Here is a 43,897-nt window from a genome sequence, read left to right on the forward strand (position 1 = left end):
GAGTTCAGACGTGTGCTATTACGATCTGGACCCCGGCCGTGCCCGCCCGCGCGTTCTGCTCCCGTGCCCGTCCGGACACCGGTACCGCGCTCGGCGGCACCGGTGGCTCAGCGGCGCCGGTCCTTGCCCGTCGCGGGCGGGTCCTCGGGCAGCTCCGCCTCGATCCGCTCCTTGCGGACCGTGCCGGTCACGGTCTCCTGCTCGACGAGCTCCTCGGTGGTCAGCCGCACCCGTTCCACCGGCACGGCCTCGGTCCGGACCACCGGCCGTTCCTCGTGCAGCACGACCTCGTGCTCGGCCTCGCCGATGGGCTCACCGGCGAGTGCGGCGTCCCGGTTGGCCTCGGTGATCGGCTCGCGTTCGACGCGGACCTCCTCGTGGCGCACCGGTACGGTCCGCTGCTGCTCCTCCTCCACGACGTACTTGCGCAGGCGGGCGCGGCCGGCCTCGTGGCGTTCGGTCCCGACCGTCATCCGTTCCTCGGAGCGGGTCATCGCGTCGTCCTGGTCGGCCGCGGTACCCGCCCGGGTGCCCGTACCCGCGGTGGCGGCGGCAGCGCCTGCCGCGCCGGTGGCCGCGGTCCGGTCCCCGGAGTGGGCCCAGCCGCCGTCGCCGGGCTGGTTGGCCTCGTGCCAGGCGTTGTCCCAGGCGATGCCGTAGTGGTCGTACAGACGGTGCTCCTCCTGGGCGGAGAGGTGGTTGCCGCCGTCGACGTCGACGTTGGGCGCGTCCTTGACGGTGGCCTTCGGGTAGGGCACTTCGAGGTGGTCGTCGACGATCCGGGCATCGCGGATCGGGACGAACGACTCGCTCGTCCCGAACCATCCGGTCTTGACGCTCACCCACTCCGGCTTGCCCGTCATGTCGTCGAGGAACAGGTGGTCGGCCTTGCCGATGCGGTGGCCGTCGGCATCGTGGACCGGGTGGTCGAGGACGGTACGGATCTGCTGTTCGGTGATCATCAGTTACGCCTCCTCCATGGGTCTGAGGAGCGCCTTGCCATCGGGGCCGAGCCGAAACGGCCTCCCGCATGACGTTCGCTCAGCGTCACCGGCGTCGTGAACCCGCTTGCGCCACGGCCCGGATGGGGTTGTGGCCGGGGTGGCGACGGAGTGTTGCCGATGCCGGCGAGCGGGGCCCGGGAACGGGGGGTACCCGTGGTGGCGGCGACACGGTGGGTGGCGGGTGGTCGACGGCGGGAGGGCTTGCGGTTCACCCGTTCGGCCCACCGCCGGGGTCGGTGCCGGTCACCCTCCGGAGCCGGTGGGGAGGACCTGGTCGGGTGGATTCGGGACCGGCCGCCCGAAGGTCTCCGGCCTGCGGCTTCGGCCCGTGACTCCGGCCCGTGATATCGGCCCGTGACTCCGGCCCGTGACTCCGGGCGACCCGTGGGGCACCATCACCGGTGCGTCCGGAGCCACCGCTGCGGACAGCCCGCCCCCGCCGCCGGGTGGCCCGGCCTCCGCGTTTCCCGGACTTCGCCCTCGAACCTCCCGTACAGTGCGGTCCAGAGGGTGGGCCCATCGGTCGACACGAGCCGATCCCGGACATCTTCGCCCCTTCGACGGGGGCGGAACTCCGGACCTTGCTTCGAGACCGGCCCCGGTTCCGGCCGGGACGCCGACGGGGGAGACGACGTGGGGGAACTGGACGGCAAGGCCGCCCTGGTGACGGGCGGCTCGCGCGGGATCGGGCGCGCCGTCGCCCGACGGCTCGCCGCCGAGGGGGCGTTGGTCGCGGTCCACTACGGTGCGAACCGAGCGGCCGCCGCCGAGACGGTGGCGCTCATCGCCGAGGCCGGCGGTGTGGCGTTCGCGGTGCGGGCCGGGTTCGGCGAAAGCGGCGCGGTGGACCGGCTGTTCGAGGCAGTGACCGCCGGGCTGGCCGAGCACGGCGCCGACGGTCTGGACATCCTGGTCAACAACGCGGGTGTCCACTCGGCCAGTTCGATCGGGCAGCTCACCGAGGAGGAGCTGGAACGGCTGCTCGCGGTCAACGTGCGCACGCCGATCTTCGTGATCCAGCGGGCGCTGCCCCTGCTGCGGGACGGCGGCCGGATCGTCAACGTGGGCTCGGCGGCCACCCGGATCGCGAGCCCCCTCCAGATCGGCTACACCGTGACCAAGGCGGCGCTGGCCGCTCTCGGCCCGTCGCTCGCCAACGAGTTCGGCCGGCGCGGGATCACCGTGAACACGGTCGAACCCGGGGTGGTACTGACCGACATGACCGCCGGGTGGACGGGCGCTCCCGAGGCGGTGGCCGGGCTGGAGTCGATCACCGCGCTCGGACGGATCGGCGAACCGGAGGACGTCGCCGATGTGGTGGGCTTCCTGGCGGGGCCGCGGGGCCGCTGGGTGACCGGCCAGACCCTCGACGTCTCCGGCGGCACCTACCTCGGCCCGATCCCTGCGGGGTGATCCGCAACCCCCGACGACCAGCGACGGGTTGACACCGTACCGGCCGGGCGGAACATCCACTGGGCACTCGACCCACTTCACCTACTGAGCGGGGCCCGGCCGGTTCGTCCGCTGCTCGTCGGGTGCGCGCGTGCGGAACGCTCGACCGGGAGATCCCGGTCGAGCGTTCCGCGGTAGCTGACTTGCCGTCAGTTGGCGGCGAGGAGCTGGAGCGTATCGATCACGCGGTTGGAGAAGCCCCACTCGTTGTCGTACCAGGCGACCACCTTGACGTGCCGGCCGTCGACGCGGGTCAGGGCCGAGTCGAAGATGGACGAGGCCGGATTGCCCGTGATGTCGGACGACACGAGCGGGTCGTCCGAGTACTCGAGGATGCCGGCGAGCGGCCCCTGCGCCGCGGCGCGGTACGCGGCGAGGACCTCGTCGCGCGTCACGTCGCGGGTGACGGTGGTGTTGAGTTCGACGATCGAGCCCACCGGCACCGGCACGCGGATCGAGTCGCCCGACAGCTTGCCGTCGAGGTTCGGCAGCACGAGGCCGATCGCCTTGGCGGCGCCGGTCGTGGTCGGCACGATGTTGACGGCGGCGGCACGGGCCCGGCGGGCGTCGCGGTGCGGGCCGTCCTGCAGGTTCTGCTCCTGCGTGTAGGCGTGCACCGTCGTCATGAAGCCGTGCTCGATGCCGGCGAGGTCGTCGAGCACCGCGGCCAGTGGCGCGAGGGCGTTGGTCGTGCAGGAGGCGTTCGAGACGATCGTGTGCGCGGCCGGGTCGTAGGCGTCGGTGTTGACCCCGTACGCCAGCGTCACATCGGCACCGTCCGACGGTGCGCTGACCAGGACCTTCTTCGCGCCGGCGGCGAGGTGGGCGCGGGCGGCCCCGGCCGAGGTGAAGCGACCGGTCGCCTCCAGCACGATGTCCACGCCGAGTTCGGCCCACGGCAGCTGCGCGGGTTCACGCTCGGCGAGCACCGTGATGCGACGGCCGTCGACGACGAGGGCGTTTCCGTCGACGGTCACCGGGCGGCCGAGCCGGCCGGCCGTCGTGTCGTAGGCGAGCAGCCGCGCGAGGATGGCGGGCTCCGTGAGGTCGTTGACCGCGATGATTTCCAGGTCGCTGTCACGTTCCAGCAGCGCACGCAGCACATTGCGTCCGATGCGGCCGAATCCGTTGATGGCGATGCGCGTCATGAGTGGTGTCCCTTCGGTTCACCACCAAATCTCGCGTACGGCGCCCGCTCACGACAGCGGCGTGATTGCCACGGTTCAAAAGGATCACGCCAGCTCACCCGTCCTCGAAGATGATCCGAGCGGGCCCCGGCCGTCGTCCAGGAAGGCGACGAGGCAAGGTCGTGCTCGGCCTCCCCGCCCCCACCGTCGCCGGCTTCGCCCGGGACGGGATCGTCGAAGCGCTCGGCCCCGACCGCTGCCGACTCGTCCTCGGATCCTGGTCCTGGACCGGCCTGGCCGCCGCCCTGGGCAGCTTCGACGCCGACATCGAGGTCGTCGGCCCGCCCGAACGCGGGAGCGCGTTCGCGCACCTCCCCACGCGTTGCGCCAAGGCCGTCGGAGCCTCCGGCCCGCCCCCGGCCGGGACGCCGTAGACCCGGAACACCCCGCGCGGAACGGCCCGGGCTGCTCCTAGGACTGCTGGGCCGTGAAGGTGCGCCGGTACTCGCTCGGCGTCGTGCCGAGGATGCGACGGAAGTGCAGCCGCAGATTGGCACCGGTGCCCAGACCGACGTCGGCGGCGATCTGCTCGATGTGCCGCTCGGAGCGTTCCAGCAGCTCACGGGCCCGGTCCAGGCGGGCCCGCATGACCCACTCCATCGGCGTGTACCCCGTGTCGTCGACGAAGCGCCGCGAGAAGGTGCGCGGCGACACCGCGGCGTGCCGGGCGAGCAGTTCGAGGGTGAGGGGCTCGCCGAGCCGGTGCAGCGCCCACTCGCGGGTGGCGGCGAACCGCTCGCCGAGTGGCTCGGGCACACTGCGCGGCACGTACTGCGCCTGGCCGCCGCTGCGGTAGGGGGCGGCGACCAGCCGACGGGCGGCGTGGTTCGACGCGGCCACCCCGAGGTCGCCGCGCAGGATGTGCAGGCACAGGTCGATGCCCGAGGCCGCGCCGGCGGACGTCAGGACGCTGCCCTCGTCGACGAACAGGACGTTCTCGTCGACCTGGACGAGCGGGTGCTTCGCCGCGAGCGCCCGCGCGTAGTGCCAGTGCGTCGTGGCGCGCTTGCCGTCGAGCAGGCCCGTGGCGGCGAGCGCGAAGGCGCCCGTCGAGATGGCGGCGAGCCGCGCGCCCCGGTGGTGGGCGGCGATCAGCGCGTCCACGACGGCCCGCGGCGGGTCGTCGCGGCCCGGGAACCGGTACCCGGGGACGAAGACGATGTCGGCCCACGCCAGCGCGTCGAGGCCGTGGGCGACGAGGTACGACAGGCCGTCGCCGCCGGTCACCGGACCGGGCGCGGCCCCGCACACCCGCACCTCGTACGGCATGCTCGCGCGGGTCGTGAAGACCTGGGCGGGAATGCCGACATCGAGCGGTTTCGCGCCCTCCAGGACGAGGACGGCGACGCGAAGCAGGCGGGAGTCGGGCACAGGAAGAGGTTACGTGGAGCCGTGACCCCGGTCGGCCCCGGACGCGGGCCGGCCGGCGGCGCACCGGCCGGACGGCCTTCGACGGTGCGCCCGGCGGGTGCGTCAGTTGCCCTGGCCGGCGCTTCCGATCGGGCCGACCTTCACCGGGGAGCCGCCGCCGTCCGTGACGGGCAGGGTGCCGGTGCCCGGCCAGGTGAGGGGGACCGGCTTCGTCTCGTCCGGCGGGGTCACGACCAGCCCGGTGACGCGAACGCCCGAGCCGCGCCCGTCCCGCCACGCACCGTCGCCCCCGGCGCGCGCGGGCGGACCGGCCTCGGCTAGCCTGCCCCCTCGTGGACGATCGACCCGAGCCCTCGACCCTGCGCGTCTTCGTGGCGCTGGCCCCACCCGACGATGCCAAGGACGAACTGGCCCGGGCCCTGCGACCCGCCTACGCCGGGTACCCGCGGCTGCGGTGGAACCGGATCGAGGACTGGCACATCACTCTGGCCTTCCTCGGCGAACTGCCCGCCACGGCGGTGCCGCTGCTGCGGTCGGCGCTTGCCGGCCAGGCCGCGTCGCGCCCGGCTCTGCGCCTGGGCCTGCGGGGCGGCGGCCACTTCGACCAGCGCCTGCTGTGGAGCGGGATCGACGGCGACCTGGACGGACTGCACCTGCTCGCCACCGACGTCCGGAGCGTCATCAGGTCCTGCGGGATCGCGTTCACGGAACGCCCCCTGCGCCCCCATCTGACGCTGGCACGGTCCCGCCGCGACGACCCCACCAGCGTGCCGCAGGCCGCGGCCGGACTCGCCGGGTTCGTGGGCCGGCCCTGGCGGACCGAACGCCTCCACCTCGTCGGCAGCAACATCGGCCGCGGCCCCGGGCCGATCCGCTACCGCGACATCGAGGCATGGCGATTCGCCGCCGCCCGCGCCGGCGGCGAGGACGCTCCCAGCGAGTCGTGACCGACGGCCTCGCGGCCTTGCGGCCTTGCGGCCGCGGTGGGGGCGGCCGGGGGATCAGCCGCCTCCGAGCGGTGCCGGCCGCCGGCCGAGGCGCCGTGCCCGGCGGTGCGTTCGGGGAGGTGACGGGGGGCTGTCGGTGATGACGGCGATCCATCAGTGATCGGTGAGTCGGCCGCTGTGTGATGGGTCAGGTCGGCGCCGCCGTCCGCACACCTCCCCCAGTCGAAGGAGCCACTCGTCATGACCCCCGCACCCCTGAGCCCGCCGTGGGACGTCCACCGGTTGCCGTCCGCCGACGGCAAGTCCTTCCTGGTCACCGGAGGCAACGCCGGAATCGGCTACTTCGTCGCGGAGCAGCTCGCCGCGACCGGGGCCGTCGTGGTGCTCGGCTGCCGGGACCGGGGGAGGGCGGGCGCCGCCATGGCGGCGATCGGGTCGCGTGTTCCCGGCGCCCGGCTGCGCCACCTTCCGCTGGACCTCGCCGACCTGGCGTCCGTGCGCGGTGTCGCGGACGGCCTCGGGCTCGACCGCCTCGACGCGGTGGTCCACAACGCGGGCGTCGCGCTCGACGACCCGCCGCGGCGGACGACGGAGGACGGTCACGAGCTGATGTTCGGGGTCAACCACCTCGGCCACGTCGCGCTGACCCGGGCACTGGCGCCCCTGCTGTCCGCGGCGCCGGCCGCCCGGATCGTCACGGTGGGGAGCTTCGCGGCGCGCTCCGAGCGGCTGGACCCGGACGACCTCCAGTCGCTTCGGGACTACCGCCCCGGGCGCACCTACGGCCGGTCGAAGCTGGCGCAGATGTCCTTCGCCTTCGAGCTGGACCGGCGCCTGCGCGCCCGCGGCAGCACCCTGCTCAGCGTGGTGGCCCACCCCGGCGGCGCCCTGGACTCCCTGACCCCGCCCCGCCCGGGGGTGCACGCGGCGTCCCGGGGCACCCGGCTGCGCGCGCTGCCCGCCGGGCTGCTGCTCCAGGGCAAGGACGCCGGGGCGTGGCCGATCGTCCGGGCGGTCCTGGACCCGCGGGTGCGGGGAGGGCAGCTGTGGGGGCCCAGGGCCTTCGGCCTGCGCGGCGCGCCGCGGCTGGAGCCCGCGCGGGCCCACATGACCGATCCGGCCGTCGCCGGGCGCCTGTGGGACGCCAGCTGCGACGGGGCCGGCGTCGAGGCCCACCTGGGCCTCCTCTAGACGCGGCTCCCGGTGCTCCTTGCCACCGTCGTGGTCGGCGCCGCCCCGGGAGCCGGGACGGTCAGCGGCGGGCGGGTCAGCGCCGGGCGGTGGCGGTCAGCTCCGCGGTGGCGAGGATGTGTCCGCTCATCGCCATCGAGAAGGAGGCCACGGCGGGGGTGCTGGTCGCGGCCAGGCCCAGGCCGGGCACGTCCAGCGCCACCACCCGGAGCACGTAGTGGTGCGCGCGGTCGCCGGCCGGCGGGCAGGGGCCCAGGTAGCCGGTGGCGCCGGTGTCGTTGGGCCCCGCGACCGCGCCGGCCGGTGTGGCGCCGGTGAGGATCGTGACGGTGGCCGGGATGTCCCAGGTCATCGCGTGCCAGAAGCCGCTGCCGGCCCTCTGGTGGGAGGACAGGACAGTGCGCGAGCGGTCCCACGGCAGCAAGCGGATGCGACACCCGGTGGGCGGGGAGCTGGCCCTCTGCTACGACCAGCTCGCCGCCACGGACGGCTCCGACCAGCGGCTGATGGTGCTCACCCCGGCGGACGGGGCGACCGAGCGGGCGCTGCGCCTGTTGATCGCCGGCTACTCGCAGGGCGCCGTGGGCACGTCGGCCCAGGTGCTCGAGGCGGCCCGGACGGCCCGAGTCGCCGGACCGTCCGGGCGGGTCCCGCCCGGGTGCTGGTTCGGCCTGTGACGCTCGTGCCGGTGATCCCCGGTCAGCGGCGGCCGGTGGCCAGGGTGACGAGGAACTGGCCGCCGCCCGGCTCGATGTGGGCGGTCACCGGCAGGTCCGGCACCAGCCGGGAGAACCGGTCCACCAGCCAGTCCGCGGCTTCCTGGGCGTCCTGCCTGGTCGGGCAGCGGCCCACCATCTCGCGGCCGCCCTTGCGCTCCAGCCTCGCGGCCACGGCGATCAGCGGCGCGGGCTCGACCACGTACAGGCGGTCCGGCCAGGCGATGACCACCTTGACCGCGCCCTTGCGGGAGTTGCACCCGCGGTGCGCGAGCCGCTCGGCGACCTTGGCCTTCCGGTCGGCGGTCCGGCTGTCAACGCTGGGCCCGCGCGGGTCGTTCACCGACTTGTCGGGGTCGACCGGTTCGTCGCACACCCAGCACCGCCAGCTGTCGTGCTCGGCCACATCATCGAGGAGACTCACCCGAGTAAACTAGCCTGCCCCGCCGCCGCCCCGCGCAGCAGGGCCTCGGCGATCGGGTGGAGCGGCGCCCGCCCCTCGCGCGGGCGAGGTCGCGCCGGCCGGTCCCCGGTCCTACCGGCGTCCGCCACCCGGGTGCGACGGACGCCCGCGCTCTCCGGGCCGGTCGGAGCCGGTCGGGCCTCGGCCGGAGTCAGCCGGGGCTGAGGAGACAGAACTCGTTGCCTTCCGGGTCGACCAGGATCGTCCAGTGGATCTCGGACTGGTCGACACCGGGGTCGGTGGCGCCCAGGGCGCGCAGCCGGTCCGCCTCCGCCGCGTGGTCGTCACCGCGGTAGGGGCGGAGGTCGAGGTGGACGCGGTTCCACCCGCTCTTGGTGTCGGGGGTGCGGATGAACTCCAGGTAGGGGCCGACGCCTGCGGCGGAGCGCATGGTCGCGTAGTCGTCGGTGACCTCGTGCAGCGTCCAGTCCATCGCCTCGCCCCAGAACCGGGCCATCGCCCGTGGGTCGGCGCAGTCGACCACCACCGCGGCGATCGGCCCGGTGTCCCGGTAGACCGGGCGGGGCTCCAGGACGCAGAACTCGTTGCCCTCCGGGTCGGCCATGACGGTCCAGGGGACGTCGCCCTGACCGACGTCGGCGAGCGTCGCGCCGAGGTCCCGCAGCCGTGCGACGAGCTCCGTCTGATGGGCCGTCGAGGTGGTGGCCAGGTCGAGGTGCACCCGATTCTTGACCGTTTTGGGTTCCGGCCGGGCAATGAGATCGATGCAGACGGCCGTGGGATCGGGGTAGCTGAAGCCGACGGGTTCGAGGTTGGTCACGCCGGGCCCCTCGCTGTCGAGGCCCCAACCGAGCGCCTCCGCCCAGAACCGGCCGAGCGCGGAGTCGTCCCGGGCCTTCATGTTGATCTGCACAAGTCGGGTTGCCATGCCGAAGATCATAGAAGCTGTCGCGGGCCCGCACCCGAGCGCGCGCGGAAGAGCCCGTCTCCCCGGCAACCTCACCGGCCCGCGGCGTGGAGCCCGGCGGTGGCGACGACCGGCCGGACCTTGGTGAGCATCAGGTGCAGGAACTGGTCGGGGTGGCGGAAGGACGCGAAGTGGCCGGCGTCCCTGATCAGGGCGAACTCCTTGACCGGCGCCTGCACGTCGTCGAGGAAGCACCGGGCCCGGTCGGTCGGGTTGAGCACGTCCTGGTCGCCCTGGAAGACGAAGAACGGCAGCTCGAAGCAGGTGCCGTCGGCCCGGTCGTCGAAGCCGGCGGTGTCGGGGAGGATCTGCTCGGAGAGCTTCATCCCCTTGCCGAGGGTGCCGAGTTCGCTCAGCGAGTGCAGCGGGGAGAACCAGAGCGACTTCATGACCACGGACTTCATGGTGCTGAAGGTCAGCGGGTCGGTGGTGGCGGCGATCTTCGCGTAGGTGCCGTACTGCTCGGCGGTCCACGTCCGGCGGTCGCGGTCGATCGCTCCGACGGCGGCGAGCTCCTTGCGCTTGCCCGCGGCGCGCAGCCGGGCCAGCAGGGCGAGGCGGTCGGCGTCGTCACCGTCGGCGTCGTGGATCTTCTGGTCCGTGCCGACGTAGGCGCAATAGCGGTCGGGGTACTGGCGGGCCAGGCGCAGTCCGAAGGCGCTGCCGAAGGAGTTGGCGACCAGGACGACCCGGTCGACGCCGAGCCGGGCGCGCACGAAGTCGGTGACCTCGACGGCGTCCTGGTACATCCGGGCGAAGCCGAGCTCGCCCTGGTGGTCGGCGCCGGAGCGGCCGAGGGTCTTGCCGGTGCCGCGCATGTCCCAGCGGACGATCGTGAAGTGCTTCTCCCAGGCCCGGGTACGGGGCCCGTAGATCGCGTTGGAGGCGCCGGGCCCGCCGTGGATCTCCAGGATCACCGGGTTGGCCAGGTCCTCGCCCCGGATGGAGATCCACTGCTCGATCCCGCCGATGCGGACGAACTCCTGCTCGTCGACGCCGTCGGGGGCGGTGATCCGCATCAGCCGGGCGTTCGCGGCCTGCCTGATCCGGCGGTGGCCGAGGAGGAGGGCGACGGGTGTGGCGGCGACGGCGGTGGCGACGGCGGTGGCGATGAGAACGGTGTCGAGCATGGCTGGCTCCCCTGAACTGTGTATCGAATAAGCAATTGAGTTTATGTTATACACAGTTCTGAGGCGCCGTCAACGAGAAGCGGTGGCCGCCGACGAGAGGGAGCGGCCGGTCGACCGGTCGCACGCAGTGAGGAGCCCGCATGGCCGCCGGCAGGGAGAAGAAGCGCGACCCGAAGGTGAGCCTGGCGCTGCTGTGGGGCGAGCAGGACCAGCCCCGGCGCGGGCCGAAGCCGTCACTGACCGCCGGGCGGATCGTGGCCGGTGCCATCGAGGTCGCCGACGCCGAAGGCCTGGACGCGGTCTCCATGCAGCGTGTCGCCGCCGAACTCGGCGTCACCACCATGGCGTTGTACCGGTACTTCCCCGGCAAGGCCGAACTGGTCGACCTGATGGTGGACTCCGCCCTCGGCGTACCGTCCGAGGCCGTCGCCGGGTCCGCCGGCTGGCGCCCCGGGCTCACCGAGTGGGCCCGCCAGTGCTGGGCGCTCTACCGCCGCCATCCCTGGGTCCTGACCGCCACCGCCATGCGCCGCCAGCTCATGGGCCCCAACCAACTGGCCTGGCTCGACGCCGCCCTGGCCGTGCTGGCCCCGACCGGACTGTCCGCCGCCCAGCAGCACGACACCGTCCTCCTGGTCATCGGCCACATCCGCAACCTCGCCCAGCAACTCGTCGACCGTGACGAGGAGGGGGAGCAGGAGTGGAACCGCCTCGCCGCCGACACCCTCGACCGCCACGCCCACCGCTACCCCGCCCTCGCCGCCGCCATCGCGGCCGGAGCCTTCGCCCCCCGGGCCGAGGACCCGCTGGACTTCGGCCTGAACCGCATCCTCGACGGAACCGCCCTCCTCGTCGACCGGGCCTGACCGCCGCGCCGGCCCACCCGACGGTGGTGGGGTGGGCGACGTCGGGCGTGGGTGCCGCTGTCCGCTGTCCGCTGTCCGCTGTCCGCTGTCCGTTGTCCGTTGTCCGTTGTCCGTTGTCCGTGGGAGGGCCGACGAGAGTGGGAACGAAGGGGGCCGGGCGGTACCCGGACGACACGGCGTGCGGCCCGGGCCCCGACCCGGCAGGGGCCGGACTGTCGTACCCGCCGTCTAGCCTCGCGGGGAGAGCCGACCGCTGCACGGAGGGACTACGGATGAGTGGCCTGAGCTGGATGTACGGCACGGACCTGCCGCTGCTGAGCGTCACCTTCGCCCGTGGCCTCACTGCGCGCGGGCTCCTGGAGCGGATGGGCGCGGACCCCGACACGCTCGCCGAGCGCACCCAGGAGGAGTTCAGGGACGAGTTCGACGACCTCCTCTACGAGGACGACGCCTATGTGGTGACCGCCGGCCGGTACGGGGCGTGGGCGTGGGTCTGGGAGCACGGCAGTTGGCTGTGCGTCGAGGACGACGGACTGCTCGGTGAGCTCTCGACGGGGACGGCGGCGCTGTCCCTGCACGCCAACGAGAAGCCCCTGGTGGACTTCCGCTACGCCGAGGACGGGCAGGTGGTGACCGGTCTGCACACCCTCCTGGGCATCGAGCCCCGGCACCGCACCGGCCGGGACCCCCACCGCTTCGACGCCGAACTGCGGGCGCTGGGCGCCTGCCCGGACACCGGGGAGACCGGACCGCTGGGCATGCGCGGCCTCTTCTACCGTCTCGCCGAGGGGCTCGGCGCGGGTGTCGACCCCGCCGATCTCTCCGGTGGGGCTGTGCTCAGCGCCCGGCTCCGGCCGCGTCCCGACCGGGTCGGGTGATCCGCCGGGTCCGGCCGCCCGGCACAGGCTTCTCCGCCGCTCCCGGCGCGCGGGCGATCCGCCGCCGAGGTACGGGTTCCCGAGAGTGATCATTTAGCGTGTGCTCCCATGGAGAAGGCTCAGGAGTTCGAGGCGCACCGGCCTCGCTTGTTCTCGTTGGCGTACCGGATGCTCGGATCGGCGGCGGAGGCCGAGGACGCCGTGCAGGACGCCTACCTGAGGTGGCACGGGGCCGAGCGGGAGCGGATCGCCGCGCCGGGGCCGTGGCTGGCCAAGGTGACCACCAACCTGTGCCTGAACCGGCTGACGTCGGCGCGGGCCCGACGCGAGGAGTACGTCGGACCGTGGCTGCCGGAGCCGGTCCGGACCGACGGCGGGGCGCTCGGGCCGATGGAGACGGCGGAGCAGCGGGACGCGGTGTCGCTGGCCGTCCTGGTGATGATGGAGCGGTTGACCCCGCCCGAGCGGGCGGCGATGGTGCTCCGCGACGCCTTCGACTACAGCCACCGTGACGTCGCAGACGTGCTCGACTGCTCGGAGGCGAACGCGCGGCAGCTCTACCGCAGGGCCAAGCAGCATCTGGGCGACGAGCGGCCGAGGTTCGTCTCCTCCCAGGGGGAGAGCGGCGAGTTGGTGCTGCGGTTCCTGGAGGCCGCCGCGCACGGCGAGCTGGCGCAGCTGGAGGAACTGCTCGCCGGACAGGTGGTCGCCTGGTCGGACGGCGGCGGCAAGGTGGGCGCGGCGCGGCGGCCGGTCGTCGGCCGGGAGAACGTGGCCCGGTTCCTGGCGGGTCTGTTCGCCCGGTGGGCGACCGGGGTGCGGATCGAGGTCGTCGAGGCGAACGGCACCGCGGTGGTGCTGGGCTGGGAGGGTGGTGCACTGACGTCCTGCGGTGCGCTGGAGCTCGGTGGTGCCGGAATCACCGGCGTGCGGCTCATCAGGAACCCGGACAAACTGGCCTTCCTGGCGCACCAGTGCTCCGGGTTGTCACAGAACACGTGAGTCGTCGGTTCCTCATCGGTAACGGCAGAACGAGAAGGGCTGTGGCTGATGAAGAACGACGCGATCATGGTGACCGGCGCAACGGGCGTGCTCGGCCGGGAGGTACTGGACCGGGCGCGCCGCACCGGGCTGCCGGTGCGGGCCCTCACCCGCAGGCCAGTGCTCCCGGACGACCTGGGGGTGGCCTGGTTCACCGGTGACCTGGCCGCCGGCACCGGGCTGGACGAGGCGTTCGCCGGGGTCCGCACGGTCATCCACTGCGCGACCGACATCCGGCACTTCAAGAACGACATTCCGGCCTTCGAGCACCTGCTGGAGGCCGCGGCGCGCGCCGGAGTCGAGCACATCGTCAACATCTCGATCATCGGTGTCGACCGGATCCCGTACCCCTACTACCGGATCAAGTGGGAGGGCGAGCGGTTGCTCGCGGCCTCGGGGATCGGCTGGACCAATCTGCGCGCCAGTCAGTTCCCCGAGCTGCTGAACACGGCCTTCGGGTTCCTGTCCAGGCTGCCGGTGGTCGTCGTGCCGTCCGGCACCCGCTGCCAGCCCGTCGACCAGGGCGAGGTGGCGGACCGCCTGGTCGAGCTGGCCCTGGGCGATCCGGCCACCGGTGCGCCCCCGGCCGAGGGCTGGGGACGGGTGCCGGACCTGGCCGGCCCCACCGTGTACCCGGCCGACCGCCTGGCCAGGGACTGGCTGCGAGCGGCGGGCAAGCGCCGTCCCGTCCTGCCGGTCTTCATCCCGGGGAGGATCGGCGCCGCCTTCCGCTCCGGCGCCCTGACCGCGCCCGACCGACCGGCGGGCAGGCGGACCTGGGAGGCGTACCTGGCCGACAAGGTCGCCCGCTGACTCCGACGCGACCGTACGCGGTGATGCCGGTCGGGGCGGGCCGGCCGTGCGGCCGGCCCGCCCCGTCGGTGCGCGCTGCGGTCGTCGTGGGCGGCGTGGGACGTGGGCGCCTGCCGACCACCCGCTACACGGACGATCCGGCCGGCGCCCCGGACCTCGCGGCACTGGTCACCGTGCTGGTCCGCGCCACCCGGCGTCGGGCGACCGTGCGGCGGGAGACGTCGTCGCTTCTCCGGGCGGGTGAACGTCCGGTAGTGGGCGGCCGAGGGCTGTGCGGCCCGGCGTGATCGCCGTCGTCGGACCCGGCCGTCCGGCTCGTCCCGGTCTCTCCGTCGTCGGAGCGGGGTCCGGGTGGCCGGTGTGCGGCTTCCTCAGGTGGGCCGTCGGCGGTGGCGCTGTGGCGGTGACCTGTGGAAGTGGCCGGCGGAGGCGGGCGCCTCGTGCGGTCGCTGCCGCGCGGGGCGCCCGGGTGGTGCGGGTGGGTCGTGCCTCAGCGGAACGCGGCGATGTTGCGGGTGACCCACTCGGTGAAGGGGTGCGGGGCGCGGCCGAGAACTCGTTCCACGTCCGGGCTGATCCGCAGTTCGGCCGGGTTCGGGGCGGAGATGATGTCCAGGGTGTCGTCGGCGAGTTCCACCGGCACGAACCGGGTCATCGTGGCCCTGGCCTCCTCGCGGGTGAGTTCGTGGAACCGCAGGGGGGAGCCGAGCACGGCGGCGAGCGCCTCCGCCTGCAGTCGGGGCGTGATCACCTCCGGTCCGGTCAGCTCGTACACCCGGCCGGTGTGCCGGTCGTCCAGCAGGCAGGCCGCCGCGACCCCGGCGATGTCCACCGGGTCGACGACCGGCACCCCCACATCGCCGAAGGGTGCGGCGACCGTCCCCTCCGTGCGGACGGACTGCGCCCAGGCCAGGGCGTTTGAGGCGAAGCCGCCCGGACGCAGGACGGCCCAGTCCAGGCCGGACTCCCGCAAGGCGTCCTCCACCGCGCGCATCGCCACCCGTGACGGATCGAGCGGCCTGGTCGCCACACCCTGCGAGGAGAGCAGAACGACCCGGCGGACCCCGGCGGCCGCGGCCAGGCCGATGAGGTCGGCGGGCCTGGCCCCGGCGGCGTGCAGGTCGCCGGACAGCAGCAGGAAGAGCGCCTTCGCCCCGTCCAGCACGGGTACGAGGCCTGTCGGCTCGGCCAGGTCGGCCACCACGTGCCGGACTCCGGCCGGCACCGCCGCCGCACGCCGCGACACCGCCGTCACCTGCTCGCCCACCTCGGCCAGCGCCTGCGTCAGAGGACGGCCCACGTTCCCGGTAGCCCCGGTCACCACGATCATGTTCAGCTCCTGGTTCGTTGTGTACTGCGGCAACTGACGCTAGGAGAGGGGCTTACTTCTCGTAAGGACGTACCCGGAGGTAAGCTCCGGACATGAGGGAAGGTGCGCAGCTGAGGCAAGCTGGGGCGGGCCGTCGGTATGAGGTGTTTCACACCGACTGCCCCGCGCGAGACGTGGTCGACCACGTGACCAGCCGGTGGGGCGTCTGGGTGCTGATCTCCCTGCGGAGCAATGACCTTCGGTTCTACGAGCTGCGCGACAGCATCCAGGGCATCAGCGAGAAGATGCTCGCCCAGACCCTGCGCGCCCTGGTCCAGGACGGCCTGATCCGGCGGGAGGTGGAGCCGACGACGCCGCCTCAGGTCACCTACGGGCTCACCGAGTTCGGCCGGGACGTCAGCGAGCCGCTCACGGACCTGTTCGACCGGATCACCGAACGGCTGCCGCCGCGCGGCGCGCAATAGCGCCCGGTCCCGTCACCTGCCCGACCCCGTCGCCGCGTTGCGGTGACCGTTGCCGTGGACGGGTGACCGTCTCGTCGCGCCTGACGGTTCGTGGGGCCACCGTCCGGCCCGGTGTCGGTGCCGGCTGGGATGCTGGCGGCATGGACGACGAGGCACTGCTGCGCGGCCGCGTGTACGGAGCCGACCACGACGACCCGGACCCCGGGCCGCGCCCCGGGCACGAGTACCGGGAACTGGTCGGCGGCCCGCTCGACGGCCTGCTCCTGGACGTCACCGGCTGGGACGCCGAGCGGCTCGACCACGGCGCGGTGCTGGCCACCGAGCTCGGCGCGTTCGGTGCCGGCGGCCGCGCTCACTACCGGCAGCGACCCTCGGACCGGCGCCGCTGGGACTGGCAGGGCGACAGCCCCTGACGTCGCCGGTCCGGTGCGTCCGCCGGGCTGTCCGCCGTCCTCTGAATTCCGGCGAGAAGCATTCCGGACAGCGGCGGAAGGGCCCGGTCAGCGCTTGCCGGGCGGTGGCGTCGGCGAAGCGGCGCCCCTCACGCCGCGCGCAGGACTCCGGCGGTCCACTACTGCTGCCGGGGCGCGTCCATGTGCAGGCGGACGGTGGTTCCCCCGGCGCGGCTGGAGCGGATCTCGACGAGGTCGCAGAGCTGGTGGGCGAGCCACAGGCCGCGGCCGCCGATCTGTTCCGCGGTGGGGCGGCTGCGGCCGGCCATCACGTCGGAGATGTAGCCGGAGTCACGGAATTCGCAGAGGAACGTCGCGTCCTGGGCCCAGGTGCGCAGGGTGCCGTGGCCGCCCCCGTGGCGGATGCTGTTCGTCGCGATCTCCGTGACGGCGACGGCCAGTTTCGGCAACCGGTCCCGCAGGACACCCGCGTCGGTCGCGCACTGCGTCACCTTCGCGCGGATCGCGGCCATATCACCCTCTGTGTAGCTCAGTTCCTGGAAGGGATCGCACGGGTCGGCCAGCTCCTCGAAGGGGTACTCCTCGGCGCTCAGATACTCCTCGTTGGCCGCATCCCGGTCGGCCCGGCGGATCAGCGGATGGCAGCGCGACAGCGATCGCAGGGCGTCCTCGTCGTCGTCGGCGGCGTCGTAGGGGCACAGCATCGACCAGGTGGCGCTGCGCGCGAAGGCCCGGTTCAGCAGCCACTCGTGGTACCGCAGCTCCGAGAGGTGCGCTGTGCTGCGCGCATGGCGCCAGGCGGTCTCACCGATGGCCCGGACCGGCCTGCCGCCTTCACCCCGCTCGGTCATCCAGGCCGACCAGGCCGCGATGTGCCGACCGGGATTGGACCCGGCCGTCGTCGTGTCGACGAAGGTGACTGCGGGCTCGTCGACGAGTTCGCCGCGCAGCAGCGAGGTCTTGTCCGAGGGGACCGCGACGACCACCGCCTCGTCGGCCTCCAAGGCCTCGTGGATGAATCCCAGGGTCCCGGACAGGAACTGCGCGTCCCCGCGATAGGGGTACAGCTCGTGGCGGAACGGGCTCTCGCCCCGGTCGGACGGCGGGGGTACGGTCGCGGTCATGTCGCCATCACCACCGGCAGGTCGGCGGCCGCGAAACCCGCCAGCTCCCAGCAGAGGAGCACGGTCTCGTTGGCGCCTTCCACGACGATCCGGCGGCCCGGCAGGTGACGGGCCGCTTCGACCAGAGCCTGCATGCCGGCAGCGTCGATGAGCTCAAGATCGTGGAACCCCAGCTTCACCATCGACGACTTCCTGACCGCGGCGCGGACCGCGGCATTGAACGCGGCCGCGCCCTCAAAGTCGACCACTCCGTCCACGCTCCACCTGTCGGCGCCCGTGCTGAACATCCGAAAGGACGGACGCGCAGCACGTGTGCCCACCTCGTGAGGATGCATGCACGCCACACCGTCCAGGGTAGTCCGGTCCCACCGCGACGGCCGGAACGCGCACACCACCATGGCGCCGCTCTCCGAAGCGAACTCGTCGAGTTTGAGCTCCCCGGCCAGTAGTTCCTCCGCCCCGGAGGCTGCCGTCGGGGGCATCCGCTCGGTGAGGACCCGTACGGACCGGAAACCCTCGCGGGTCGCGGTGTGGACTTCCCTGCGCACCGCAGCCAGCATCATGTCCATGTCCAGAACGTCCGGCAGGTCGAGAACCACCGAGGTGGAGGGACTGCCGTCACGTTCGATCCCGGCGGTGCCGAGGGAACCGATGACCACGACCTTGTCCCCGTACAGGGCTCCGTCCGCCAGATAGGCCCGCGCGTCGGCGAACGTGGCAGCGGGGCCCATCCGCCAGCAGACGTGGTCACCGAGACCGACCTCGTCCAGGGTCGCCAAAGCCCGCGCCGCTCTCACCCCGCCCCCTTCCCAGGTCACCCCCGCCAGCAGTGATAGGAGAATAACGGTTCCCGGCAGATGCCCGGCTGTTCCGGGCGGCCGGAGTGCGGTCTACGCCTGCCCACCAGGGGGAACGCCAACCCTCCCACGTCGGGGCCCGGCCTGCGGGGAGGACCGCCCTTCCGTGATGGAGGGCACGGGTGACTCACCGCGGTCGAGGCCGGTCAACGCGAAACCGGGCGGTGGCGCGGACGCGACGGCGGCCTGTTCGTCGTCCGGACCCTCACAGGTCATGGGGAGGGTCGCGCCGTGAGAGCCGAGCCGGCTTTCGAGCCTGGTGCGTTCGTCGGCGTTCAGGGGCGGCGAAGGGCGGTTCTCCCGCGACCCCGGCCGGCAGAAGCCGGGGTCGGCCCTGTCCTGGTCGGGAGTTCCGGCGCGTGAACGAGGCCGCTGCTCGGCCCGGAGAAGCTGTTCGCGGAGGCCGTGGGGAAACCCGTTTGGTGGACGAGGGGTGCGCTGCTACATTCCCGGTGACCGTGCGAGAGATCGAGGAGGTGGTACCCGTGAACGCAGTATCGACATGGGTGCTCCCCTCCGGGGTCACGGTCGGGCGATAGGCAGGTCGTCCGGGAGCGCCGTTCAGTGCACTCCCGAAAGGCACGACCATGCGCTTCACCTCCGAGCAGCGCCTCGACGAAGGCGTCCTCGAACGCGAATTCACCCTCGGTGAGATTCCGGGCATCCTGTGGACGCCCGCCGCCGTATCCGCACCGCTGCCGCTGATCCTGCTGGGCCACCCGCCCCTCGGACTGCGGAAGATGTACCCCCGGCTGGTGGACCGGGCCCGGCACTCCGCGGCGGAGGGCTTCGCCACGGCCACGATCGAGCTCCCCGGAAGCGGTGACCGGCCCCGTCTGGCCGCCGTCGATCAGGTCCGCGCGAACCTGCGCCGGGCGATGGAGGCGGGTGAGCCGGTCAGCGACGAGATCGTCGACGCCCTCGTCCTCCCGCTGGTCGAAAAGGCGGTCCCGGAGTGGCAGGCCGCCCTGGACGCCCTCCTTGCGCTGCCCGGGATCGGCGGCCCGGTCGGGTACTCGGGGGGTGTGATCTCGATCGGCATCCGGCTCGCCGTGGTCGAGCCGCGCATCGTGGCCGCCGGGCTCTTCGCCGGGAGTCTCGTGCCTCGCGCCATGTTCGAGGAGGCCCGGCAGATCACCATCCCGCTGCACGTCCTGCTGCAGTGGGACGACGAAGGGAACGACCGGCAGGCGGCTCTGGACCTCTTCGACGCCTTCGGCTCCCAGGAGAAGTCCCTGCACGCCAACATGGGCGGGCACACCGGCGTCCCGCAGTTCGCGGGAGACGTCGCGGCCCAGTTCTTCGCCCGTCACCTGAGGAAGTGAGGTCGGCGTCGGGCCGGTGACAGAGGGTCGCTGAGGTCGGCCGGCGTGCCGCTCGGACGGAGGCCGGCCCTCCACGGCGGTCCGAACCGTGGACCCCCGCTGAACTCCGGCGGGGGTCCACGTCGGCGCCGCCGCATCGAGCCGGCCATGAACGGCGAGCGCTTTGTCGGTGGGAGCAGCCACCACCAACCGGTGGGGGCATGCCGTGTCTCCTGACCGTCATGACGTCGTCGAGGGCGCCTCGGCCGAGGAGCGGGCGTACCGGCGGTAGGTGGCAAGGCTGCACGATCCCCTTCCTCCGCGGGTGGGACGGGCCGGTCCGCCTGAGTTCGGTGCGAGGATGCGGCGGCGCTCTCTGGGCAGATCGATGCCGGTCACGCGACCGCCGGCGTGGTGGGAGACAGTGCTCCGGGGCGGGCTCGCCCTTGGCGGGCGCACGCTCGGCTCCCCCGGGTGATCCTCGATCGGATCACCGTCCGGCGCCGCCACCACCGCGCGGGCAGGGTGGTCGTGACCACTCCCGCGCCCGCTGTGCTCCGGTCCGTCGATGTGGTCGGGGACCCCCGAGCGGTGCTCGGGCCCGTCGGCCCGTCAACCGGTGGGTGTGCCGGTCCGGTCGCCTTCAACGACGGAACGCAGGTCCGCGAGAGCCTGCGCGGCGGCCGGGAGCGGGGACGCCCTGAGCGCGTCCGGGATCAGCTCGGCCAACCGTTCCGGCCGGTGGGGCGCGGCCCACAGGCGCCGGGCGGCGGCGACCTCCGAGCGCCGGACGGCCGGTCTCCGGGTGCGCGTCCAGGAGCCCCACCAGTCGGGGGCGAGCGGCAGGGCGGCGCGGGCGGTCGGCTGGTCCGGGTGCAGACCCAGCGGGCGTAGCGCACCGGCTCGGACCGACACGGTCACGAAGCCCCGCCATCGGCCCGACTCGCGGTCGGGCCCGCAGGTCAGGTCGCAGCGGATGTCCTGCTCGTCGACCGGCGACCAGTCGATGCCGTGGTCGCGCAGTCAAACGGCGAGGGCCAGTCCGGGGTGCGGCATGCCGGTCGCGTTCTCGACGGTGAAGATCCTCACCCAGTCCTCGTCAGCCATCCGTTCAGGCTGTCACACGGGCTGCCGCGCCGTCGCCTCGGTTTCGCGGCGCCGGCCGGGTCGCGGCCCGGGGCTGGAGGGCGGCCCGGTCGTCGTTCGGCTCCGGGCTGACGGCTGCCCGGGGGCTGTCGCGGCAGGAGGTCTACGACGTGGGCCTCCGAGACGAGGGAGGAACCGTGGGCGCCGGCCGGGACACCCACTCCCGGGGTGCCAACCGCCACCGACCGCGCGCCGTCAGCACCCACTCGTTCACGGCAGACCCGACGGCGAGCCCGAGTAAGGGGCGTTCGCGTCTTCAACGGAGCCTTCACGACCCAGAGCAGGCCGTCGTACCGGCTCACTTCGGAAGCCATTCGGCGGACCGCACCTCATGCGCGCCCGCCAGATAGTTCGTGCTCTGCGGAAGAACGCGGTGCACCGCGCTGAGATCGCCCGGGGAACATCTGGCGCGAGTCCGATCGCCGGACAACCGACGGATGCGTCCCGTCAACCGGCGGGGGAGGTGCCACCGTTGTGCTGGATGCGCGGGCACGACCACGGCGCCTTGGGGACCGGCCGGTCGGTGTTGCGACCGACCGGCCGGTCCGGAGGGGGTCAGCCCATCGTGCAGGCGAGCTGGGCCTTCACAGCGTCGCGGAGGTTCTCCTGGGCGCTGCAGTCGGCGCTGAATACGTCCTGCCACTGGGGGCTGATGAAGTGGACGTTCACGATCTCGGTGACGATGTCGACGTTCTGGGCCTTGATGGTGTTCTTGGCGATCAGCACCTGCGGTGTCGGAGCGGTCTGGGCGCCGATGACGCCGCCTTCACCGTAGAACAGGTTGGTGATCTTGGTGTAGACGGTGACCCTCTTCCCCTTGATGTCGTTGCCGACGATGGCGACCGTCCAGTCCTTGTAGTTGCGCTGCCAGCCGAAGCTGGTCGCCCGGTTCAGGGCGGACACGGTGCCGTACTGGGCCTTGATGATCCAGTGGTGCCTGAGCAGCGGGCGACCGCTCGGGTGGTCCCGGGGGTGCGCCGGTTCCCCCGCCTGCACGGCGTCGCGCAGGTCCTGGTTCCCGGCGAACGGACGGTCCGCCGCCGAACCCGCTGGGAGCGTCGCCGCTCCGGCCGGTGCGGCGACGCCGCCGGCGACGGCGAGCGCCGCTGCCCCGGTGACCACGACCGTCCTCCACCGTGCGACGGACCGCTGACTGGTTGCCATCCTGGTACTCCTCGTTCACGTGCGTCGACGGGCCTCGCGGCACGCCCGCGCGCCCGCCACCGGGAAGTACCCGGTGCCCTCGACCCTGGCGGACCCGAGCGCGGTGCACATCAGTCGTTTGACTGACGGAGCAGAAGACCCGTCAGTGACCGACGACGGCGGTCACTGCGGAGGCCGCTCGGAGGGCAGCGGGTGGCGGAGCGCCGGACGCCCCGCTCAGTGCCAGCCGGAGTTCCAGTCCTGGTTCGCCGGTCCGGCGTCACCGCCCAAGGAGGAGAGGAGGCCGACCAAGAAGAGGACCACCACGATCAGCCCGAGCAGTACCAACCAGAAGGTGTCCTCAAATCCGTTCTGGTACGGGCCTTTTGGTCGATCCGGTCGATCCGGTCGATCCGGCTGGTCACCGTCGCCCTCGTCGCTCCGGCGCTCGTCGCTCCGGCCCTCGGCATCGCTGCCCTCGTCGGCCACCGTGTGCCCCCTCCGTCCGGACTCATGGCACCGCGTCGCACGGTCGGCGTCAAGTCTTTCGGCGGTGGCGCAGCCGCGTGGGACCGCTCAGCTCCCGGCCTTGCGGGGGCCACACCAGCCGGTGGTGGCCACCATCGCCCAGCCGCGCGCCGTCGGACGGCGACGTCCTCGGTACGCGAGCCGAGGGCGTCGGCCCCGTAGAGCGCCCACGCCGTCGGGACGGCGGTGATCGCCGCAACGGTGAGTTGCGCCCGGTACGTGGGAACAGAGCTCCCGGGGGGCGGCGGAGTTCACGGCGCCCGGCCGCGCGCACCGGAGGCACCCGCGTGACGAACACCCGACGCCGAAGGGCCGGGTCGGTGCGGCCGTGGTCCCGGGTCAGGGCGCGGCGAGGAGGGCGGTCAGGCCGGAGGTGCCCAGGCGGGTGCCGTCGGACAGGATCACGAGGGCCTCGATGCCGCTGCGTAGCTCGGCCCAGTGCAGGGCGGCGGCTGGCCCCATGGCGAAGGCGGCCGTCGCCAACGCGTCGGTGAGCGCGATGTCCTGGCCGATCAGGGTGACCGAGAGCGCGCCGTGCGGCGGGAGCCCGGTGTGCGGATCCAGGATGTGCTGGCCGCGTTCTGCCGTACCGGATCCGGCGACCGCGAGGCGGTCGCGCGCCTCGACGACGGCGGCCAGCCGGCCGGGGGCCGCCGGGTCGGCGATGCCGACGCGCCACGAGCGGCCGGGCGCCGGGGCTCCGGCCGTCTGGACGTCTCCGCCACCGGTCAGACTGTGGTGCGGGAACCCGGCAGCCGTCAGCAGGTGGGAGGCGCGTTCGATCGCCCAGCCCTTGACCCAGCCCGACGGGTCGAGGGAGCCGCCGGCCCGTACGGAGAAGTAGCCGGCGGTCTCCCGTGCCACGGCGGCGCAGTGGTCGAGGGCCTCGGTCACCAGCGGATCGCACTGGGCGAGGGTCAGCTCGCCGCGGGCGAGACGGCTGATCTGACTCAGCGGCTGGTAGGTGGAGAAGAGCCGGTCGAGCCGGTGGAGTTCGGCGAGGGCCGGGGCGAGGTCGGCGGGCGCGGCGTCGCGGACGGCGAAGGAGAAGACCGTCCCCATGGCGTGCTCGGTGTGTCCGAGCATCAGACGCCCGCCTGGTCGAGGGCGCTCTGCAACGACCGCCGGTAGCCCTCGCTGGTGTAGGTGGCGCCGGCGACGGCGTCGACGCGCGCGCTCTGCGCGGAGACGGCCTCCTGATTGAGCCGGGGCAGCGCGAACTGGTTGATCTCCAGGTCGCGCCTGCTCTCCGACGGGTACCGCACCACCTCGGCCTTGGTGATCCGGCCGCCGCTGAGGGTGATCCGCACCTGGACCGGTCCGTAGCGGGTGTCGACGGCGTTGCCGGTGACGACCCGGGTGCCGGAAGCGTTACCCGCTCCTGCGGCGGCCGAGGGCGACGAACCCCCGGACGATGGCTCCCCGGCCGACGACCCCCCGGGCGTCGCCGGGGCGGCGGACGCGGTGCCGCCCGGATCGGAACCGATGACGGGGGCGGCCCCGGGGGAGGCGGAGCCGTGCGGCTTGAGGGAGAGCAGCAGGACGACGCCGGCTGCGGTGACGGTGCTGGCCAGAACGGCGCGGCGCATGGCGGGCTCCTTCAGAGGTCGAACGACTCGTGGTGGATGCGGTGGGCGGGGACGCCGGCGGCACGCAGCTCGTGCGTGACCGCCCCGGTCATGGCCGCCGGCCCGCACAGGAACACGTCGTGCCGCGCCAGGCCCGGCACCAGCCGGCCGAGCGCGGCGGCGGAGAGCGGGTCGCCCGTCACGTCACGACGGCCGACGAGGTAGGACAGGCGGGCCGAGCGCGTCCCGGCGATCCGCTCCAGTTCCTGCCGGAACAGCAGGTCCTCGCCGTCCCGGGCCCGGTAGAGCAGGGTCAGCTCACCGGGCCCGGCCGGCAGGGTCTCGAACAGGGTCCGCAGCGGGGTGATGCCGACGCCGCCGGCGATCAGCAGGACACGCCGCTGGGTCCGCCGGCGGGCGGTGAAGGCCCCGTACGGGCCCTCGGCGCGCACCCGGGTGCCCGGGTGGAGGCCGGCGAGGGCGGCGCTGTGGCCGCCGAGCCCCTTGACGGTGAAGCGCAGGAACCGGTCGGTGGGCGGTGCGGAGAGCGAGTACGGGTTGGCGGCCCACCGCAACCCGGGGGCGAGGAACTGGAGCCGGAAGAACTGGCCCGGTTCGGCGCGCAGTTCGGCCAGCCGCTCACCGGCCAGGAAGACGGACACCACCCCGGGGCCCTCGGGACGGACCTCCGCGACGTGCAGCCGGTGGCGGCGGTCGCGGAGGAACGGGACGGCGAGCCGGTACCAGCCCAGCACGGCGAAGGTGCCGAGGTAGAGCACGTACCAGCCGGCGTGGGCGGGCCCTCGGCCGAGGTCGGCGCCGTTGGTGAGCTGGTGGGCGAAGCCGAGGGCGACCGCGAGATAGGTCGCCAGGTGCAGGTAGTACCAGGTCTCGTAGCCCAGCCTGCGTCGGGCCGCCCGGGCCGAGACGGCGCCGGTGCCGAGGAGGAGCAGGGTGGCCGCGGTGGCCTTGAGCATGTCCGGGTCGTGGAGCACCATCCGCACGGTTTCGCCGACGACGGCCCGGTGCGCGGTGAGCGCGGACCCCCAGACGACGGTGAGGACGTGGACGGTGACCAGACCGACCAGGTAGCGCCCGCCGATCGCGTGCCAGCACGCCAGCCGGTCCGCGCCGACGTCCCGTTCCAGGGCGGGTATCCGGGCCATCAGCAGGAGCAGCACCGGCGCGGCGTACCCGGCGAGCAGGCCGGTGATCCGGCCCGCCCCGGTGAGCCACTGGTCGGCACCGGTCACCGCGTAGGTGTCCTGCCACCACAGGGCGAGCACGGCGCCCGCTCCGGTGGCCACGGCCGGCGGGACGAGCCGGGCGAGCAGCCAGGGCGGGAGCACCGGCCGCTGCGAGGTGCGCTGGTGCCGAGGGTGGCCGGCGGGCGCGGCGCGACGCGGTCGCCGGACTGCGGTACCCATGGTCCTGTTCCTCTCTGCGCGGCTCCGACGTCCTGCGCGCGGCCCGGCAGGGTGCGCGGACGACCGTGATCCGGAGACCGGCCCACCGTGTCAGCCGTACCTCTCAGTTCCCTCTGAGTTCCGCCGCCACGGACCCTCCCGCAGAGAGTTCTGCCAGCTCAGGGCCATGATCGACGGTTCGCGGTCTCAGCGGATTCTCACCCTGGCACGGCACAATGGCGCGGAGAGCTACCGCATGCCCCCTGCGACCGGGAGCGCCGACCGGATTGGATGCCATGCCCGTGCCCACCCCGCGTGTCCTGGTCGTCGACGACGAACCCGACCTGGTCGAGGTTCTGTGCGCCGCCCTGCGCCACGAGGGCTGGGAGTCGCGCGGGGCGGCCTCGGGGGAGGAGGCGGTGCTGGAGTGCCGCGGCTGGGAGCCCGACGCCGTCGTGCTGGACATGATGCTCCCCGGCCTGGACGGCATGGCGGTGCTGGCACGCATCCACGCCGAGCAGCCCCAGGTACGGGTGCTGTTCCTGACCGCCCGCGACGCCGTCGAGGACCGGATCGCCGGGATCGAAGCCGGCGGCGACGACTACGTCACCAAGCCCTTCAGCCTGCAGGAGGTCGTGGTCAGGCTGCGGCGGCTGCTGCGGCGGGCCCAGGCGGCGGACACCTCCGCGGCCGCAGTGCCGGCGGGCGCCCTCGTGCTGGGTGACCTCGTCCTGGTGGAGCAGTCCAGGGAGGTGCTCCGGGGCGGCATCCCGGTCGAGCTGTCCCCGACCGAGTTCCAGCTGCTCCGCTACCTGATGCAGCACCCGCGCCAGGTGCTGAGCAAGGCCCAGATCCTGGATGCCGTCTGGTCCTACGACTTCGGCGGGCAGGCCCATGTCGTGGAGCTCTACATCAGTTATCTGCGCAAGAAGGTCGACGCGGGCCGGCCGGCGATGATCCACACCGTCCGGGGCGCCGGCTACCTGATCAAAGCACCGGTCACGTGAAGGCCGCTCGGTGAAGGGCTGCCCCCTGAAGGATCGCTCGGTGAAGGGCAGCTCTGTGAAGGGCCGGCTGGTGGACAGCCGCCTCGTGCCGCGCACCATCCGCAGCAGGCTGGTCGCAGGCCTGCTGGCCCTGCTGGCCGTCACCTTCGCCGGTGTCGGCCTAGCCGTCACCACCGCGCTCGACCACTACCTGGTGAACCAGCTCGACCAGCGCCTCGCCGACGCGGGCGGACGGTACGCCGCCAGCCTGGAACACGGCGGCGCCGGCCCGGGACCACGCGGCGACACCCGCGCCCAGAGCCCCGGCACCTTCGGCGCCCGCCTGGTGAACGGCCAGGTCACCAACGCGGGCGTGGTCGACGGCGACGCGGACGACGACGGGGTCGCCGAGGGCACTCTCCCGGCCGACACCGACGACACCGTCGCCCTCACCCAGCGGGACCGGCAGAACCTCGCCCGGCTCCCGGTGGGCGGAACACCCGGCTCGGTGCGCCTCTCCGGCCTGGGCCCCTACCGCCTCCGCGCCGTCGCCGGGCGCGACGGCGACGTCCTGATCACCGGCCTCCCCCTGCACCAGGTCCACGAGACCGAGAACCGCGTCGTCGCACTGGAGCTGGTCTCCTTCGCGATCGCCCTCGGCATCACCGGCGTGGCCGGCACCCTCTGGGTGAGGCTCTCGCTGCGCCCGATGAACCGCATCGCCGACACCGCGGAACGGATCGGCGCCCTCCCGCTCGCGGCGGGCGAGGTCGTCCTCGACGACCGGGTACCGGGGGCGGACCCGAGGACCGAGACCGGCCGGGTCGCCCTCGCCTTCAACCGGATGCTGGGCCACGTCGAGCACTCCCTCGCCCAGCGCCACGCGTCCGAGAACCGGCTGCGCGCTTTCGCCGCCGACGCGGGCCACGAACTGCGGACGCCGCTCGCCACCATCCGGGGCCACGCCGAACTCGCCCTCGGCCACCCGGGAGGCACTCCGGCCGAGGTGACGCACTCCCTGCGCCGCATCGATGCCGAGTCCGTCCGGATGGGAGCCATCGTCGAGGACCTGCTGCTGCTCGCCCGGCTCGACGCGGGGCGGCCGCTCGCCCGCGAGGAGGTCGACCTCACCCGCATCGCCCTCGACTGCACCCAGGACGCGCGGGTCGCGGCGCCCGGCCACCACTGGCGGCTCGAACTGCCGCCCGAGCCGGTGGTCGTGACGGGGGACGAGCACCGGCTGCGCCAGGTCGTCACGAACCTGCTGTCGAACGCCCACCGCCACACTCCCGACGGCACGACCGTCGTCCTGCGGGTCGAAGCCCGCCGCGTCATGGTCTCCGACGACGGCCCGGGGATCCCTCCCGAGCTCGCCCCGCACGTCTTCGAGCGGTTCGTCCGGGGCGACAGCTCGCGCTCGCGCACGAGCGGCGGCACCGGACTCGGCCTCGCGATCGTCGAGGCGGTCGCCACCGCCCACGGCGGCACGGTGACCCTGTCCCCGCGCCCGGGCGGCGGCACCGTCGTCACGGTGACTCTCGGCTGCCCCGATGCCCGGGCGGCGGCACCGTCGTCACCATGACTCCCGGCCGGCCGGCGTCCGGCCGGCCCGCGCGTCCCGGCCGTCGGTGCGACGGTCGGCCACCGAGGCGTGTTCAGCCCCGGCGAAGCAGCCCGCGCGCGCCGTAGACGGTGGCGCCCAGCGCGATCACGGCGGCGCCCCACAGCACCGAGGCGGCCGGCAGGGCGGCGGCCAGGACGAGGCAGCCCGTCGCGCCGACCACCGGCACGACCCGGGGTGGGCGTCCCTCCGCGGGCGTGAGGGTCCAGGCGCAGGCGTTGGCGACGGCGTAGTAGGCGAGTACGCCGAAGGAGGAGAAGCCGATCGCGCCGCGCACGTCCGCGGTGGCCGCCAGGACGGCGACCACCGCGCCGACGGCCAGCTCCGCGCGGTGCGGCACGCCGAAACGCGGGTGGACGGCGGACAGCCGGTGCGGCAGGTGGTGGTCGCGGGCCATCGCCAGGGTGGTGCGTGAGACCCCGAGGATCAGTGCGAGCAGCGAGCCGAGCGCCGCCACGGCCGCACCCGCGCGCACCACCGGGGCCAGGCCCGGGGCGCCGGCGGCCCGGACGGCGTCGACCAGCGGCGCCGCCGAGTGGGCCAGAGCGGCCGGGCCGAGTACGGCGAGTACGGCGAGCGCGACGAGGGCGTACACCACCAGGGTGATGCCGAGGGCGAGCGAGACCGCCCGGGGGATGGTGCGTCGGGGATCGCGCACCTCCTCCCCGAGCGTGGCGATCCTCGCGTACCCGGCGAACGCGAAGAACAGCAGGCCGCCCGCCTGCAGGACGCCGTGGAAGCCGGCGTCCGCGCCGACCGCCCAGTGGCCGGCGTCGGCCGTCGAGCCGGTCAGGCAGGCGGTGACCACCGCGGCCAGGACGGCCAGGACGGCGGCGACGATCGCACGTGTCAGCCAGGCGGCTTTCTGGACCCCGACGTAGTTGACGGCGGTCAGCGCCACCACTGCCGCGACCGCGACGGCGTGCGCCTGGGCGGGCCACACGTAGGAGCCCACGGTGAGTGCCATCGCCGCGCACGAGGCCGTCTTGCCGACCACGAAGGCCCATCCGGCCAGGTAGCCCCAGAAGTCGCCGAGGCGCTCGCGGCCGTAGACGTAGGTGCCCCCGGACCGCGGGTATCGCGCGGCCAGCCGGGCCGACGAGGTGGCGTTGCAGTACGCCACCACGGCCGCCAAGGCCAGGCCGACCAGCAGCCCGGAGCCGGCCGCCGAAGCGGCGGGCGCGAGCGCCGCGAAGACTCCCGCGCCGATCATCGACCCGAGCCCGATCACCACGGCGTCGAACAGGCCCAGATGCCGTCCCAACGTCTCCGGAGCGGCTGGTGACGCCGACGTGTTCATGGACTGCCCTTCGCGGATTCCGATGTCGGCGCACGATACGCGAACGAGGTGGCGGGTACCTGAACGGGCCCGCCGGCCGGTTGCGGCGGACCTCGGTAGTCTCGGCCGGATCCTTCGGGAGCCGGGGGCCGCGCCGGTCCGGGTGTCCGGCGCGGCGGCGGTCTCCCGCCAGCGGGCAGCGTGACACCGGCCGCGTCTCGCCCGGTCCCCAGGCGGCGCCCGGCACCATCACCCCGGGGAAACCGGTGTCGGTATCGGGGGCGAACGCCATCCCGGCTCCCGCGAGGTCGGGGCGGACCGTCAGCTGGGCGCCGGCCGACAGCGCCGGGAAGGGGCGGTCGACGCCCATCCGCTCGCGCGGAAGTCGATCGCCTGGTCCGTGAACAGCGACGCGAGGCAGCGCCGGCAGGCGTCGATCACCGCGTCCGCGCCCCGCACATCGAGAGACGTCTCCCGCTGGCCCGCAGCCGACTCAGACCAGCCCGGCGCCCCAGGCCCGTGCCCGCTCGATCTCGCCCTGCCGCAGGGGGCCGTCGGTCTCCTCGACGACGAAGCCCTCGGGGTCGGTGACGACGTCGTAGCGGTGGCGGGTGAGCCGTTGGGCGATGCCGTCCGCGGCTCCGCCGCTCATTCGCGTGCCGGCGCGGGTGTCGAAGGCCGCGGCGTGAGTGCCGGGTTCGGTCTTGGGGAGCGAGTGGAACCAGGAGCGCAGACCCGGACCCCTGGCGGTCTCGTGCGCCTCGTGGGCGGCGTCCTCGTTGCCCTCCTTCTTCGCCTCGCCCACGGCGGCCATCCGGCGGCTGACGCCGGAGGACATCCCGTGCATGTGGGTGGGGCCGCCGACGACCAGCAGGTCCGCCGTGCGGGCCACCTCGGCGTCGGCCCGCGACACCGGGAGGCAGTCGACGGATGCCTCCGGGTCGGCCCGGTGAACGCCCTCGGCGATGGCTTCGGCGATCTCGCGGGTGTTGCCGTACATGCTCTCGTACACGACGACTGTGTGCATCGTTCTCACCTCTAGGCACCAGCCTGCGTCGTCACCCGGGCTGTCAGAGGGGGCCGTTCGGCCCCGATGGGCGAGCCGGACGGCCTTCCGCGGGTTCAGTCGTAGGAGACGACCGCGACCGGGCAGTGGACGTGGTGGATCGCGGCGTGCGCCACCGGCCCGAGGTGCGCACCGAGCGTCGCGCGCCTGACCCGGCGGCCGACCACGAGGAGCCCGGCACCGGCGGCGGCCTCGACGAGTCCGACCGCCGCGTGGCCGCGGACCAGGTCCGTCGCGACGGTCACCGTGGGGAAGCGGGAGCCCCAGGGGCCCATCGCGTCCGAGAGCTGCTGCCGCTCGGAGGCCGACAGTTCCGCGTCCATGGCACCGATGGCGGCGAACGCCATGTACTCGCTGCCGGCGGGCGGGTCCCAGGTGTGGACGACCCGAAGGGGCACGGAACGCAGCCGGGCCGCTTCGAAGGCGAAGGCGATCACGTCGTCGCAGGGGCGGCGGAGGTCCAGGCCCAGGAGGACCTCGCCGTCCGCCGCCGCGTCGTCGGCGGCGTCCTCCGCCTGAGCCGGCTTCCTACCGGCTTCCTCCGCCCGGACCAGGACCACCGGGCAGGTCGCCCTGCGCAGGACCTCCTGGCTCACGGAACCGACGAGGAAGCCCCGCAGGGTGCTCAGGCCCCGTGAGCCGAGCACCAGCATGGTGGCGCCCCGGCCGGCCGCCTCCAGGGCCTCCGCCGGGTCCTCGGGGACGTGGGCCGAGGTGACCTCGGCACCGGAGGCGAGGACGGCCCGTAGCTCCGCCTCCTTGGCGGCCAGCCGCTGTCGGCTCCAGGCGATCGCCTGGTCGGTGCCGAGGACGTCGGTCTTCGGCCACGGCCACGCTTCGACGAGTTCCAGGGGCAGTCCGCGGAGCAGCGCCTCGCGGGCTGCCCAGCCGGTCGCGGTCACGCTCTCGGGTGAGCCGTCGAAGCCCACCACGATCGGTCCGTTCATGATGTCCTCCGATGTCGGGACGGGGGTCTTGGGGGTCGGTCAGCAGGTCCGGCGGCAGGACACCGGGGCTGGCCCCGTTTCCACAGCCGACGGCCCACGGTGACGGCCCTCCGACGTCCGGCCCACCCTCGTGCCGACGGCGGGCTCATCGTGCCGGTAGTGAGGGACCCGGGTGTCCGTCGCCGAGATCGACCCCGCGCCGGCCGCGCCGGCCGCGGCGGCCGCCGCCGCACCGCGCTGCTCCCGGACGGGTGCCTCGGACGGCGATCCGGTCTCCCCGTGCGGCTCCCACGGCGTGCTCCCGGCTCGATCCGGCCGGCTTGTCCTTCCATGGCACCACGGTCGGCGGGTCACGGCAGGGGCCGGACGGCCCCCGATCGGGGCTGTCCGGCCCGCTGTTCCGGGGACGGGAGGGCCGCGCGGCCGATCCGGCGGACCCTGTGCCGTCCCGGTCGCCGCGGGAAGACTGATTGCAGGGCCGGCGGGGGACCGGTCCGACACTGAGGAGGCGCGTCATGTCCGGTGCAGTCACCACTCATGGACACCCGGCCATGCACACCCGCCTGGGGCAGCACCTCCGCCGCGCCGTGGGGCACGACCGCAACCCGCTCTGCCGCAGGGTCGACCGGGCGTACAGCCGCCTTGTGACGGCACTGGCACTGGCCCTCGTCGCCGCGCTGGCGGGCGCCGCCGGCGTGGGCCTGCTGCTGTTCCGGGCCGGGGCGCACGACGCCCACGAGATCGCCCGGCACCGGCACACCGTCACCGCGGTCACCTCGGGGCCCGCCCAGCCGGACGACCTCCGGGCGGGCGGCGCCCGCTCCCACGCGCAGGCCGGGTGGACCTATCCGGCCGGTCCCGGAACTGGGCTGATCGCGGTTCCGGCCGGGGCCGGTGCGGGCACGGCGGTCGTGATCCAGGTCGACGACGGCGGCCTCCCGGCGGCTCCCGCCCCGTCCAGCGGTACGGTCCTCTCGAACGCCGCGGTCATCGGCGCCGGTGCGTGGATCGCGCTCTCCCTGCCGGTCGTCGGCGGGTACGTGATGCGGCGGTGCCGGCTGGAGCGCGGGGCCGATCTCGAGTGGGAGTCCGCCTGGGAGCAGGTGGAGCCGCTCTGGTCCGGCCGGCGGTGACCGCGGCGGTGCTCGTCGGCGTCAGAGCGGCAGGACGCGCGTCTCGCCGGGTGCGACGCTGGTCGTCGTCCCCCGGAGGCGGATCCGGACGGGGTCCTGCGGGCCGTCGCGCAGGCTCACCGTCACCGCCCCGTGGTCGACGGCGAGGAGCACGCCCCAGTGGCCGCGGTAGCGGAGCTCCAGAGTCAGGCAGCCGAGGGCGGACGGCAGGTGCGGATCGAGCCAGAGGGCGTCCTCACGGATCTCCAGCCCGGTGTAGCAGCGCTGGAGCAGGTCCACGGCGCCCGCCATGGCACCGAGGTGGATGCCCTCCGCCGTGGTCCCGCCCTGGCCGTCCCGGAGGTCGGCGACCAGGGCGTCGCGGAAGTACCGCCAGGAGGCCCGGCGATCGGAGCGGGTGAGCACCCAGGCGTGCACCACCGAACTGAGCGTCGAGCCGTGGACGGTGCGCCTCAGGTAGTACGCGGTGGTGCGGCGCTGCAGCTCGTGCCGGGCCGGGTAGCCGAGCTGGCGCAGCAGGTCCCGGACCTCGCGGGCGGAGAACAGGTACCAGAGCATCAGCGCGTCCGCCTGCTTGGAAACCCGGTACCGGTTGACCGTGTCGCCCTCGGCCTCCAGGATCCGGTCGAGTCGACGCAGGTCGGTGTAGCGGCCGCGGTAGGCCGCCCAGTCGAGTTCGGTGAGCCGCTCGTAGCCGTCGAACTGGCTGAGTACTCCGTCGTGGAAGGGGACGTACAGGCGCCGGCTCACCTCGCGCCAGCGGTCGAGTTCGCCGGCGTCGAGCCTCAGGCGTTCCACCAGTTCGTCGTGACGGTAGCCGGGCAGGAGGCGCAGCGTGTCGAGGGCGCGGGTGAGTACCCAGGAGGCGAGGACGTTGGTGTAGGCGTTGTCGTCCAGACCCGGCCCCTCTGCCCAGGGGTAGGCGTCGTGGTACTCGTCCGGGCCGAGCACGCCGCGGATCGACCAGCGGTCCCGGGCCGGGTGGTAGCCGGCGGCGGAGGACCAGAACCGGGCGATCTCCAGCAGCATCTCGGCGCCGGGGCCGGCGAGGAAGTCCATGTCACCGGTGGCCTGGTAGTACTGCCAGATGTTGTAGGCGACCGCCGACCCGACGTGCCGCTGGAGGTGGCTGTGGTCCGGCAGCCAGCGCCCCGAGAGCGGGTTCAGGTGCAGGAGCTGCGACTCCTCCCGGCCGTCGCTCGCGCTCTGCCACGGGTACATCGCGCCGCGGAGCCCCGACTCGTGGGCAGCCTGCCGGGCGGCGTCCAGACGGCGGTGGCGGTAGCGCAGCACGGCGCGGGCCAGCTCCGGGAACCGCAGGTTGAGCAGCTGGAGGACGAACAGCTCGTCCCAGAAGACGTGGCCGCGGTAGGCCTCGCCGTGCAGCCCGCGCGCGGGTACGCCGACATCGAGGTCGACGGAGTGCTCGGAGTAGGTCTGCAGTACGTGGAACAGGTTGAGGTGCAACGGACCGGCGCCCCCGAAATCCGCCTCGATCCGGCACCTGTGCCACAGCTCGGTCCAGCGGAGGGCGTGTTCGGCCAGCAGTCGGTCGAATCCGGGAGCCCGGGCGGCCAGCAGCCGGGAGGCGTGCAGGGGCGTCTCGATCGCCGGGTCGTGGGAGGTGTGGACCGCCACGGTCTTCTCGACCGTCACGGGCCGGCCCCGTTCGCCGTCCACCGTGAGGATCTGTGCCACCCGGCCCTCCCCGGGGTTGTCGGCCGACCGCAGGCGCTCGTCGCAGCCGCGGATCGAGGTTCGGGCGGCAAGGGCGATGCGCAGCGGCGAACCGGCGGCCGTGGCCTCCAGCCAGAGCACGCCGTTCTCGTCCGTGCCGTGGCCGGCCGGTTCGAGGTGGCGGTCGGTGAGGCCCCGGTAGCGGGCCACGCCGGTATTGGCGACGGCACCGTCCAGGGCCGAGCGGATCTCCAGCGGCCCGGACCAGTTCTCGGGGGTGAAAGTGCTCTCCAGGGCGACGAGGTGGGGCCGTGCCTGGCTGGCCAGACGGCGTTGCACGAGCCGGGTCCGTCGCCCTGCGGAGTCGACGACGAGGGCGTGCCGGGTGAGCACGCCCCGTCTCAGGTCCAGTTCCACGCTCTGTTCGGCCGGTGGGCCGGTGAACCAGGGGCCGCCGGCGGGGCGAAAGGTCAGCGGGAGCCAGTTGGGGCAGTTGACCAGGTCCTCGTTGGTGACCACCCGGCCCGCGACCGTCGAGGCGGCGCGGTCGTAGCAGCCGGCCAGGTAGGTGCCCGGATAGTGCACGCCGTCGGCCACCGCCTCGGGGGCCGCGCCGCGCGTCACCAGGTAACCGTTGCCCACCGCGCAGAGCACCTCGCGCAGGCCCTCCTCGGCAGGCTCGAAGCCCTCGTAACGGAGGGTCCACGGGTCCGGCATCGCCGGGTACGCGGGCCCGGTACCGGTGGATGTGTCCGCTGCCACGAGGCGACCTCCGCGCTGCCGGCCTGCTCCCAGTGTGCGCACGGGCCCGCCGCGCCGCTCACCGGGCGGCGTCCCCCGGAGCCCGATCACCCGACTCGTCCTCGGTCCGGATGATCCGGCCGGTCACCGCGGTGGGGTGCAGACGGATCCACACGTCACGCTGTCCGCCGGCCCACGGGTCCGGGTCGCCGCGCCGGCCGAGCCGTTCGATCGCCTCGGGTTCGTCGAAGGCGGCGGCCCAGCCGGTGACCAGAACGCTCCAACCGCTGCGCAGTGCCTCGTCGACCCGGTCGACCTCGAAGGCGATCCGGGTACCCGGGGCGGCGGCGAGGGTGCTGCGGGCGGCGGTTCGCAAGAGCAGGGTGCCGTCGAGCACCCGGTAGTTGACCGGGAGCACGACCGGGCCGTCCGCGGTGCTCAGTGCCACCCGCCCGACGCCGCCGGGCACCAGCCTGTCCCAGCACGCGGTGACCGGCAGCTCCGCCAGCACGGGACGGGCCGCGGCGGCCCCCCAGCCGGGCGGGAGGTCGACCTCGCCGCCGAGCAGCCGGGTGACGGTGGTGCCGAGCGCGTCGGCCAGCCTGATGAGCGGCCCCGCCTCGGCGGTGGACGGAGAGGACTCCAGGTAGTCGAGGAATCCCTCGGCCATCCCCGCCCGGGCGGCCGCCTCGGCCCGGCTGAGCCCGAGCTCCCGGCGGCGCTGTGCGATACGACGGCCCAGGTCACCGGGGTGCGCCGGCTCACGCGAGGCCGCCGGGCGGGGCCCGGCGGCCTCGCCGTCTGAAAGCTTCATGAACACGGGGTGCTCCTCTGCTCCGCGAGCCCTCACGGGCACGGTCCCGGTGCCGCCGGACGGTCGGCTCGGTTCCCAGGATGGGCCGGTGGCGTTCCTGCCGGAAAGGGCCGCCCGGGCCCCGCCGGCACCGCCGCGCGGCCCCCTGCGCTGCCGTCCGGAGGGCCGGTCGGCCCTTTTCGGGACGGGCGCCACGGACCAGGCTGGAAGCGCGCACAGGTCGACGGGCCGAGGAGGGCCGCCATGTCCATCGCCCACCCTTCACAGGCCACCGCCGAGGCACTGCTCACGGACGGTACGACCGTCGTGATCCGCCCGCTCGGCCCACAGGACCGCCAGGCGGTCCTGGACCTGCACAGCGACCGGATGTCGGCCGAGAGCCGGCGACTGCGGTTCTTCGGTGTCAGCCGCAACGCGCCGCGGCTCGTGGCCGACCGGCTCTGCGGGGAGCCGAGGGCAGGCCTCCTCTCCCTCGGCGCGTGGGTGGGCGACGAGCTCATCGGCGAGGCCGACTGCGAGATCCTCGACAACCGTCCGGAGACCGCCGAACTGGCCCTGGCCGTCGCCGACCGATGGCACCGACGGGGTACCGCGACATTGCTGCTGGAGCACTTGACCCACGCCGCACGGCGGCGAGGTGTCCGGGTCTTCGAGGCCGACACCCTGGCCGGGAACCGTGGCGTCCACAGGGTCTTCGCCGACCTCGGGCTGCCCGTCCACCGGCGTCTCGACCAGGGCGAGATCAGGGTGCGGGTGCCGCTCGACGAGTCGGACGAGCACTACCGCGCGGCGGTCGACGAACGCGGCCGCCGCGCGGACGTCGCCAGCCTCGGAGCCATGCTCCGGCCGGGCTCGGTCGCGGTGGTCGGCGTCTCGCGCCGACCGGGTTCGGTCGGGCGGACCGTGCTCGCGAAGATTCGCCAGGGTGGGTTCACCGGGCCGGTCTGGGCGGTCAACCCGCGGGCCGAGGAGATCGACGGCCGGCCTGTCCTGCCGTCGGTGGGTGCCCTGCCCGCCGTCCCGGATCTCGCCGTGCTGGCGGTGCCGGCGGCATCCGTGGCAGAGGCGGCGGAGGAGTGCGGCCGGGCCGGTGTCCGCGCGCTGGTGGTCCTGGCCTCGGGACTCTCGGCCGCCGAAGCCCGGCGTCTGATGGGCAGCTGCCGCCGGTACAGCATGCGGCTGACCGGACCGAACAGCCTCGGCCTCGCGCAGACCGATCCCGCCGTCCGGCTGGACGCCGAGTTCGGCGCCGCCCTCCCGCTGCCCGGGACGGCCGGGGTTGCGGTGCAGAGCGGCGGCGTCGGGATCGCCCTGCTGAAGCGGCTGGCCTGGCTGGGCATCGGAGTGTCGAGCTTCGTGTCGCTCGGCGACAAGTACGACGTCAGCGGCAACGACCTGCTGCAGTGGTGGGAGAGTGACGGCCGTACGGACCTCGCCCTGCTGCACCTGGAATCCTTCGGAAGCCCCCGCGCCTTCGGCCGTACCGCCCGCCGCGTCACCCGGAAGCTGCCCGTACTGACCGTCGACGCCGGGCGCTCACCCGCCGGGCGCCGCGGCGCCGCCTCGCACACCGCGGCGGCAGCCACTCCCACCGTGATCCGCGAGGCGCTGTTCCGCCAGGCCGGGATCACCGCGACCCGCAGCGTCGGCGAACTCGTCGAGACGGCGGCGCTGTTGCACGTCCAGCCGCTTCCGGCACCGCGGGGCGCGGTCGCGGTGGTGTCCAACGCCGGTGGGATCGGCATCCTGGCCGCCGACGCCTGCGCCGACGCCGGACTCCTGTTGCCCGACCTCTCCGCCGAACTGCGGGAGCTGCTCCCGGCGGGCGCCTCCTCCCGGAACCCCGTCGACACCACGGCTGCCGTCGGCCCGGCCGAACTGGCCAGGTGCCTAGACGCGTTGGAGCACAGCCGGGCGGTGGACGCGCTCCTGGTCTGCCTGGTGCCGACGGCACTCGCCACCGACCCGGCCCACGACCCCGTCCGGGCGCTGTTCGACGGTCCGGCCCGGCGCCGCCTCCCGGTCGCGGCCGTCCTGCTCGACCAGGAGGTCCCCGTGCGCTACCTGACCTGCGCCGACGACAACCAGTTGCCGGTGTACTCGGACACGGTCGCCGCGGCCCGGGCCTTCGCCCACGCCCGCGACCGCGCCCGTTGGCTGGCCGAACCGACCAGCGCCGAGGTCGACGCTCCGGACTGCGACCCGAAGACCGCGCGCGGCCTGGTGAGCGGCTTCCTCGTGGCCGATCCCCAAGGCGGTTGGCTCGATCCGGTGAGCACCGCCGATCTCCTGGAGAGCTACGGCCTGCCACTGACCACCTCGGTCTGGGCGCGGGACGAGCACTCCGCCGTCGTCGCCGCCGGAGCGCTGCGGCGGCTCGGCCATCAGGGCAAGGTCGCGCTGAAGGCCTACTGGCCCGGCCAGGTCCACAAGAGCGCCGCGGGCGCGGTTCGCACCGGCCTCGGAGCCGACCACGAAGTCCGTTCCGCCTACCGGGAGTTCGCCGAATCCTTCGGTCCGACGCTGGTGGGCGCGGTGGTCCAGCCGATGGCCGCCCCCGGAGTGGAACTGCTGGCCGGTGTCGTTCAGGACCGCGTCTTCGGCCCGCTCGTGGTCCTCGGCATGGGCGGCACCGCCGCCGACGTGCTGGACGACCGGGCCACCCGCCTCGCCCCGCTCACCGAACGGGATCTCAGCACCATGGTCACCGAGCTGCGCGGTGCGCCGTTGTTGTTGGGACAGCAGGGCGCACCACTGGTCGACCTGCCTGCGGTGCGTTCGGTGCTGGCCCGGCTCTCCCGGCTCGCCGCCGATCACCCGGAACTCGCCGAAGCCGATCTGAATCCCGTCATCGCCCGGTCCGACGGCGCCGTCTGCGTCGATGCCAGGGTCAGGCTGGAGCCCCGCCCCTCCTTCGACCCCTACCTGCGGCGGCTCCGTCGTCCGGCGGCCGCCGAGGAGGTGTGACCACCCGTGGCACGTCCGCAGGGCCCGCGGGTCTCGCGCGCGGTGCCGGAGCGGACCACCGGGGGAGAGGAGGTCGTCGGCGTCGGCACTCGCGAGGTCGCCGACGACTTGCGCACCCCCAAGCGGTCCGCGGCGCGGGCCGCTCACGTCGTCCGCCGCCGGCGCCGTGCCCGTCGCGGTCGTTCCGCACGGCTGAACCCTCTGATGCGCCGGGGCGGCCGGGCGCGCAGAATCATTGGGGAGACCACGTACCCCCCCAGGGAGCACGCGATGGACGCGACCGAGTCCACCCGGCCCGTGCAGGTGTTCCTGCTGGACGACCACGAGGTGGTCCGGCGCGGGGTACGCGACCTGCTGGAGGCGGAGCCGGACATCGAGGTCGTCGGCGAGGCCGGCACCTGCGCGCAGGCGCTGGCGCGGGTCCCGGCGCTTCGGCCCGATGTCGCCGTCCTCGACGTACGACTGCCGGACGGGGACGGCGTCACCGTCTGCCGGGAGCTGCGCGACGGGATGCCTGACCTGGCGTGCCTCATGCTGACCTCCTTCGACGACGACGACGCCCTCCTGGACGCGATCATGGCGGGTGCGGCCGGGTACGTGCTGAAGCAGGTCAAGGGCGCCGACCTGGTCGGGGCGGTGCGGACGGTGGCTTCCGGACAGTCCATGCTCGACCCGGCGACCACCCGCAAGCTGATGGAGAGCCTGCGTCACCACGAGGAGAGTGACACCGACGCCGCGCTGGCCCAATTGAGCCCGCGCGAACGGGAGATCCTCGCGCTGGTGGGGGAGGGGAAGACCAACCGGCAGATCGGCCGGGAACTCTTCCTCGCCGAGAAGACCGTCAAGAACCACGTCTCCCGGATGCTCGCCAAACTCGGCGTGGAACGCCGCCTGCAGGCCGCCGTCATCGCCGCGCACGCGGATACCGACCAGCAGCACCCGCGCCCGCACTGACCGGCCGCACCGAGACCGGACGGCCCGGGTGATTGAGCCGGTCGGCCCAAGCGCCGGGGCGCTTCCCGGTCGCACGCTGGAACGGAAGCACCGACCCTGTCCCGTCCGGCCGAACTCCGCACCGTCGGTCGTCCGCCTCCGGCCGCCCGCACACCCCGGGGAGCCCGTCATGCCCACCCTCGCCCTCGACGCCGCCGCACTGGAGAAGCTCGTCTCCGCCGCGGTCGCCGCGCCGTCGATCCACAACAGCCAGCCCTGGCACTTCCGGCTCCAGCCGGAGACCTCGCTCCTGGAGGTCCGCGCCGTGCGGGAACGCGCCGTTCCCGCCGCCGACCCGCAGGGGCGCGCGATGCACGTCTCCGTCGGCGCGGCAGTGCTCAATCTGCGGGTCGCCGCCCGGTACCTCGGGTGGGCCCCGAAGGTAAGCCTGCTGCCCGACCCGGGTGAACCGGACCTGTTCGCGACCGTCCGGTTGGACGAGTCGTCCCCGGTGGACCTCCCCGGTACGGACGAGCTGTACGAGGCGATCTGGCACCGCCACTCCATCCGCACGCCGTTCACCGGGGATCCGGTCCCGGCGGGCGTTCTCGACGAACTCGTCGCAGTCGCACGGGCGGAGGACGCGGTGCTCCACCTCCCGGGCCATGACGAGACGGCCAGGCTGCTGGAGCTCACGGCCGAGGCCGAGCGCCGCAACACCACCGACGAGGCCGCGCGGACCGAGAGCCGCCAGTGGATCCGCACCGGGGAGCTGCCGGCCGTCGGCATCCCGGTCCGCGCCCTCGGTCCGCAGGACCGCGCCGGCCGGCTGCCGATGCGTGACTTCGCCGCCCTCCGGGCCGGCGAGCACCAGGCACCCGCCACGTTCGAGCGGGAGCCTCTGATCGCGGTACTCGCCACCCGGGGCGACCACCCCGAGGACTGGCTGCGCGCCGGGCTGGCCCTGGAGCACGTCCTTCTCACCGCCACCGTGCACGGCGTCCGGGCCTCGCTGCTGCACCAGGCGATGGAGTGGCCGAACCTGCGGTGGGAGGCCCGGGAGCCGCATGAGCGGCCCGGCCACGTCCAGATGCTGATCCGGCTCGGTTACGGACCGGAGGGCGCCCCCACACCGAGGCTGCCGGCCGAGGACGTCCTGGATCCGGAGACCGAGGACGTCCTGGACCCGGAGACCTAGGCCAGCGGGACCCGCCACACCAGGTCGGTGCCGCCGCCGGGCCGGCCGCGGGCGGTGAAGCTGCCGCCCAGGGCGGCAGCCCGTTCGGCGAGGTTGGCCAGTCCGCTGCGCCGACCGCCCTCGGGCAGGCCGATGCCGTCGTCCGTCACGGTGAGTGCCAGCTCGGTCCCGGCGGTGATCGTGACGTCGACGGTGCTCGCGTCGGCGTGCCGGGCGGCGTTGGACAGGGCTTCCTCCAGCACGGCGATCACGCCGTCCGCTGCCTCGGTCGGTACGGTGACGTCGAGCAGACCGGTCATCCGCAGGCCCGGGGTGAAGCCAAGGATCCGCGCCGCCCGTTCGACCGTCGCGACCACACGGGAGCGCAGCCCGGCGGCCGCCGGGCCGCTCTCGCGGGCGCGGAGGCCGAAGATGGTGGCCCGGATGGTCTTCGCGGTGTCGTCCAGGTCGTCGATCGCGCGCAGGACGCGGTCGGTCGCCTCCGGATGCTCGATGAAGCGGGTGGCGCCCTGGAGGGTCATGCCGGTGGCGAAGAGGCGCTGGATCGCCAGATCGTGCAGGTCGCGGGCGATCCGGTCCCGCTCCTGGAGCAGGGCGATCTGCTCGGACTCCCGGCGCCGTTCGGCCAGCTCCATCGCGACGGCCGCCTGGGCAGCGAAGCCGAGCAGCGGGCCGGACTCGTCCGGCCCGAACGGGGCAGCCCCGGTCGCCCGCGCCAGCACGAGCACGCCGCGCACCCCGTGCTCGGGGGTGCCGATGGGCACCGCCACGGCGGGACCCAGCCCCTCCCAGCGCGGCGGCCCGGCAGTGATCCTCGGGTCCTTGCTCACGTCCGGGCTGACCACGAGGCCACCGGTCCGGGCAGCCGCACCGACGAACGACCCCTCCCTGGGCAGGACCAGCCCGCGGTGCCGCTTCTCACCCAGGCCCACCGCGAACCGGACCTCCAGCTCGCCGGTGTCCGCGAGGGGAAGGGCGACGACAGCGAGGTCCGCGCCGGAGATCTGGGCGGCCCGGCCGACCAGCAGGTCGAGCACCCGCTCCTCCGGGCTGCCGGACAGCAGACTGCTGGTGACCTCCGCGCTGGCCGCCAGCCACCGCTCGCGCAGCCTGGCCTGCGCGTACAGGCGGGCGTTGTCGATCGCGACCCCGGCCGCCACGGCGAGGGTGGCCAGTACCGACTCGTCCTCCGCGTCGAACTCACCGCCGCCCCGTTTCTCGGTCAGGTAGAGGTTGCCGAAGACCTTGTCGCGGATGCGGATCGGCACGCCGAGGAAGCTGTGCATCGGCGGGTGCCCGGCCGGGAAGCCGTACGAGGCGGGGTGATCGGAGATCCTGGCCAGGCGCAGCGGCTCGGGGTGGCGGATCAGTTCGCCCAGGACCCCGTGGCCGGAGGGCAGGTGTCCGATTCGTTCGACCTGCTCGTCCGTGAGGCCCACCGGGATGAACCGGGAGAGTTTTCGGCCCTCGCCGACGACCCCGAGCGCGCCGTACTCGGCGTCCACCAGGACGATCGCCGCCTCCACGATGTGCCGCAGCGCCTGGTCCAGCTCCAGATCGCGGCCCACCGACAGGACGGCCTCCAGCAGGCTGTGTATCCGGTCGCGGGTGCCGCGTGCCGCGTCCAGCCGGGTCTGGAGCTCGTCCAGCAGGTCGTCCAGACGCAGCTGCGGCAGGGGAGCGGGACGCTCCGGTGTACTGCCCAACGGATTCCTCCGACTCCTGCGAAACTCGCCGGATGCCACTGACCAGCGTAGGCGCGCACCTCCCGAGGCGCCGGGCGGGCCTACCGGAGACCGGGGCCCAACGGCCCCACGTGTCGACCCACCCGCCCCATGGCGGCCACCGGTCACAGGCGCAACGCTGGAAGGGAAGGCGAGGCGGTGAGCCGCCGCCCGGCGCACACGCCCGACGGCGACCCGTCACCCCCGCACGCACCCGCCCGACAGGGGTGATCAGGACATGAAGGCGCTGACCTACCACGGACCGGGACGCCGCACCTGGGGCGAGGTCCCCGACCCGGCCGTCCGTGATCCGGAGGACGCGGTCGTCCGGGTCGACGCGGTGACCATCTGCGGCACCGACCTGCATATCCTCAAGGGCGACGTGCCCGAGGTCACCGAGGGCCGCGTCCTCGGCCACGAAGCCGTCGGCACCGTCGTCGAGACCGGACCAGGCGTCCACACCGTCAAGCCCGGCGACCGTGTGCTCGTCTCCTGCATCTCCGCCTGCGGCCGCTGCGCATACTGCCGGGAGGCGAGCTACGGTCAGTGCACGGGAGGCGGGGGCTGGATCCTCGGGCACCTGGTCGACGGTGCCCAGGCCGAGTACGTCCGTACCCCCTTCGCGGACAACTCCCTCCACCGCCTCCCCGACGGGGTCGGTGACGAGCAGGCCCTGCTGTTCGCCGACATCCTGCCCACCTCCTACGAGGTCGGCGTCCAGAACGGCCGGGTCGGCCCCGGCGACACCGTCGCGGTGGTCGGTGCGGGCCCGATCGGGCTGGCCGCGATCATCACCGCCCGGCTCTACAGCCCCGCCCGCGTCATCGCGATCGACCTCGCCACCAGCCGCCTGGAAGCCGCCGAGCGGGCCGGCGCGGACACCACCCTGACCGTCGCCGACGCCACCCCCGAGGCGGTCCGCGCACTGGGCCGCGACGGACTCGGCGTGGACGTGGCGATCGAGGCGGTCGGCGTCCCCGAATCCTTCGAACTGTGCACCCGGGTGGTGCGCCCGGGTGGGCGGGTCGCCAACGTCGGCGTGCACGGCAATCCCGCGGTCCTGCACCTGGAGGAGCTCTGGATCCGCGACGTCACCATCACCACCGGTCTGGTCGACACCCACAGCACCCCGCTGTTGCTCGACATGGTGGCCGCCGGCCGGCTCGACGTCTCCGGGCTGGTCACCCACCGCTTCGGCCTCGACGAGATGCAGGACGCCTACGACGTCTTCGCGGACGCGGGCGACAACGGCGCCCTCAAGGTCGCGCTCTTCCGGACCTGAGCCCCTGGCACCGAGGAGTCGACGTGAACCAGAACCCCGGACCTGACGCCGCCCAGGGGGTGGATCCGGCCGTCGTCGCCCGGCGGATCGATGACCGCCGTCGACAGCTCGGGCTGACCGAGGAGGCGCTGGCCCGGCAGACCGCGATGGCGCCCCGCTACCTCCGGCACCTGATGGAGGCCGGCCCCGCCTTCGACCCGGCCGCCTTCGTCAGGATCGCCGCCGTGCTGCGGACCACCTACGGCGAGCTGCTGTCCGG

Annotated in this window: 41 protein-coding genes and 3 pseudogenes; 20 read left to right on the top strand and 24 right to left on the bottom strand. The window is 73.8% G+C overall.

All coding sequences use genetic code 11. The features are described from left to right. Positions 1 to 107: 107 nt before the first annotated feature. Positions 108 to 962, bottom strand: a complete 855-nt coding sequence (locus ABZ495_RS30740) for a PRC and DUF2382 domain-containing protein (RefSeq protein ID WP_359809545.1) — start codon at positions 960 to 962, stop codon at positions 108 to 110. A gap of 675 nt (positions 963 to 1,637) precedes the next feature. On the opposite strand from ABZ495_RS30740, the gene ABZ495_RS30745 reads away from it, so the two are divergent. Next, positions 1,638 to 2,417 (top strand): SDR family oxidoreductase, encoded by a 780-nt coding sequence (locus tag ABZ495_RS30745; RefSeq protein ID WP_359809543.1) that lies wholly within the window; start codon positions 1,638 to 1,640, stop codon positions 2,415 to 2,417. 188 nt (positions 2,418 to 2,605) lie between these two features. Here the strand turns inward: ABZ495_RS30745 and gap are convergent, their stop codons facing one another. After that, complete coding sequence (gene gap, locus ABZ495_RS30750) at positions 2,606 to 3,604, bottom strand: type I glyceraldehyde-3-phosphate dehydrogenase (protein ID WP_329491662.1); 999 nt, start codon at positions 3,602 to 3,604, stop codon at positions 2,606 to 2,608. Between the two features lie 149 nt (positions 3,605 to 3,753). Here gap and ABZ495_RS30755 point away from each other — a divergent pair. Beyond that, a pseudogene (locus tag ABZ495_RS30755) lies at positions 3,754 to 4,017 on the top strand (DNA-binding transcriptional regulator); the annotation flags it as partial. A 37-nt stretch (positions 4,018 to 4,054) separates the two neighbouring features. On the opposite strand, the gene ABZ495_RS30760 reads toward ABZ495_RS30755, so the two are convergent. Both ABZ495_RS30760 and ABZ495_RS30765 read right to left on the bottom strand, forming a co-directional pair. Continuing rightward, a complete protein-coding gene (locus ABZ495_RS30760; RefSeq protein ID WP_329491663.1) occupies positions 4,055 to 5,014 on the bottom strand; it encodes a helix-turn-helix domain-containing protein in 960 nt (319 codons plus the stop codon). A 102-nt stretch (positions 5,015 to 5,116) separates the two neighbouring features. Further along, a pseudogene (locus ABZ495_RS30765) lies at positions 5,117 to 5,275 on the bottom strand (DUF4232 domain-containing protein); the annotation flags it as partial. Positions 5,276 to 5,346: 71 nt separating this feature from the next. Between ABZ495_RS30765 and thpR the strand changes: the two are divergent. Next, on the top strand, positions 5,347 to 5,961 hold the full coding sequence (thpR, locus tag ABZ495_RS30770) for an RNA 2',3'-cyclic phosphodiesterase (RefSeq protein ID WP_359809541.1): 615 nt from the start codon (positions 5,347 to 5,349) through the stop codon (positions 5,959 to 5,961). A gap of 240 nt (positions 5,962 to 6,201) precedes the next feature. Beyond that, positions 6,202 to 7,152 (top strand): SDR family NAD(P)-dependent oxidoreductase, encoded by a 951-nt coding sequence (locus ABZ495_RS30775; protein ID WP_359839141.1) that lies wholly within the window; start codon positions 6,202 to 6,204, stop codon positions 7,150 to 7,152. A gap of 76 nt (positions 7,153 to 7,228) precedes the next feature. Here the strand turns inward: ABZ495_RS30775 and ABZ495_RS30780 are convergent, their stop codons facing one another. Continuing rightward, on the bottom strand, positions 7,229 to 7,504 hold the full coding sequence (locus ABZ495_RS30780) for a YbhB/YbcL family Raf kinase inhibitor-like protein (RefSeq protein WP_359839143.1): 276 nt from the start codon (positions 7,502 to 7,504) through the stop codon (positions 7,229 to 7,231). Between ABZ495_RS30780 and ABZ495_RS30785 the strand changes: the two genes are divergently transcribed. Further along, a complete protein-coding gene (locus ABZ495_RS30785; protein WP_359839145.1) occupies positions 7,491 to 7,829 on the top strand; it encodes a hypothetical protein in 339 nt (112 codons plus the stop codon). The two genes, ABZ495_RS30780 and ABZ495_RS30785, sit on opposite strands and share 14 nt — an antisense overlap. A gap of 22 nt (positions 7,830 to 7,851) precedes the next feature. Here ABZ495_RS30785 and ABZ495_RS30790 read toward each other — a convergent pair whose 3' ends face one another. The 3 genes from ABZ495_RS30790 to ABZ495_RS30800 all read right to left on the bottom strand — a co-directional run bounded on the left by ABZ495_RS30790 (position 7,852) and on the right by ABZ495_RS30800 (position 10,389). Then, positions 7,852 to 8,292 carry a hypothetical protein gene (locus ABZ495_RS30790; protein ID WP_329491668.1) on the bottom strand — a complete coding sequence of 147 codons (441 nt, stop codon included), beginning with the start codon at positions 8,290 to 8,292 and terminating at the stop codon, positions 7,852 to 7,854. A gap of 190 nt (positions 8,293 to 8,482) precedes the next feature. Then, positions 8,483 to 9,220, bottom strand: coding sequence for a VOC family protein (locus tag ABZ495_RS30795; RefSeq protein ID WP_359839147.1), 738 nt, complete (start codon positions 9,218 to 9,220; stop codon positions 8,483 to 8,485). A 71-nt stretch (positions 9,221 to 9,291) separates the two neighbouring features. Continuing rightward, positions 9,292 to 10,389 carry an alpha/beta hydrolase gene (locus ABZ495_RS30800; protein ID WP_359809532.1) on the bottom strand — a complete coding sequence of 366 codons (1,098 nt, stop codon included), beginning with the start codon at positions 10,387 to 10,389 and terminating at the stop codon, positions 9,292 to 9,294. 140 nt (positions 10,390 to 10,529) lie between these two features. Between ABZ495_RS30800 and ABZ495_RS30805 the strand changes: the two genes are divergently transcribed. The 4 genes from ABZ495_RS30805 (at position 10,530) to ABZ495_RS30820 (ending at position 13,987) form a co-directional block, all read left to right on the top strand. Then, the gene (locus ABZ495_RS30805) at positions 10,530 to 11,255 is read left to right on the top strand and encodes a TetR/AcrR family transcriptional regulator (protein WP_359839149.1); all 726 of its coding nucleotides are present in this window, start codon (positions 10,530 to 10,532) and stop codon (positions 11,253 to 11,255) included. Positions 11,256 to 11,527: 272 nt separating this feature from the next. Beyond that, positions 11,528 to 12,133, top strand: a complete 606-nt coding sequence (locus ABZ495_RS30810; protein WP_359809528.1) for a DUF6461 domain-containing protein — start codon at positions 11,528 to 11,530, stop codon at positions 12,131 to 12,133. Between the two features lie 108 nt (positions 12,134 to 12,241). Next, complete coding sequence (locus ABZ495_RS30815; RefSeq protein ID WP_359839151.1) at positions 12,242 to 13,135, top strand: RNA polymerase sigma-70 factor; 894 nt, start codon at positions 12,242 to 12,244, stop codon at positions 13,133 to 13,135. Between the two features lie 48 nt (positions 13,136 to 13,183). After that, the gene (locus tag ABZ495_RS30820; protein WP_359809525.1) at positions 13,184 to 13,987 is read left to right on the top strand and encodes an NAD(P)H-binding protein; all 804 of its coding nucleotides are present in this window, start codon (positions 13,184 to 13,186) and stop codon (positions 13,985 to 13,987) included. Positions 13,988 to 14,477: 490 nt separating this feature from the next. Here ABZ495_RS30820 and ABZ495_RS30825 read toward each other — a convergent pair whose 3' ends face one another. Then, complete coding sequence (locus tag ABZ495_RS30825) at positions 14,478 to 15,317, bottom strand: NAD(P)H-binding protein (protein ID WP_359839185.1); 840 nt, start codon at positions 15,315 to 15,317, stop codon at positions 14,478 to 14,480. Positions 15,318 to 15,409: 92 nt separating this feature from the next. On the opposite strand from ABZ495_RS30825, the gene ABZ495_RS30830 reads away from it, so the two are divergent. Then, a complete protein-coding gene (locus tag ABZ495_RS30830; protein ID WP_359809523.1) occupies positions 15,410 to 15,781 on the top strand; it encodes a helix-turn-helix domain-containing protein in 372 nt (123 codons plus the stop codon). Between the two features lie 140 nt (positions 15,782 to 15,921). After that, entirely contained in the window at positions 15,922 to 16,194 is a 273-nt protein-coding gene (locus tag ABZ495_RS30835) for a hypothetical protein (RefSeq protein WP_359839153.1), read from the top strand. Between the two features lie 158 nt (positions 16,195 to 16,352). Here the strand turns inward: ABZ495_RS30835 and ABZ495_RS30840 are convergent, their stop codons facing one another. Both ABZ495_RS30840 and ABZ495_RS30845 read right to left on the bottom strand, forming a co-directional pair. Then, positions 16,353 to 17,318, bottom strand: coding sequence for a sensor histidine kinase (locus ABZ495_RS30840; protein ID WP_359839154.1), 966 nt, complete (start codon positions 17,316 to 17,318; stop codon positions 16,353 to 16,355). After that, on the bottom strand, positions 17,315 to 18,097 hold the full coding sequence (locus ABZ495_RS30845; protein WP_359839156.1) for an MEDS domain-containing protein: 783 nt from the start codon (positions 18,095 to 18,097) through the stop codon (positions 17,315 to 17,317). Before ABZ495_RS30845 ends, ABZ495_RS30840 begins: the two co-directional genes overlap by 4 nt. Before the next feature lie 665 nt (positions 18,098 to 18,762). Here ABZ495_RS30845 and ABZ495_RS30850 point away from each other — a divergent pair. Beyond that, the gene (locus tag ABZ495_RS30850; protein ID WP_359839158.1) at positions 18,763 to 19,500 is read left to right on the top strand and encodes an alpha/beta hydrolase; all 738 of its coding nucleotides are present in this window, start codon (positions 18,763 to 18,765) and stop codon (positions 19,498 to 19,500) included. A gap of 591 nt (positions 19,501 to 20,091) precedes the next feature. Here ABZ495_RS30850 and ABZ495_RS30855 read toward each other — a convergent pair. From ABZ495_RS30855 to ABZ495_RS30880, 6 genes are all read right to left on the bottom strand, one after another. Then, positions 20,092 to 20,400: a hypothetical protein gene (locus tag ABZ495_RS30855; protein WP_359809514.1), complete on the bottom strand. Its 309-nt coding sequence runs from the start codon at positions 20,398 to 20,400 to the stop codon at positions 20,092 to 20,094. A 780-nt stretch (positions 20,401 to 21,180) separates the two neighbouring features. After that, the gene (locus ABZ495_RS30860) at positions 21,181 to 21,789 is read right to left on the bottom strand and encodes a hypothetical protein (protein WP_359839160.1); all 609 of its coding nucleotides are present in this window, start codon (positions 21,787 to 21,789) and stop codon (positions 21,181 to 21,183) included. A gap of 216 nt (positions 21,790 to 22,005) precedes the next feature. After that, the gene (locus ABZ495_RS30865) at positions 22,006 to 22,257 is read right to left on the bottom strand and encodes a hypothetical protein (RefSeq protein ID WP_359839162.1); all 252 of its coding nucleotides are present in this window, start codon (positions 22,255 to 22,257) and stop codon (positions 22,006 to 22,008) included. A gap of 378 nt (positions 22,258 to 22,635) precedes the next feature. Continuing rightward, a complete protein-coding gene (locus tag ABZ495_RS30870) occupies positions 22,636 to 23,382 on the bottom strand; it encodes an FAD:protein FMN transferase (protein ID WP_359839163.1) in 747 nt (248 codons plus the stop codon). Further along, positions 23,382 to 23,885 (bottom strand): FMN-binding protein, encoded by a 504-nt coding sequence (locus ABZ495_RS30875; RefSeq protein ID WP_359809506.1) that lies wholly within the window; start codon positions 23,883 to 23,885, stop codon positions 23,382 to 23,384. The genes ABZ495_RS30870 and ABZ495_RS30875 overlap by 1 nt, the downstream gene beginning before the upstream one ends. Before the next feature lie 11 nt (positions 23,886 to 23,896). Next, on the bottom strand, positions 23,897 to 25,291 hold the full coding sequence (locus ABZ495_RS30880; RefSeq protein WP_359839165.1) for a ferredoxin reductase family protein: 1,395 nt from the start codon (positions 25,289 to 25,291) through the stop codon (positions 23,897 to 23,899). A 281-nt stretch (positions 25,292 to 25,572) separates the two neighbouring features. On the opposite strand from ABZ495_RS30880, the gene ABZ495_RS30885 reads away from it, so the two are divergent. Continuing rightward, positions 25,573 to 26,277, top strand: a complete 705-nt coding sequence (locus ABZ495_RS30885) for a response regulator transcription factor (RefSeq protein WP_359839167.1) — start codon at positions 25,573 to 25,575, stop codon at positions 26,275 to 26,277. A 40-nt stretch (positions 26,278 to 26,317) separates the two neighbouring features. After that, positions 26,318 to 27,838: a HAMP domain-containing sensor histidine kinase gene (locus ABZ495_RS30890; RefSeq protein WP_359839169.1), complete on the top strand. Its 1,521-nt coding sequence runs from the start codon at positions 26,318 to 26,320 to the stop codon at positions 27,836 to 27,838. 73 nt (positions 27,839 to 27,911) lie between these two features. Here ABZ495_RS30890 and ABZ495_RS30895 read toward each other — a convergent pair whose 3' ends face one another. The 4 genes and pseudogenes from ABZ495_RS30895 to ABZ495_RS30910 all read right to left on the bottom strand — a co-directional run bounded on the left by ABZ495_RS30895 (position 27,912) and on the right by ABZ495_RS30910 (position 31,169). After that, complete coding sequence (locus tag ABZ495_RS30895) at positions 27,912 to 29,177, bottom strand: APC family permease (RefSeq protein WP_359809499.1); 1,266 nt, start codon at positions 29,175 to 29,177, stop codon at positions 27,912 to 27,914. Between the two features lie 300 nt (positions 29,178 to 29,477). Then, a pseudogene (locus ABZ495_RS30900) lies at positions 29,478 to 29,630 on the bottom strand (hypothetical protein); the annotation flags it as partial. 19 nt (positions 29,631 to 29,649) lie between these two features. Further along, positions 29,650 to 30,183 carry a flavodoxin domain-containing protein gene (locus ABZ495_RS30905; RefSeq protein WP_359809497.1) on the bottom strand — a complete coding sequence of 178 codons (534 nt, stop codon included), beginning with the start codon at positions 30,181 to 30,183 and terminating at the stop codon, positions 29,650 to 29,652. Between the two features lie 95 nt (positions 30,184 to 30,278). Then, a complete protein-coding gene (locus ABZ495_RS30910) occupies positions 30,279 to 31,169 on the bottom strand; it encodes a universal stress protein (protein WP_359809496.1) in 891 nt (296 codons plus the stop codon). 515 nt (positions 31,170 to 31,684) lie between these two features. Between ABZ495_RS30910 and ABZ495_RS30915 the strand changes: the two genes are divergently transcribed. Continuing rightward, a complete protein-coding gene (locus tag ABZ495_RS30915; protein WP_359839171.1) occupies positions 31,685 to 32,302 on the top strand; it encodes a hypothetical protein in 618 nt (205 codons plus the stop codon). A 21-nt stretch (positions 32,303 to 32,323) separates the two neighbouring features. Here the strand turns inward: ABZ495_RS30915 and ABZ495_RS30920 are convergent, their stop codons facing one another. Both ABZ495_RS30920 and ABZ495_RS30925 read right to left on the bottom strand, forming a co-directional pair. Further along, a complete protein-coding gene (locus ABZ495_RS30920) occupies positions 32,324 to 34,741 on the bottom strand; it encodes a glycosyl hydrolase family 65 protein (RefSeq protein ID WP_359839173.1) in 2,418 nt (805 codons plus the stop codon). 58 nt (positions 34,742 to 34,799) lie between these two features. Next, entirely contained in the window at positions 34,800 to 35,534 is a 735-nt protein-coding gene (locus tag ABZ495_RS30925) for a pyridoxamine 5'-phosphate oxidase family protein (protein ID WP_359839175.1), read from the bottom strand. Positions 35,535 to 35,777: 243 nt separating this feature from the next. Here ABZ495_RS30925 and ABZ495_RS30930 point away from each other — a divergent pair, with 243 nt between their 5' ends. The 3 genes from ABZ495_RS30930 (at position 35,778) to ABZ495_RS30940 (ending at position 40,632) form a co-directional block, all read left to right on the top strand. Continuing rightward, positions 35,778 to 38,501: a GNAT family N-acetyltransferase gene (locus ABZ495_RS30930; RefSeq protein WP_359839177.1), complete on the top strand. Its 2,724-nt coding sequence runs from the start codon at positions 35,778 to 35,780 to the stop codon at positions 38,499 to 38,501. A gap of 270 nt (positions 38,502 to 38,771) precedes the next feature. Then, complete coding sequence (locus ABZ495_RS30935) at positions 38,772 to 39,455, top strand: response regulator transcription factor (protein ID WP_359839179.1); 684 nt, start codon at positions 38,772 to 38,774, stop codon at positions 39,453 to 39,455. A gap of 169 nt (positions 39,456 to 39,624) precedes the next feature. Further along, positions 39,625 to 40,632, top strand: coding sequence for a nitroreductase family protein (locus ABZ495_RS30940; RefSeq protein WP_359839181.1), 1,008 nt, complete (start codon positions 39,625 to 39,627; stop codon positions 40,630 to 40,632). Here the strand turns inward: ABZ495_RS30940 and ABZ495_RS30945 are convergent. After that, complete coding sequence (locus ABZ495_RS30945; protein ID WP_359809484.1) at positions 40,629 to 42,338, bottom strand: GAF domain-containing protein; 1,710 nt, start codon at positions 42,336 to 42,338, stop codon at positions 40,629 to 40,631. The two genes, ABZ495_RS30940 and ABZ495_RS30945, sit on opposite strands and share 4 nt — an antisense overlap. A gap of 256 nt (positions 42,339 to 42,594) precedes the next feature. Between ABZ495_RS30945 and ABZ495_RS30950 the strand changes: the two genes are divergently transcribed. Both ABZ495_RS30950 and ABZ495_RS30955 read left to right on the top strand, forming a co-directional pair. After that, positions 42,595 to 43,638 carry a zinc-dependent alcohol dehydrogenase family protein gene (locus tag ABZ495_RS30950; RefSeq protein WP_359809483.1) on the top strand — a complete coding sequence of 348 codons (1,044 nt, stop codon included), beginning with the start codon at positions 42,595 to 42,597 and terminating at the stop codon, positions 43,636 to 43,638. 23 nt (positions 43,639 to 43,661) lie between these two features. Continuing rightward, on the top strand, positions 43,662 to 43,897 hold a 236-nt coding region (locus ABZ495_RS30955), incomplete at its 3' end, for a helix-turn-helix transcriptional regulator (protein WP_359839183.1).

The sequence above is a fragment of the Kitasatospora sp. NPDC005748 genome (assembly GCF_040630735.1).
Taxonomy (GTDB): domain Bacteria; phylum Actinomycetota; class Actinomycetes; order Streptomycetales; family Streptomycetaceae; genus Kitasatospora.

Coding starts and splice junctions, on each gene's coding strand:
- ABZ495_RS30740 (WP_359809545.1), bottom strand. CDS start 962: ATGATCACCGAACAGCAGATCCGTACCGTCCTCGACCACCCGGTCCAC.
- gap (WP_329491662.1), bottom strand. CDS start 3,604: ATGACGCGCATCGCCATCAACGGATTCGGCCGCATCGGACGCAATGTG.
- ABZ495_RS30775 (WP_359839141.1), top strand. CDS start 6,202: ATGACCCCCGCACCCCTGAGCCCGCCGTGGGACGTCCACCGGTTGCCG.
- ABZ495_RS30785 (WP_359839145.1), top strand. CDS start 7,491: ATGTCCCAGGTCATCGCGTGCCAGAAGCCGCTGCCGGCCCTCTGGTGG.
- ABZ495_RS30780 (WP_359839143.1), bottom strand. CDS start 7,504: ATGACCTGGGACATCCCGGCCACCGTCACGATCCTCACCGGCGCCACA.
- ABZ495_RS30795 (WP_359839147.1), bottom strand. CDS start 9,220: ATGGCAACCCGACTTGTGCAGATCAACATGAAGGCCCGGGACGACTCC.
- ABZ495_RS30800 (WP_359809532.1), bottom strand. CDS start 10,389: ATGCTCGACACCGTTCTCATCGCCACCGCCGTCGCCACCGCCGTCGCC.
- ABZ495_RS30805 (WP_359839149.1), top strand. CDS start 10,530: ATGGCCGCCGGCAGGGAGAAGAAGCGCGACCCGAAGGTGAGCCTGGCG.
- ABZ495_RS30810 (WP_359809528.1), top strand. CDS start 11,528: ATGAGTGGCCTGAGCTGGATGTACGGCACGGACCTGCCGCTGCTGAGC.
- ABZ495_RS30815 (WP_359839151.1), top strand. CDS start 12,242: ATGGAGAAGGCTCAGGAGTTCGAGGCGCACCGGCCTCGCTTGTTCTCG.
- ABZ495_RS30820 (WP_359809525.1), top strand. CDS start 13,184: ATGAAGAACGACGCGATCATGGTGACCGGCGCAACGGGCGTGCTCGGC.
- ABZ495_RS30825 (WP_359839185.1), bottom strand. CDS start 15,317: ATGATCGTGGTGACCGGGGCTACCGGGAACGTGGGCCGTCCTCTGACG.
- ABZ495_RS30830 (WP_359809523.1), top strand. CDS start 15,410: ATGAGGGAAGGTGCGCAGCTGAGGCAAGCTGGGGCGGGCCGTCGGTAT.
- ABZ495_RS30835 (WP_359839153.1), top strand. CDS start 15,922: ATGGACGACGAGGCACTGCTGCGCGGCCGCGTGTACGGAGCCGACCAC.
- ABZ495_RS30840 (WP_359839154.1), bottom strand. CDS start 17,318: ATGACCGCGACCGTACCCCCGCCGTCCGACCGGGGCGAGAGCCCGTTC.
- ABZ495_RS30850 (WP_359839158.1), top strand. CDS start 18,763: ATGCGCTTCACCTCCGAGCAGCGCCTCGACGAAGGCGTCCTCGAACGC.
- ABZ495_RS30860 (WP_359839160.1), bottom strand. CDS start 21,789: ATGGCAACCAGTCAGCGGTCCGTCGCACGGTGGAGGACGGTCGTGGTC.
- ABZ495_RS30870 (WP_359839163.1), bottom strand. CDS start 23,382: ATGCTCGGACACACCGAGCACGCCATGGGGACGGTCTTCTCCTTCGCC.
- ABZ495_RS30875 (WP_359809506.1), bottom strand. CDS start 23,885: ATGCGCCGCGCCGTTCTGGCCAGCACCGTCACCGCAGCCGGCGTCGTC.
- ABZ495_RS30880 (WP_359839165.1), bottom strand. CDS start 25,291: ATGGGTACCGCAGTCCGGCGACCGCGTCGCGCCGCGCCCGCCGGCCAC.
- ABZ495_RS30895 (WP_359809499.1), bottom strand. CDS start 29,177: ATGAACACGTCGGCGTCACCAGCCGCTCCGGAGACGTTGGGACGGCAT.
- ABZ495_RS30905 (WP_359809497.1), bottom strand. CDS start 30,183: ATGCACACAGTCGTCGTGTACGAGAGCATGTACGGCAACACCCGCGAG.
- ABZ495_RS30910 (WP_359809496.1), bottom strand. CDS start 31,169: ATGAACGGACCGATCGTGGTGGGCTTCGACGGCTCACCCGAGAGCGTG.
- ABZ495_RS30915 (WP_359839171.1), top strand. CDS start 31,685: ATGTCCGGTGCAGTCACCACTCATGGACACCCGGCCATGCACACCCGC.
- ABZ495_RS30925 (WP_359839175.1), bottom strand. CDS start 35,534: ATGAAGCTTTCAGACGGCGAGGCCGCCGGGCCCCGCCCGGCGGCCTCG.
- ABZ495_RS30930 (WP_359839177.1), top strand. CDS start 35,778: ATGTCCATCGCCCACCCTTCACAGGCCACCGCCGAGGCACTGCTCACG.
- ABZ495_RS30935 (WP_359839179.1), top strand. CDS start 38,772: ATGGACGCGACCGAGTCCACCCGGCCCGTGCAGGTGTTCCTGCTGGAC.
- ABZ495_RS30940 (WP_359839181.1), top strand. CDS start 39,625: ATGCCCACCCTCGCCCTCGACGCCGCCGCACTGGAGAAGCTCGTCTCC.
- ABZ495_RS30950 (WP_359809483.1), top strand. CDS start 42,595: ATGAAGGCGCTGACCTACCACGGACCGGGACGCCGCACCTGGGGCGAG.